Origin of the sequence: Candidatus Jettenia sp. AMX1 (assembly GCF_030263775.1) — a bacterium.
In the GTDB taxonomy this organism is placed as follows: Bacteria; Planctomycetota; Brocadiia; order Brocadiales; family Brocadiaceae; genus Jettenia; species Jettenia caeni.
Genome location: NZ_SZPP01000010.1, coordinates 1 through 57,671, shown reverse-complemented (window position 1 = coordinate 57,671; position 57,671 = coordinate 1). Strand labels below are relative to the sequence as shown.

48 protein-coding genes, 1 tRNA gene and 1 pseudogene (1 of these 50 running past the window's edge) are annotated in these 57,671 nt (G+C 38.4%); 22 read left to right on the top strand and 28 right to left on the bottom strand.

All coding sequences use genetic code 11. From position 1 onward, the window contains the following. The 4 genes from nrdR to def form a co-directional block, all read right to left on the bottom strand. Positions 1-340 carry the 5' portion of a transcriptional regulator NrdR gene (nrdR, locus tag FBQ94_RS03750; RefSeq protein ID WP_051006152.1) on the bottom strand. Its footprint begins 170 nt before the window's first position, so the window shows 340 of its 510 coding nt (coding positions 1-340); its start codon is at positions 338-340; the stop codon falls past the left edge of the window. Positions 341-938: 598 nt separating this feature from the next. After that, positions 939-1,382 carry a DUF116 domain-containing protein gene (locus FBQ94_RS03745; protein WP_007220784.1) on the bottom strand — a complete coding sequence of 148 codons (444 nt, stop codon included), beginning with the start codon at positions 1,380-1,382 and terminating at the stop codon, positions 939-941. Positions 1,383-1,557: 175 nt separating this feature from the next. Next, positions 1,558-2,520, bottom strand: coding sequence for a methionyl-tRNA formyltransferase (fmt, locus tag FBQ94_RS03740; RefSeq protein ID WP_040543541.1), 963 nt, complete (start codon positions 2,518-2,520; stop codon positions 1,558-1,560). A gap of 57 nt (positions 2,521-2,577) precedes the next feature. Then, a complete protein-coding gene (def, locus tag FBQ94_RS03735; protein WP_007220782.1) occupies positions 2,578-3,090 on the bottom strand; it encodes a peptide deformylase in 513 nt (170 codons plus the stop codon). A gap of 275 nt (positions 3,091-3,365) precedes the next feature. On the opposite strand from def, the gene rpsT reads away from it, so the two are divergent. After that, positions 3,366-3,650 carry a 30S ribosomal protein S20 gene (gene rpsT / locus FBQ94_RS03730; RefSeq protein ID WP_007220781.1) on the top strand — a complete coding sequence of 95 codons (285 nt, stop codon included), beginning with the start codon at positions 3,366-3,368 and terminating at the stop codon, positions 3,648-3,650. On the opposite strand, the gene FBQ94_RS03725 is transcribed toward rpsT, so the two are convergent. Next, positions 3,651-4,586, bottom strand: a complete 936-nt coding sequence (locus FBQ94_RS03725; RefSeq protein ID WP_007220780.1) for a histone deacetylase family protein — start codon at positions 4,584-4,586, stop codon at positions 3,651-3,653. Between the two features lie 184 nt (positions 4,587-4,770). Here FBQ94_RS03725 and shc point away from each other — a divergent pair, with 184 nt between their 5' ends. Further along, positions 4,771-6,819, top strand: coding sequence for a squalene--hopene cyclase (shc, locus tag FBQ94_RS03720; RefSeq protein ID WP_007220779.1), 2,049 nt, complete (start codon positions 4,771-4,773; stop codon positions 6,817-6,819). A 329-nt stretch (positions 6,820-7,148) separates the two neighbouring features. Here the strand turns inward: shc and hpnH are convergent, their stop codons facing one another. Then, positions 7,149-8,144, bottom strand: a complete 996-nt coding sequence (hpnH, locus tag FBQ94_RS03715; RefSeq protein WP_007220778.1) for an adenosyl-hopene transferase HpnH — start codon at positions 8,142-8,144, stop codon at positions 7,149-7,151. Between the two features lie 212 nt (positions 8,145-8,356). Between hpnH and FBQ94_RS03710 the strand changes: the two genes are divergently transcribed. The 14 genes from FBQ94_RS03710 (at position 8,357) to FBQ94_RS03645 (ending at position 21,523) form a co-directional block, all read left to right on the top strand. Beyond that, positions 8,357-9,130, top strand: coding sequence for a phosphorylase family protein (locus tag FBQ94_RS03710; protein WP_007220777.1), 774 nt, complete (start codon positions 8,357-8,359; stop codon positions 9,128-9,130). 19 nt (positions 9,131-9,149) lie between these two features. Further along, positions 9,150-9,656, top strand: coding sequence for a 5-(carboxyamino)imidazole ribonucleotide mutase (purE, locus tag FBQ94_RS03705; RefSeq protein ID WP_007220776.1), 507 nt, complete (start codon positions 9,150-9,152; stop codon positions 9,654-9,656). Between the two features lie 141 nt (positions 9,657-9,797). Then, positions 9,798-10,856: an S-methyl-5-thioribose-1-phosphate isomerase gene (mtnA, locus tag FBQ94_RS03700; RefSeq protein ID WP_007220775.1), complete on the top strand. Its 1,059-nt coding sequence runs from the start codon at positions 9,798-9,800 to the stop codon at positions 10,854-10,856. 104 nt (positions 10,857-10,960) lie between these two features. Beyond that, on the top strand, positions 10,961-11,284 hold the full coding sequence (locus FBQ94_RS03695) for a hypothetical protein (RefSeq protein WP_007220774.1): 324 nt from the start codon (positions 10,961-10,963) through the stop codon (positions 11,282-11,284). 73 nt (positions 11,285-11,357) lie between these two features. Further along, the gene (gene thiD / locus FBQ94_RS03690) at positions 11,358-12,188 is read left to right on the top strand and encodes a bifunctional hydroxymethylpyrimidine kinase/phosphomethylpyrimidine kinase (RefSeq protein ID WP_007220773.1); all 831 of its coding nucleotides are present in this window, start codon (positions 11,358-11,360) and stop codon (positions 12,186-12,188) included. 166 nt (positions 12,189-12,354) lie between these two features. Continuing rightward, the gene (locus FBQ94_RS03685; protein WP_007220772.1) at positions 12,355-12,990 is read left to right on the top strand and encodes an HNH endonuclease; all 636 of its coding nucleotides are present in this window, start codon (positions 12,355-12,357) and stop codon (positions 12,988-12,990) included. 90 nt (positions 12,991-13,080) lie between these two features. Then, a complete protein-coding gene (gene lpxK / locus FBQ94_RS03680) occupies positions 13,081-14,133 on the top strand; it encodes a tetraacyldisaccharide 4'-kinase (RefSeq protein ID WP_051006151.1) in 1,053 nt (350 codons plus the stop codon). Between the two features lie 13 nt (positions 14,134-14,146). Then, on the top strand, positions 14,147-14,317 hold the full coding sequence (gene fdxA / locus FBQ94_RS03675; protein ID WP_007220770.1) for a 4Fe-4S ferredoxin: 171 nt from the start codon (positions 14,147-14,149) through the stop codon (positions 14,315-14,317). Positions 14,318-14,419: 102 nt separating this feature from the next. Further along, positions 14,420-15,388: a GSU2086 family protein gene (locus tag FBQ94_RS03670; protein ID WP_007220769.1), complete on the top strand. Its 969-nt coding sequence runs from the start codon at positions 14,420-14,422 to the stop codon at positions 15,386-15,388. After that, positions 15,381-16,025, top strand: a complete 645-nt coding sequence (locus FBQ94_RS03665) for an endonuclease III domain-containing protein (protein ID WP_007220768.1) — start codon at positions 15,381-15,383, stop codon at positions 16,023-16,025. Before FBQ94_RS03670 ends, FBQ94_RS03665 begins: the two co-directional genes overlap by 8 nt. Positions 16,026-16,082: 57 nt before the next feature. Then, on the top strand, positions 16,083-17,372 hold the full coding sequence (locus tag FBQ94_RS03660; protein WP_007220767.1) for a dihydroorotase: 1,290 nt from the start codon (positions 16,083-16,085) through the stop codon (positions 17,370-17,372). Beyond that, the gene (locus FBQ94_RS03655; protein ID WP_007220766.1) at positions 17,366-18,043 is read left to right on the top strand and encodes an NYN domain-containing protein; all 678 of its coding nucleotides are present in this window, start codon (positions 17,366-17,368) and stop codon (positions 18,041-18,043) included. Before FBQ94_RS03660 ends, FBQ94_RS03655 begins: the two co-directional genes overlap by 7 nt. Further along, positions 18,027-18,470 (top strand): VanZ family protein, encoded by a 444-nt coding sequence (locus tag FBQ94_RS03650; protein ID WP_007220765.1) that lies wholly within the window; start codon positions 18,027-18,029, stop codon positions 18,468-18,470. Before FBQ94_RS03655 ends, FBQ94_RS03650 begins: the two co-directional genes overlap by 17 nt. A gap of 95 nt (positions 18,471-18,565) precedes the next feature. After that, the gene (locus FBQ94_RS03645; RefSeq protein WP_040543539.1) at positions 18,566-21,523 is read left to right on the top strand and encodes a B12-binding domain-containing radical SAM protein; all 2,958 of its coding nucleotides are present in this window, start codon (positions 18,566-18,568) and stop codon (positions 21,521-21,523) included. Here FBQ94_RS03645 and FBQ94_RS03640 read toward each other — a convergent pair. The 13 genes and pseudogenes from FBQ94_RS03640 to FBQ94_RS03580 form a co-directional block, all read right to left on the bottom strand. Then, a complete protein-coding gene (locus FBQ94_RS03640) occupies positions 21,480-22,709 on the bottom strand; it encodes an ArsB/NhaD family transporter (RefSeq protein WP_007220763.1) in 1,230 nt (409 codons plus the stop codon). The two genes, FBQ94_RS03645 and FBQ94_RS03640, sit on opposite strands and share 44 nt — an antisense overlap. Then, positions 22,699-23,943: an MFS transporter gene (locus FBQ94_RS03635; protein ID WP_007220762.1), complete on the bottom strand. Its 1,245-nt coding sequence runs from the start codon at positions 23,941-23,943 to the stop codon at positions 22,699-22,701. Before FBQ94_RS03635 ends, FBQ94_RS03640 begins: the two co-directional genes overlap by 11 nt. 297 nt (positions 23,944-24,240) lie before the next feature. Continuing rightward, positions 24,241-25,491, bottom strand: a complete 1,251-nt coding sequence (locus FBQ94_RS03630; protein WP_007220761.1) for a Glu/Leu/Phe/Val family dehydrogenase — start codon at positions 25,489-25,491, stop codon at positions 24,241-24,243. A gap of 25 nt (positions 25,492-25,516) precedes the next feature. After that, positions 25,517-26,308 carry an NADH-quinone oxidoreductase subunit B family protein gene (locus FBQ94_RS03625; protein ID WP_040543537.1) on the bottom strand — a complete coding sequence of 264 codons (792 nt, stop codon included), beginning with the start codon at positions 26,306-26,308 and terminating at the stop codon, positions 25,517-25,519. A gap of 105 nt (positions 26,309-26,413) precedes the next feature. Then, positions 26,414-28,006 (bottom strand): hydrogenase large subunit, encoded by a 1,593-nt coding sequence (locus tag FBQ94_RS03620; protein ID WP_007220759.1) that lies wholly within the window; start codon positions 28,004-28,006, stop codon positions 26,414-26,416. Next, positions 28,006-29,481, bottom strand: a complete 1,476-nt coding sequence (locus FBQ94_RS03615) for a hydrogenase 4 subunit F (protein ID WP_007220758.1) — start codon at positions 29,479-29,481, stop codon at positions 28,006-28,008. The genes FBQ94_RS03620 and FBQ94_RS03615 overlap by 1 nt, the downstream gene beginning before the upstream one ends. Next, a complete protein-coding gene (locus FBQ94_RS03610; protein WP_007220757.1) occupies positions 29,481-30,146 on the bottom strand; it encodes a hypothetical protein in 666 nt (221 codons plus the stop codon). Before FBQ94_RS03610 ends, FBQ94_RS03615 begins: the two co-directional genes overlap by 1 nt. 5 nt (positions 30,147-30,151) lie before the next feature. Further along, entirely contained in the window at positions 30,152-31,102 is a 951-nt protein-coding gene (locus FBQ94_RS03605; RefSeq protein WP_007220756.1) for a respiratory chain complex I subunit 1 family protein, read from the bottom strand. A gap of 6 nt (positions 31,103-31,108) precedes the next feature. Continuing rightward, positions 31,109-33,133 (bottom strand): hydrogenase 4 subunit B, encoded by a 2,025-nt coding sequence (gene hyfB, locus FBQ94_RS03600; protein ID WP_007220755.1) that lies wholly within the window; start codon positions 33,131-33,133, stop codon positions 31,109-31,111. 325 nt (positions 33,134-33,458) lie between these two features. After that, positions 33,459-33,887, bottom strand: a pseudogene (gene msrB, locus FBQ94_RS03595) (peptide-methionine (R)-S-oxide reductase MsrB); the annotation flags it as partial. A 310-nt stretch (positions 33,888-34,197) separates the two neighbouring features. Next, positions 34,198-36,195 (bottom strand): proton-conducting transporter transmembrane domain-containing protein, encoded by a 1,998-nt coding sequence (locus tag FBQ94_RS03590; RefSeq protein WP_007220753.1) that lies wholly within the window; start codon positions 36,193-36,195, stop codon positions 34,198-34,200. A gap of 9 nt (positions 36,196-36,204) precedes the next feature. Further along, a complete protein-coding gene (locus tag FBQ94_RS03585; RefSeq protein WP_007220752.1) occupies positions 36,205-38,850 on the bottom strand; it encodes a putative inorganic carbon transporter subunit DabA in 2,646 nt (881 codons plus the stop codon). A 675-nt stretch (positions 38,851-39,525) separates the two neighbouring features. Further along, positions 39,526-40,557 carry a DUF2156 domain-containing protein gene (locus FBQ94_RS03580; protein WP_007220750.1) on the bottom strand — a complete coding sequence of 344 codons (1,032 nt, stop codon included), beginning with the start codon at positions 40,555-40,557 and terminating at the stop codon, positions 39,526-39,528. 377 nt (positions 40,558-40,934) lie between these two features. On the opposite strand from FBQ94_RS03580, the gene gap reads away from it, so the two are divergent. From gap to FBQ94_RS03555, 5 genes are all read left to right on the top strand, one after another. Next, positions 40,935-41,936, top strand: a complete 1,002-nt coding sequence (gap, locus tag FBQ94_RS03575; RefSeq protein ID WP_040543535.1) for a type I glyceraldehyde-3-phosphate dehydrogenase — start codon at positions 40,935-40,937, stop codon at positions 41,934-41,936. A gap of 34 nt (positions 41,937-41,970) precedes the next feature. Beyond that, entirely contained in the window at positions 41,971-43,170 is a 1,200-nt protein-coding gene (locus tag FBQ94_RS03570) for a phosphoglycerate kinase (protein ID WP_007220747.1), read from the top strand. A gap of 6 nt (positions 43,171-43,176) precedes the next feature. Then, positions 43,177-43,872: a ribulose-phosphate 3-epimerase gene (gene rpe / locus FBQ94_RS03565; protein ID WP_007220746.1), complete on the top strand. Its 696-nt coding sequence runs from the start codon at positions 43,177-43,179 to the stop codon at positions 43,870-43,872. Positions 43,873-44,047: 175 nt separating this feature from the next. Next, complete coding sequence (accD, locus tag FBQ94_RS03560; protein ID WP_040543533.1) at positions 44,048-44,860, top strand: acetyl-CoA carboxylase, carboxyltransferase subunit beta; 813 nt, start codon at positions 44,048-44,050, stop codon at positions 44,858-44,860. 11 nt (positions 44,861-44,871) lie between these two features. Continuing rightward, a tRNA-Asn gene (locus FBQ94_RS03555) sits at positions 44,872-44,946 on the top strand. 206 nt (positions 44,947-45,152) lie between these two features. On the opposite strand, the gene FBQ94_RS03550 is transcribed toward FBQ94_RS03555, so the two are convergent. The 9 genes from FBQ94_RS03550 to FBQ94_RS03515 form a co-directional block, all read right to left on the bottom strand. Then, positions 45,153-45,350: a hypothetical protein gene (locus FBQ94_RS03550; RefSeq protein WP_007220744.1), complete on the bottom strand. Its 198-nt coding sequence runs from the start codon at positions 45,348-45,350 to the stop codon at positions 45,153-45,155. A gap of 167 nt (positions 45,351-45,517) precedes the next feature. Continuing rightward, on the bottom strand, positions 45,518-46,279 hold the full coding sequence (locus tag FBQ94_RS03545) for a WecB/TagA/CpsF family glycosyltransferase (RefSeq protein WP_007220743.1): 762 nt from the start codon (positions 46,277-46,279) through the stop codon (positions 45,518-45,520). A gap of 142 nt (positions 46,280-46,421) precedes the next feature. Further along, on the bottom strand, positions 46,422-48,248 hold the full coding sequence (gene glmS / locus FBQ94_RS03540) for a glutamine--fructose-6-phosphate transaminase (isomerizing) (RefSeq protein ID WP_007220742.1): 1,827 nt from the start codon (positions 48,246-48,248) through the stop codon (positions 46,422-46,424). 258 nt (positions 48,249-48,506) lie between these two features. Beyond that, positions 48,507-49,532, bottom strand: coding sequence for an acyltransferase family protein (locus FBQ94_RS17415; RefSeq protein ID WP_007220741.1), 1,026 nt, complete (start codon positions 49,530-49,532; stop codon positions 48,507-48,509). 25 nt (positions 49,533-49,557) lie between these two features. Next, entirely contained in the window at positions 49,558-51,456 is a 1,899-nt protein-coding gene (gene asnB / locus FBQ94_RS03535; RefSeq protein WP_007220740.1) for an asparagine synthase (glutamine-hydrolyzing), read from the bottom strand. Further along, positions 51,457-53,163, bottom strand: a complete 1,707-nt coding sequence (locus FBQ94_RS03530; RefSeq protein ID WP_007220739.1) for a carbamoyltransferase C-terminal domain-containing protein — start codon at positions 53,161-53,163, stop codon at positions 51,457-51,459. It abuts the gene before it with no gap. A 320-nt stretch (positions 53,164-53,483) separates the two neighbouring features. Then, positions 53,484-54,713 carry a prenyltransferase/squalene oxidase repeat-containing protein gene (locus FBQ94_RS03525; RefSeq protein WP_007220738.1) on the bottom strand — a complete coding sequence of 410 codons (1,230 nt, stop codon included), beginning with the start codon at positions 54,711-54,713 and terminating at the stop codon, positions 53,484-53,486. Positions 54,714-54,734: 21 nt separating this feature from the next. Next, complete coding sequence (locus FBQ94_RS03520) at positions 54,735-55,688, bottom strand: methyltransferase domain-containing protein (RefSeq protein ID WP_007220737.1); 954 nt, start codon at positions 55,686-55,688, stop codon at positions 54,735-54,737. A 52-nt stretch (positions 55,689-55,740) separates the two neighbouring features. Further along, a complete protein-coding gene (locus tag FBQ94_RS03515) occupies positions 55,741-56,826 on the bottom strand; it encodes a glycosyltransferase family 4 protein (RefSeq protein WP_007220736.1) in 1,086 nt (361 codons plus the stop codon). 611 nt (positions 56,827-57,437) lie between these two features. Between FBQ94_RS03515 and FBQ94_RS03510 the strand changes: the two genes are divergently transcribed. Then, complete coding sequence (locus tag FBQ94_RS03510) at positions 57,438-57,635, top strand: hypothetical protein (protein WP_007220735.1); 198 nt, start codon at positions 57,438-57,440, stop codon at positions 57,633-57,635. Positions 57,636-57,671 lie beyond the last annotated feature (36 nt).

Below are 57,671 nucleotides of genomic sequence, written 5' to 3'. Positions count from 1 at the left end.
GCATTACCAGCGACCCTATAAAACTGGAGTCTACTTCCCGATCAAATTTGTTATAAATATCCCGTTCAATTTCATTTACAGTATTTTCTAAAGTATCTGTTGATACAGGTCTTTTTTCACATGCCTTCAATAATCCGGAGAGAATCTTTTTGCGATCAAAAACCTCACGCCTTCCATCTTTTTTAACCACTCGCAGCGGATTTTCCTCAATCCGCTCATACGTTGTATACCGACGCCCGCAACTCAAGCACTCTCGTCTTCGCTTAATACTCAATCCATCCAAAGACGTACGAGAATTAATAACCTTGTCGTTATCTACTTTGCAGAATAAACATTGCATATAACCCTACCATAAAGAATACATGAAATTAAGCTATTTTTAAATCCTATTCGCTTAAAAATATTATATATATTGATAGGTTGATTATATACCATACCACATATAGACAGTCAAGAGGATTCTTAAAAAAAGAAAAAAATACTTCTCATTCTCTGGATTTTTCCCTGAAGTAAATAGTATCTTATTGAGTAAGATACTATATTTTGGTGGGGAGATTTTTTATACTTAATGCGGGGAAATACTCTTAGGGCAAGATTGTTTGTTTTACAAACTTCAACAGCCTTTTTCTTCCTATACTTGTTAATCCGGCATTTTACCAGCCATTCAAAAGGACTATCATTAATTATCAGGGAGGAAAAGGTTTATTTTATAGAACCAGACAAGATGAGGTATTGTAAAAAGTGCATCATGCATTCTTTCCTCTGTAAAGGGCCTTCCGGTAATCAATAAGCCCTGTTCTGTTCAGATTTATCTTAATATGCTTCTTTCTGTAGATCGAAGAACTGCATTGGTAAATTTAACTGTACCCGCCCGATAAGCTAACTTTTTCATCAAGTGCTCTTAAAACATGAATACACTCTCATAACGAATATCTGCCTCATTGAAGGAATTGCTCAATCGCTTCTCTTACCTCATCCAGATATACATCAGTATCTTTACAATATCCATGAGGCCTTAAGTTCGGTACCGCAAATATGGCCTTAGACATAGCTGCCATCAAACCCGTTCTCAGTTCTTTTTCGCAGGCAATGGCTATTACTCCATGTATATCTTCAGCCATAACCTTTTGAAGAGCAACACGCCCTCCTGTAGCCAGGCATATATTTACTCCATACTTTTCAGAAAATTCTAATAAATCCTTAATTTTACATTTCCCACAACGCTTACATTCGCTCAAGTCATTTTTAACATTTTGCTTACACTGGGAATTCTGGATACAGTGGGGAAATAAAATTAATAAATTCTTTGGAGTACACTTCTTTTTACGAAACTTCAACATAAGGTTATTAATAGAAACAACCTTTTTATCAATAAATTCCATAGTACCTGCCTTTAAGTAAGAGGAGTTAAGCTGATCAAAGAGAAGCTAAATAATTTTTTCTGCAATGATAATGTATTAAGCAAATATATTAGGATAGTATAATGAAACGTAAAACTCTTTTAGAACTATACATGACATATTACCTATGATGTCTTTACTTTCTATACACGTGTGTTTATGATATAAACATATCGTTAACTGCTATTTTATGGCCGCGTGCATACTCTTGCACATCCATGTCACGTTTACCCTCAGGTTGTAATCGTGTAATACAAAGAAAACCATCCGCGGTAGCTACATGGATTCCACATGAAGCAATCTCAACGAATGTACCAGGGCTAAGGGATGTTTTGATTTCTGATCCATGATGAATTTGTGTTTTTAAGATAATAATCCTTTTCTTTTCTTGAGAGCTATTTTTCCTATAATAATAGGTATAAGCCCCCGGTGACGGAGTCATGCCGCGTATCCGATTGTAAATTTTTTCTGTTTCCTGCGACCAGGAAATCAACCCATCTTCTTTTTCCAATTTAGGGGCAAAACTCACTCTTATCTCATCTTGTTCTGTGTAGGTTACTTTTCCTGTTTCTATGAGATTGAGCGCTTCAATTAATAATTCTGCACCCATAGAGGCAAGCCTTTTTCCAAGCTCTTCTGCATTTTCATCAGGAAATATTGGTGTTGCCTTTTGAACAATAATATCACCGGCATCCATCTTGGCTGTCATAACTACAGCAGTGACACCAGTAATCTTCTCACCGCAAATAATCGCATGATGAATGGGAGCTGCTCCACGAAATTTAGGAAGTAAAGAGGCATGGATATTAATACATTGATATCTCGGAATCCGGAGGATTGAATGAGATAAAAATTGTCCAAATGCAACAACAACGATACAGTCTGGTGAAAAATATTGAAGTTGTTTCACAACTTCTTCGTTATTGATATTGACAGGTTGTAAAATTTTTAATCCCAGTTTAAGCGCTGCCTCCTTTACTGGTGGAGGGCTTGGCATTTTACTTCTTCCTTTTGGTCTATCCGGCTGTGTAACAACTGCGATAATTTTGTGCGCGGACATTGCCAGCGAGCTTAAACTAGGAACTGCAAATTCAGGAGTTCCCACAAAGACCACATTCATTCTTTAATAAATCAACCTGTATTTATGGTTTGTTTTATACTTATCGCAAAATGCTGATTACACAGAAGCTTTTATATCGCTATAGGACCGCTCGAACTCTTTTAATTGTTGGGATATAGATAAATGATTTGCAGGACTTATCTTATCAATGAAGAGGCAACCATTAAGATGGTCAATCTCATGCTGCCAGGCCCGTGCAGCAAGCCCTTCTGCCTCTATTTCTATTTTTTGTCCTTTAAGATTATAAGCTCGTGCTTTAATTCTTTGAGCTCGAATAACCTTACTCATAATACCCGGTAAACTTAAACAACCTTCTTCTTTACTCAATTCCCCTGTTTCTTCTATAATGGTTGGATTGATAAATACTTTATCCTCACACCTGCTATCATTTACATCGATAATAAAAAGGCGGACAGACCATCCTACCTGTGGAGCAGCCAGTCCAACTCCATTAGCCTGGCACATTAACTCCATCATCTCTTCCACTTTTTGATATACCTCTTTATTAATTTCCGTTAATGGCTTTGCTTTTTGCCGAAGCACAGGGTCGGGGTAGACAATGATATTCATTTTCCAATTTTCTCTTTATGTTTAAATCAAATATAACAGCAATTACAAATTTTTTGTATCTATAACTGTAATCTTAGATTTTTTCACGAATTTTAAATAATTGTTTATTAAATTACTTTAAATTCACTATAATAAAAAACAATAAGAAATGCAAGCCTCTTTCATTTTCCTATTGACTTTGGACCATAAATTACATAAATTATAAATCGATAATCTTTACGTATCTATTGAACAATGTTAATTTAGTAATTTAAGTTTAGGGAGTAATATAGAAAATGCCTACAACCAATTCTGCCAAAAAAAGGCTTAAACAAAATAAAAAACATAATTTGAGAAATAAAACACATAAATCTGTTTTAAAAACTCAAGTAAAGAAATTTTTAAGTTTGCTAAAAGAAGGAAATACAGAAACAGCGGCAGCAGAGCTTCGATTAACAGTAAAAAAATTGGACAAAAGCGTTGCAAAAGGAATTTTGCGCAAAAATACTGCCAACAGAAAAAAATCAAAACTAACAAAAAAGCTTAACCAGATAAAAGCTGCTTCACAACAAAAAGCTTAATCACCCCTGCAGCAGTGCCTTGAGGTGAGCTTCTATGCATAAAGGCAGATCCGAGAAATTATAACCACCCTCAAGGCATGATACAAGTCTACCGTTACAATATTTTTGTGCGGTTCTTATAACAATCTCTGTTAATATCCTAAAATCTTCCCTATCGAGGTTCAGTCCCCCAATGGGATCTTTTTTATAGGTATCAAATCCTGCTGAAATAATAATAAATTCAGGAATGAATTGATCTGCATTTTGTTTTATAACATCGGTAAATAATTCAATATACCTTTGAGATGGTATATTCGCTGGAACAGGCACATTTATTGTAAATCCTTCACCCTTGTCCCAGCCACTTTCTTCTTTTCTCCCTGAACCAGGGTAAAAAGGATATCGGTGCATAGAAAAATATAAAATCGTTGGATCATTGAAAAATGCATCCTGGGTACCATTACCGTGATGTACATCCCAATCAATGATAAAGATCCTTTCTAATTTATACTTGGATTGAATATATTTCGCAGCAACAGCTACATTATTAAAGAGGCAAAAGCCCATGCCCCTTGCAGGTGTGGCATGATGTCCTGGTGGACGTATAAGACAAAAGGCGTTTTTCTCTTCGCCTTTCATAATAAAATCTATAGCTGCTAATGGCGCTCCTACAGCATGAACAGCAGCATCATACGATGCTGCGGAAATTATAGTATCACTATCCAATTGGCCACCGCCAGTATTTGCAATGTGTTTAATAGCTTGAATATAATTTTCTGTATGGATAAGACCTATTTCTTCTAAAGAAGCAGCACGAGATTTTTCTACTCTTAATTGGTCCCAAAGCCCGGTTGCTTTAAGGTGCTTTACAGTATTTTCAAGCCTTTTGGCATTCTCAGGATGCCCATGTCCTGTATCGTGCTTTAAGAAGATATTGTCATACATGAGTATTGTCATATAAATTACCTCATTAGATACTATAAAAAGCTAAGAGCTAAGGCAAGTTTTTCTTGAAATTGATTTACAAATCTGTTATTTTGTTGCCTTCAATATTTGCTTAACCTAAGTCCAATTACCTATTTAATATTTATCAAGATGGCAATAAATTGATATTATGAGTATTGTTAGGAGTTTCTAAAATATGAGAAATTTCTTAGTTAATCTTTTTGAACGATTAGAAACGGGTATTCATAAATCCAACGGAAATGGCAATGGAAAACACCTTATTTCGGAATTACCGAAACACAAATTAATATTTGAAAATACATTTCCCGGTGTCCCTGCATCTACTCTATCAACAAAAAATCCGTTAGATAGCGCTATACAAAGATCGCAACAATATATTCTTAGAGAACAAAACAAAACTGATGGACACTGGGTAGGAATCTTAGAGGCGGATACCACCTTAACATCAGATTATATCATGCTGATGCATTTCCTTGCTAAAGTAGACCATGAGAAGCAAAAAAAAGCTGCAAGACTAATCCTCGATCATCAACTTCCTGATGGCGGTTGGAATATCTATTATGGAGGACCAAGTGAAATCAGCGCCTCAGTAAAGGCCTATTTTGCCTTAAAACTGGCTGGATATTCTGCTAATGAATCTGTTATGCAAAAAGCCAGAAAATGCATCCTGGATATGGGTGGTATCATGCGGGCTAATTGTTTTACGAAAATTTACCTGGCTATGTTTGGGCAAGTTGATTGGCAGGCAGTGCCGGCAGTTCCCGCCGAAATGATACTATTTCCCCCTGGTTTTTATTTTAGTATTTATGAGATGTCTTATTGGTCGAGGTGCATTGTTGTCCCCCTTTCTATTGCTATTGCAAAAAAACCACATATTCCGGTAGACGATGATTTGCTGAGCGAACTTTATCTCATCCCACGCAATAAAGTGGTTTACCGAATAAAGAGAAATCAATCAGGATGGTGTTGGCATAATTTCTTTATTGATGCCGATAGCATCTTTAGAAGATACGAACAGCAGCCTATTAAGTTCATCAGGCAGATAGCCCTGAAAAAGGCGGAAAAATGGATGCTGGATCATATGGATAATTCTGGTGGGCTAGGAGCTATATGGCCGGGAATTATCAATTCTATTTTTGCGATGAAATGTCTTAACTATCCGGAAGATCACCCCGCATTGCTAAGTCAATTGAAAGAGGTGGAGAATCTGATTATTTATGAAACAGACAGGCTTTATTTGCAACCATGTGTATCACCTGTTTGGGATACAGCGTGGGCGATTATAGCACTTCACGAGTCAGGAATTCCCAATACCCATCCATCATTACAAAAAGCAGGGCGGTGGCTCCTGAGTAAAGAAGTCAGGAATTTCGGGGATTGGACTTTAAAGTGCAAGGTAGAAGAGCCGAGTGGCTGGTACTTCCAATATGCAAACGAATTTTATCCCGACACGGACGATAGCGCTGCTGTACTTATGGCATTGCAACGAGTATCATTACCGGAAAGTGCGCATAAAGAAAGAACCTTTTTACGCGGATTAAAGTGGCTTCAGGCTATGCAATGTGATGATGGCGGATGGGGAGCATTTGACCGTAATAACAATAAGGCGATTTTAAATCATATACCTTTTGCTGATTTCAATGCATTATTAGACCCAAGCACCAGTGATGTAACAGGCCGATGTCTGGAATTTTTGGGCCGGGTAGGATTTAGCAACACCTACACCAATATTCGATCAGCCATAGAATTTCTTCAAAAAGAGCAAGAAAAAGACGGATCCTGGTTTGGGCGTTGGGGTGCAAACTATATCTACGGCACGTGGTCTGTACTTTCCGGACTCTCAACCGCTGGAGAGGATATGGACAAGCCATACATCAAAAAGGCTGTTGAGTGGCTGAGAAAATCTCAAAACTCAGACGGAGGGTGGGGTGAAACTATAAAATCGTACGATGACCCATCCCTTAAGGCAATTGGTAAGAGTACACCATCACAAACGGCATGGGCATTATTAGCATTCTTTGCAGTCAATGAGATAAAATCAGATGCCGTAGAAAGGGGAATAAAATTTCTCTTAAACGGGCAGAAAGAGGACGGAAGTTGGGATGAAACTGAATTTACAGCAACTGGTTTTCCGAAAGTTTTTTACTTAAAATATCATATGTATCGGAACTATTTTCCTTTATTAGCATTAAGCAGATATCGAAATCTTATCCAAAAATTATAGCGCAGGAAATATACAATAATTATAGTACTCAAGATATGAAACCGAACGTATTTCTGATAGGGTGGCACGGACAAACTCGTTTGTCCGTGATGGCACAATCAAATCATGACTCATTGTATTTGGTTTCATTATATTCCGTCCGGTTTCATCTATTTGATACTATAAGTAGGGCAAAGGGCTTTAGCCTTGCACATGTGTAGCCCGGGGAGCAAAAGTGCAAACCTAAAGGTTTGCCCTACGTATGATTAAAATAGAGACATATTTTCATAGAACTACGGTTATTCTGAGTCATGAAATGATACAGAATCCCAATGTTAAAATCCCTATTTCTAGCGAAAACTCCATTTAGTCATTTCTATAATATCAGACAATCGCTTTCCACTTTCTAATACCACGGTAGGCTCAAAACCGCAATGCATCATACAATTCTTACAGCGCGGGTCATCTCCCTCCTGATATTTTTTCCAATCCGTATGTTTCATATATTCATTGAAGGTTTTATAATGAGTATCGGTAATAAGGTAGCAAGGACTTTTCCAGCCTAAATAATTTCTCGTTGGATTTCCCCAGGGTGTACACTTCAGGGATCTTTCACCCTTTAAAAATTTTAAATACAGAGGCGAATTTAATACTTTATATTTCTTTGAAATTCTGTAAATAAACCCAAATTTTTCCTGCACTTCTTTTCGGCAAAGAAATATCTCGTTCTCATTATGCTCAAAACTAAAACCAGGAGAGACCAGCATACCATCCACTCCTAATCCTTGTAAAAATGAAAATAACTCTTTAATCTCATCCTTGCTGGTATTTTTATAAATAGTGGTATTTGTGCAAACCTTAAATCCTGCCTGTTTTGCTTCCCGGATAGCACTCGTTGCCCGTTTAAAAACTCCTTTTCCGGCAATAGCATCGTGCGTGTCAGCAAGGCCGTCGATATGGACATTGATATTAAAATATTTATTTGGTTTTAGTTTTTTTATAGCATCCTCTAATAAAATTCCGTTGGTACATAAATAAATATGCCGTTTTTTATTCAAAATATTGCTGATAATCTTATCAATTTCCGGATGCATGAGAGGCTCTCCCCCGGTAATGGAAACAACAGGCACCGGACATTCGTTCACCGCCTCAACACATTCCCCGACACTTAACATTTCCCGCATCGTTTCCTTGTATTCTCGTATACGGCCACAACCCTCACAAGCAAGGTTACAGAGATGGGTAACCTCCAGCATCAATACCAGAGGGAATTTTTTTCTGGATAAGAATTTATTCTTAATTAAATATCTTGCCAATGAAGAACTTAATGATAGTGATACCCTCATAACGGATAGAACTCCATTTATATAAAGAAGAACTAGTGATCCAAATTAACGAATTACAAGTACATGATGCTATACCAATTATAGAGTACAGTCAAGGATTATTTAAAGTGCAGTTTCCAGCAAATTTTATATAATTTTTTATAATTGTATTGAAAATTGTAATTAAATTTGATTCCATTTACTATTCATTTCTTAATTACATGAGAAAATCTATGATAGCTATATTTTTTGCATTAAGCCAAGAAATATCATCCTTAAAATCACAGGTAAATATTTTAAAAAAGATTCGGCATGCCAATGCAGTATTCTATCAATCAGAATTTTGCGGTTTTCCAATAACCCTCGTTCAGACAGGTATAGGAAAAAACGTATCAGAATCCGTCCAACATTTATCAAAATATTTTAGAATACAGTTAATGGTCTCGTCTGGTTTTGCAGGTAGTGTAAATTCTCAAGTTAATGTTGGAGATTTAGTTATAGGAAAACAGGTTCTTTATTCGCTCCAGGAATCGATGGAAGGAGAAATTCAAATTGATTCGATATTTCCTGGCGATACTCCGGTTGTAGATCTGGCTGTTAAATTATGCAGTAACAATGCCTTTAAATCACATTGCGGAGATATCTTAACCGTTAACAAAATAATCCGTCAATCCGTACTTAAGAAGCACATCGGAAACCAAACTTCGGCAATAGCCGTTGATATGGAATCATTCGCTATAGCAGAACGAGCTAATGCTATGGGAATTCCCTTTGTTATTATACGGTCTATCTCTGATGGATTAGAGGATGATATGGAAATAGATGAAAATATGGTAACTGAGCGTGGAAATGTTAATATACCAGCCACAGCACGCCATTTATTCAATAAACCTCATCATATCCCTTACCTTAACAGGCTCCGTAAGCAAACAAAATTAGCTACAAACACTTTATCAGTATTCTTCCCAAATTTTATTACACAAGTGTATAACTCTTTGCTAACATGAAATTATATAAAGGTGAATAATGTCACATAAGAAAATTGGTATTGTAATGGGTAGCGACTCAGACCTTACGATAATGAGAGAAGCTATAAATATCCTAAAGGAATTTGGGATAGATTTTGATGTAAACATCATATCTGCACACCGTTCTCCGGAAAGAGCTCATGCTTATTCAACAGAGGCAGAAAAGAACTATGAAATAATTATTGCGGGCGCAGGCGGAGCCGCACACCTGGCAGGAGTTATTGCAAGTCTAACCCCGATCCCTGTTATTGGCGTCCCTATGCTAACCTCTGGACTAGGCGGATTAGATTCGCTTCTTTCCATGGTACAAATGCCGTCAGGTGTCCCTGTGCCTACCATGGGTATTGGAAAGTCCGGAGCTATCAATGCCGCACTATTAGCAGTACAGATACTCAGCATATCAAATGAACAATTAAGGCAAAAAATGGTTCTTTATAAAAAAAATTTATCAGATGAAGTAGCAAGAAAAGATAAAAAAACAAGAGAAGAACTTAAATTATTATAGGCCTGCGGAGATTGCAATTGTATAAAAAGAAAAGTACAACTACCAAGAGCGTAAAATGAGAGAAGGATTTCTAACGTTTTCCTTCGAAAGCTCTCGTGGATAAGTTTTTGATAATACTCAATATGAAACAAGGGAGATGGAATGCCGTTACCAACTATCGAATGGGAAGGGGATATCAAAGGTCGTATCCGGCTTATTGATCAAACCCTGTTACCAAATGAATTGAAATTCGTTTATTGTGAAGATATAAAAAGCATTTGGCATGCGATTAAAACCCTTATGGTAAGGGGTGCGCCAGCTATTGGTATCGCTGGCGCTATGGGGGTTATTTTAGGTATTAGAGATATACATACAAAGGATATGGATACGTTCTTAAAAGAACTCAGGCAGGTCGTTACCTACTTAGGTTCATCACGTCCCACAGCGGTTAACCTCTTTTGGGGACTTACCCGTATGGAACGTATTGCCCAGGAAAATAAGAAAAGGTCTGTCCATGAAATAAAAGAAGCACTCTTACAAGAAGCGCTCAAGATACAAAATGAAGATAAGATAATTTGCAGGCAAATTGGAGAAAATGGCGCCGGATTTATAAAAGACGGAAATGGTATCCTGACACATTGCAATGCAGGCGGCTTAGCAACTGCGGATTATGGGACTGCGTTAGCCGTTCTATTTCGTGCCAAAGAACAAGGAAAACGTATTCATGTCTATGCGGATGAAACCCGCCCTCTGTTACAGGGATCAAGATTAACGGCCTGGGAACTTATGCATGCAGGAATAGCCGTTACCCTGATTTGTGATAATATGGCAGCACATGTAATGAAACAGGGAAAAGTACATGGTGTAATTGTTGGAGCTGATCGAATAGCCGCCAACGGTGATACCGCAAATAAAATTGGCACTTATGGAGTTTCCATCCTGGCAAAAGAACATGGAATTCCCTTTTACGTTGCAGCGCCTGTCTCAACATTCGATTTGAGCATAAAATCAGGAAATGATATCCCTATTGAAGAACGTTCCCCTGAAGAAATTACCAACGGATTTGGCAGGAGAACTGCGCCTGAAGGGGTTGCCGTCTTTAACCCTGCATTTGATGTCACCCCTGCGAAAAACATCACTGCTATTATTACTGAAAAAGGGGTGATTCATAAGCCTTCTCATGAAAGTATACAGTATCTACTAGGAAAACATACTTCATGAAAATGAGAATTCTCCTATAACATAAACTTAGCCAAATGTGGGTAAAAACTTACCAAAAAGCTTTACAGGGATAACACTATATTAATGAATAGAGGAGGTTTTATATGCACATTCACGGGCGTATTTTACAGGCATTATTAACAGGTGGTATATTCTTGTTTTTCCTTGTCGGTTGCGGTAGTGATCGTGTTAATATAGAATTTAAAACCTCTCCAGATATCTACGTCGATGACTCAAAAACAGATCCCGATAAATTAAATAAAGAACTCGAATACGATCTCAGAGAAGCAGAGAAAAAACGAAGGCAAAAGGAGCGTGAGGCGGCAGACAAGGCTAAGGAAGAGGCTGAAAAAAAGGCAAAGACGGAACAAAATACACAAGAGCAAATACCTGAAGAAGAAACGAATCAATTAAATAAAGATGATTAGCCAATACCGCAATAATAACTTAACGGAAGTTCTGGTGTATACGAGTATCTTGTTAAGGTAATTGATAATAATAATGGTTCAATCTTCCTTATCTAAAATTCTCACCATAGCCGGTTCCGATACAAGCGGTGGCGCAGGAATACAGGCAGATATGAAAACTATCACAGCATTGGGAGGATATGCAACTACTGTCATTACTGCATTAACTGCCCAAAATAGCCTTGGTGTTCACTCTATTTTTGAAATACCAGCATTTTTTATAGGACAACAAATAGATGCGGTTATGATGGATATAGGTGCGGATGCTATCAAAACAGGAATGCTTATGAGTAAAGATGCCGTGGAAATGGTTAGTTCAAAAATAAAAGAGTATAACACTAAACGTATAGTCGTAGATCCTGTCATGCTTTCCAAAAATGAAAAGCGATTGTTATCTCCTGATGCCACACACGTCCTCACATCGCAATTGTTTCCATTATCCCTCATAGTAACGCCAAATATTCCGGAAGCAGAATATATCTCCGGATTAAAGATAAGGAATTTTTCTCATGCAGAAGAAGCTGCCCGACGTATTCATCAATTAGGTCCTCTCTCTATACTTATAAAAGGCGGACATGCAGAAAGATCATGGGAGAATGGAAAATATAAGGATAAAGTCGTTGATATTTTATACGATGGAAAATCTTTTGAGTATATTGAGGGTGAATATATACCAACAAAAAATACCCACGGTACAGGATGCACCTATGCCTCGGCAATAGCTACTTACCTGGCAAAGGAAAGCAGCTTAATAGATGCTGTTACGCAGGCAAAAAAATTTATTACCGCAGCCATTAAAAAATCATTGAATCCTGGCAAAGGGTATGGGACATTGAACCAATTTGAAGCAGTACAATTCCCTTGAATTACCCATGCTCGATTGGTATAATTTTATTTCTATACTTAAGATATTTTTATAAAATCTATTTTTTACGTGTTTTGGAGTATTCATCCTCAGCATTTCTATGGTAAATTGACTTATTTGCGGCTTACCGCAATATGCACTTGTTTTGTATTGAGGATTTACTAATATGCAACAAGTTGCTGCATTAGAATCTAGTGTACTGGTATTAAATAAGTTTTTCATGGCTCTGCATGTAGTTTCAGCAAAGAGGGCATTTGCTTTACTATGCAAAGAGACAGCAGAGGTTATTTCCATAGATGATGGAAAATTCAGTTCCTATAATTTTGAAAATTGGAAAGACGTCTCTCTTTACAAAGCAAAATCAGGTTTACCTGAAGAGGATAATGTAAGTTGGATCAGAACTGTTTCTTTTGAAATTGAGGTACCAAAAATTATCCGCCTTTTATTTTATGATAAACTTCCTCAATCCAGTGTAAAGTTCAACAGGCGTAATATATTTGCCCGAGACGAGAATAAATGTCAATACTGCGGTCAACGATTTCCAACATCCGAACTTAGTTTGGATCATATTGTACCAAAAACATATCATGGGAAAACTACTTGGACAAATATTGTATGCGCCTGTACGGAATGTAACAAAAAGAAAGGTGGCAGAACCCCTGAACAGGCAGGAATGAGGTTAAAACGAAAACCTGTTAAACCTAAGCATAGTCCAATACTCAGCTTGAAACTTCGTTCTGATAAATACCGCTCATGGAAACAATTTTTAGATGAGGCGTATTGGTCAGTTCCATTGAAATAAATCCTGTATTTGCATAGATTCAGAATTTAAAATTTTTTTCTTTTATACCATTTGTTTATTTCTCTTTTTAGAGAATATTATGTAAAAATTGTGGTAGAGGGAAATCCCGATATTCATTTCAGAATAATTCGGAATGTGCTCTATCTGCTCTCAAAAATATACGGGTTTGTAGTTAAAACTCGTATTTTTTTTTATAAGGAAGGTATCTTCAAGAGCATACGCCTCCCTATCCCTGTAATTAGCGTGGGGAATATTACTACAGGGGGAACTGGCAAGACGCCAATCGTTGAATACATCTCAAGATATTTACAAGAAAGAAACAGAAGAGTTGTTATTCTCAGCAGGGGTTATGCGGCTAACTTACGGCAGGAACACAATTTTCCGGCCAACAAAGCTTGTAATGATGAGTATCTTTTACTGAAAGAAAATATTCCTGATATTCCAAATTTATTGAGTAAAGATAGGGTTAAAAGCGGATTAGAAGCTATCAGGCGTTTTAAGGCTGAATATGTAGTATTGGACGATGGGTTTCAACATCTTCGCCTTACAAGAGACCTGAATATCGTAATTATTGATACCCTGAATCCCTTTGGATATGAACACATGGTCCCACGCGGGATGTTGCGAGAGCCGCTTAAGGAACTAAGAAGGGCCGATATGATCATTCTTACCCATGCAGATCAATGCGCCCCTGATAAAATCGGGTTTATTGTTGATCGTTTGCATGAATTTGCGGGATATATTCCTGTAATAGAGACAATTCACAAACCTACGTATTTAGAATCGGTAAAAGATGGCAAACTATTAGATATTAATTATTTAAAGGGTAAAAGAGTCTTTGGATTTTGTGCCATAGGTAATCCGCTATCATTCAGAAAGAGTATCGAAGGGTTAGGGGCAGAACTGCTTGGCCTTCGTATATTTCCAGATCACCACCACTATACCTCTTCTGAACTCATAGCATTAAATAAAGAAATGGGCGGTATACAGCCAGACGCAATTATTATTACCCAAAAAGATAAAGTAAAAATACGGGATAACTCTGATATATGGGATTTCCCATTGTGGACGTTAAAGATGGAAATATGTATTGTAAAAGATTATGAGATTTTTGAAAATAAGATCAACGCTATTTTGAATTGAAAGGAGAAATAAAATGGCTCATAAAATTACCGATGATTGTATAAATTGTGGAGCATGCGAGAGCGAATGCCCTGTAAATGCTATAGCAGAATCAGGAGAGAAGAGGATAATTGATGCAGATACCTGTACTGATTGTGGCAGCTGTGTATCCGTATGTCCTGTTGAAGCAATTCTTGTTCCTTAACGACAAGGAGGCGGATTCTTGTTTATCAAAGAATCCCTAAGATGTGAAAATTCTGGCGTCGATAAAAGTTAATCTGTTAGCTTCAAGGAAGGAACAGGGCTGGTGAAACAGCGGGAACAAAAGCATTCTTCGTTTAAACCTTTAGACTTAAGTAAGATTAAGACATATTCGATAAAAGAACGAAAGAATCTTTCAAGTATCAATGTATTTTCCAAGCCTGTTTTACCTTCAGATGGAATACATGCCTTTTTCAAATCCCTACCAGAAATTTTAGCATCCGCAAACCTTCGGAAAATAATTCATGCAATAGTCCAGGCATATCAGAATGAGCATCATGTAGTAATGGCTATTGGCGCACATGTTATAAAATGCGGTTTGTCACCATTAATTATAGATCTCATGAAAAGAAATGTGGTAACGGCTCTTGCCATGAACGGCGCTGCTGCGATTCACGATTACGAAATCTCACTCATCGGAGCAACTTCTGAAGACGTAGCAGCAAGCTTAAAAGACGGTAGTTTTGGTATGGCAAAAGAAACAGCCGGAGCGTTTCAAATTGCATCCGCAAAAGGTATAACAGAAAACATAGGACTTGGACGGGCGCTGGGAAATAGAATACATGAAGAAAAAAATGAGTATAATGATCTTAGTTTGTTGGCCTGGGGTGCACGATTAAACATCCCCATTACCGTCCATGTTGCATTAGGGACAGATACCATCCACATGCACCCGAATATTTCGGGAAAAGACTTAGGAGAATCAAGCCACATTGATTTTAAAATCCTCGCTTCCGTCGTTTCGGAATTAGAAGGAGGGGTATGGTTAAATATAGGTTCTGCAGTTATTATGCCCGAAGTCTTTCTCAAAGCAATTGGTATTGCGAGAAATCTGGGTTATAAGGTTGAAAATTTTACAACCGTAAATATGGACATGATTCAACATTATAGACCAAGAACAAATGTCTTAAAAAGACCCACTCAGTATGGATACGAAATCACAGGCCACCATGAGATTATGTTACCACTATTGAGAATGGGTATTCTCTCACAACTTGGTACAGGAGATGAGTAAAGCAAAAGTCCTTTTACAAATATATCAAAAGATGTTTGATACTTTAGGCCCACAATACTGGTGGCCCGGAGAAACCCCCTTTGAGATTATTATTGGTGCTATACTAACACAAAATACCAGCTGGTCTAATGTCGAAAAGGCTATCAGGAATCTTAAGAATACCGGGAAGCTTACCCCAGAAGCAATACATGAGTTGAATGTAACAGAGTTATCGCAGCTTATACGCCCCTCTGGCTTTTTTAATGTCAAGGCAAGGCGTATAAAAACGTTCATGGACTGGTTATTCTCAAACTACGGAGGTAGCCTATCAAGGTTGTTTGCTCAGGATTTGCAAACACTTCGAAGTGAATTACTCGCCGTGAAAGGTATCGGACCAGAAACAGCAGATTCTATTCTGTTATATGCAGGAAATTTGCCCACATTTGTTGTAGATACATACACCTATAGAATCTTTTCACGGCATGGATTTATTCCTGAAGAGAGTTCCTATGATGAGATTAAATCTCTCTTTGAGGAAAATCTGCCAAAAGATGTAAAATTATTTAACGAATACCATGCCTTATTAGTAAATACAGGAAAGATGTTTTGTAAGCCCAAGAAGTTCTGCGAACAGTGTCCTTTAAAAGAATTTTTATAAGATATCTCTATTAGAGATAATGCGAGGCATGGCAAGATTATTTATGGAGCAAATAAAATGATACGTAATGAGGTGTTGATAAAAGGCGGTCATGTTGTGGACCCTGCAACAGGGATTGATAGTCGTGCAGACATCTTTATCAAGGATGGTAAGATTAAAGCGATTTCAAGCGATATTAGGGTAAATAACGACGTTACCATTATCGACGCAACTCTTAAATATGTAGTCCCTGGCTTGATCGATTGCCATACCCATCTTCGCGAGCCTGGCTTAGAGTATAAAGAGACCATTGAAACAGGTTCCCGGGCTGCCGCAAAGGGTGGTTATACAACTCTGATATGCGAACCAAATACAATTCCCCCTATTGATTCATTAGAAATGGTAGACTCCTTAATGGAAAAGGTTTGCCAAAAGAGTGTAGTCAATATCTATACAAAGGCGTGTATTACAAAGGGATTATTAGGAGAAGAACTAACGGATATTAAAGCGCTATCGAAGGATAAACGCGTTAGAGCCTTGTCTGATGACGGCAATCCGGTATTTTACGAAACATTAATGAAAAAAGCTTGCGAATTGGCTGCACAAAACAACATTGTTATAAGTCCTCATTGTGAGGATTCTCAAATTTCTCTGGATAAAGCAAAAGAAAATCACAACGTGGCATATTTTCCAGGTAAGCCGTTCTGCCATGAAACCGATTTCATTATCCGTGAGATTAAATGTACCGAACAAGCGAAAGGGTGGCTACACATCTCGCATGTTAGTTTAAAAAGTTCTCTGGAGGTTATTCAGCAGGCCAAAGAAAGAAATCTTGCAAGAATAACGTGCGAAGTCACCCCCCATCATTTACTATTGGACGAAAATTTCAAAAATATGAATGGGAATGCACCCAAAACCAATCCCCCTTTACGCTCACAGAAAGATGTAGAAGCACTCCAAAACGGCGTGTCAAATAATGATGTAGTCGATGTCATTGCTACAGATCATGCTCCGCATACCCATAAGGATATCAAAAATGGCGCATCTGGTATTGTAGGACTCGAAACCGCACTGAGTGTTATTCTCACGAAACTTGTTCATCCCGGTATTTTATCACTGAAAAAAGTTATTCAAAAAATGTCTACCAATCCGGCTCAAATATTTAAGATTCATGGGGGCAGTTTAGCAGTTGGTATGCCTGCCGATATTACTATTATTGATCTGAATAAGGAATGGATCGTGGATGTCGAAAAATTTGAATCAAAAGCAAGAAATTGTCCTTTCAATGGCTGGACGTTAAAAGGCAAAGTAGTAACCACCCTCATTGGTGGAAAAGTAGTTTTTGATAATTGCTCGATTTTATGTTAATTATTATTGATGGCTATAATTTCATATTTACAGTGCCAGAGTTGGAGAAGTACGTAGAAGGAAACCATATAGAACCGGTTCGTAACTATGTAATTTCATTGCTCTCGAAGTACAAAGAAAAAAAACATTATGAAATAATTATCGTATTTGATGGTAATTGTACTGAAGTTATCTTACCAAAAAAGCAAACATACTCCGGCATTACCGTAGTTTATTCAAAATCTGGCATTAATGCCGATACCGAAATAAAAAATATCACAAGCCTGTGCCAAAATCCCAAAGATGTTCGTATTGTAACGTATGATAACGATATAAAAAGACATGTGAAAAAATGTGGCTGTCAGATTATTGAACCAAAAATATTCTATAAAGAAATTCTAGAAATTATAAACAAAACCAAAAAACGGGGATGTGATGAATATGAAGATAAACAAAACGGTTTATCAGAAAAAGATTCAAAATACTGGAAGGATATTTTTAAAGATATTTCTCCAGAAGAACTAAAATCAAATATCAAGAAAGCAGATATACCAAAGATAAAGAATAAAAAAGGGAACCCCCCCTGTAGTACAGGTGAACCACTGTATAAGTACCAGGGACCCTCTCCCGATGAGAATCACTATTGGCTTCGTGTATTTAAAGGAATCGAAAAGGATGAACATAAAGATTAAAATACCCTGGATTTTTAGATGCATATTGACCTTAGCTTATGCTTATTGTATATATCTTGCATCTTCCGAAGATACCTCTTCTGTTCCCCTTCCGCCTTATACCGACAAGCTCATTCATTTTGTAGAATTTGGTTTATTATGCTTTATGATATGCTGGTCATTTTCCCCTGTTCTCATGGGAACTAAGATGATATATAAGACTATTCTGGCAATTGGCATCACCTCTCTTTATGGTATGTCAGATGAATTCCATCAATACTTCACCCCCCATCGTTCTGTAAATATCTCTGATTGGTTAGCAGACACCGCCGGCGCCATCACTGCTGGTTTTTTATGGCAATTGCTAGCGCCTAAGCGGCAAACGAAAGAGAAATTACTAACCGCTAAAAGAAGCTCAAATCCAGACAGGAATAGAATAAACACCTGAATTAAGGAAATATCCTTTTCCTGTTATCCATAAAATATAATAACTTTTCCCAACATCTTTTCATATTGTCGTTTAACTGATATAATTGTTTTATTATGACTCTGTTAGACATTAAACCTTATCCTTGTTTAAAATCCTCACAAGATATCAAAAAGTGGTATGAGGAGAACTATCATTTACTCTCACTCAGTGGACTCTGGTTAAAAGGTGGAGAACCTAATACCATGGATGCTGCCTTGTTTACTCAGGCAGAACTGAGATTTCTCGTCTGCCGATTATCAACCTATCGCGATGTATCAGTCTCTATCTCTCATTCCCTGATAGCTCAAATTGCCCAAGAGGTTAAAGGGGTTTTTGTAGATTTTGCCTTCCTTCCACCACCAAAGGACATGGAGATAATGAACGATTCAAAAATCCCGCTTTGGTTAGGCATAACTACCAAAGAACCAGCCTGTGCATTTGATATACTTGGTATCAGTAATTCATTTGTACTCGAGCTATTGAATTTGCCAGGACTCTTACATTTTTCAGGTATCCCAATCTTCAAAAATAAACGCATGATCCGGCCTGATATTCCACTGATTATCCTTGGTGGCGCCAATGCGGCAGTTACATCAGTGTTACACGGACCCATAAAGGATCAGGGATTTGAGAATAACTATGGACTTGTAGATGCGGTAATTATTGGCGAAGGGGAACATGCCATAAAACAATTTCTGGAGATAGTAAAAGAAGGAAAGTCCTTGGGTTTAAGTAAAGCAGAAATTCTGAATTCCTGTCATGGAAAGGTAGATGGATTCTACGAACCCGATAAATACGAACATCAATATACGATGATTGTACAAAATTATTCAGAACAAGAACTAGGAGAAAAAACGGGCAGTGAGCAAGTTGAAAAACCATCCCCCTCATCCTCTCTTTGCGAAAAGGAGACAAAAATTCCCCTTTCGAATGAAAAAGGTTTAGTGGGAATCGTACCGAGAGAGCCGTATGTATCATATCCTGTAAAAGGCGCAATTGTATATAACCTTGATCAGACAAAAACGATGGAATCATGCCCTCTATGGTATGATCCGGAAAGTTTGGGCACGGGAAGCCTGCAAATTAGCAACGGATGCCCATGCTTTTGTGCCTTTTGCGCTGAAAGTTGGGAGAGAAAACCATATCGTGAACGATCTCTACCAAAACTTTTAGAAGGATTGCGGTCTGCAAAAGCACATCAAGGACTCGATACCGTTAACCTCCTGAGCTTTAATTTTAATACCCATGAAGAATTGTATCCCATGGTTTTATCTTTTTATGAGGAAACAGCCAATATTAGCCTGAAAAGCCAACGATTCGATTTGCTATCCACAGACCGCTTCCTTGTAGAGGTGTTACAGATAATTGGAAAGACAACGGTTAGCTGCGGAATGGAAGGTATCAGCGAACGATTACGGCGCTATCTGCACAAGAACCTTACCGAGGAACAAGTCTACAAGGCATGTGAATTCTTATTTGAGAGAGGCATCAGAGAACTAAAGATTTTTTTAATTAGTACCGGACTGGAACAAGAGGAAGATTTCTTAGAGTTTGAAAAATTTGTAAAACGCCTGGCAGATTTAAAAAGCATGTGTAGGAGCAACGTGCGTAGTATTTTCAGCCTAACCCCTCTGTATTATTCACCCCATACCCCTTTAGAATTTCATACGTGCATAACAGTTCTTGAAGATACAAAGAAGATACGAAAGAAGGTTGAACATATATGCAAGCTACACGGTATGGAATTCCGGGAAAGCGCTTCACATGAGGAATCATGGCTTACACAATTACTAGCTATGGGCGACAGACGATTAACACCAGCCCTTGTCCGTTCATCGATTACAGATGGCTTCACCTATTATAACAACATACCAAATCAAATAATCAAAACCTGGCGTACTTATTTAACAGAATTGGGATTATCAGAAGGGCATTACTTTCGCGCAAAGGGAAAGGACCACATCTTTCCCTGGGATGATATTGACTTGGGCGTCTCAAAGAAATTTTTGTGGGAAGAATATGAGCGCTCAATTCACTTCAGAGAACGTGACTATTGCCTGGGCCGTCCTCAGGTGGAGGCACAATGCCTCGGCTGTGGCGCTTGCCCAACCGGTGCACAGATAAAAAAAATTACCCGCCATAAAGCTTCTCAACCTTTTCTTTTAGAAGAACTTCACCGGATTTCAGAAAGCAAACGGAACAGAATTATAGTGCGATTAATTGCTGAGATAGAACCATCCATGCGATTGGTTCCAAAAAGATTTATCGGAATAGCTGTCGCTCGTGCACTCATGCTTACGATACCTGACGTTGTACCGTATTATCACTCACTGTCCGGGCATTTGAGAGATTTCGACGGGGATAAAGCAACTACAGATTTTACGTATGGCATCAATGTCTATGACCTTGCGTTTCTCTCAAAAGAGAGAATAGGAGAATTATTAAACTATGAATCGCTCTCTCAAAAACTTGCTGATATACAACAACATTGCCGCGGGTTCAGAATAAAAGAATTTGTTCTCAATCGCGGGAATATTCTGGATGTAAAATATATCCTCTACAGGGTGCATTGGAACACAGATTTTACACGATCTTTTATAGAACAAAAAATGGGAGAATATCTTCATGCTCATTATGTTAAGCACACATTACTAAAAAGGAAAGATCGTACAATATTCAAAGTAAATGCAAAAAACAAAAAGAATGCCGTAGTGCTTTATACAGAAATTAATACAACAAGCCCGTTAGAGAAATCAGATGCGGAGTTCTCTGTTTTCATGATTGTAGCGAAACGCTTCGATATCCAAACATTTCTGGAGACTTTCTATGGATTTGGAAGAAGGCGAGAGCTTATTCGTACAAAGATAGAAGCTTTAGGATACTATGGGAAATATCCTGACTTACAAAAGAGTATACGATGTATATCATGTGGTGATTACATTCAGGAAACATTTCTTGCAGGACAGCCGTTCATAGAACACCACTGTCTCATGTGCAGTATAAAATCAGAATACATATCCCAATACCAGTAGACGTTACGGTAGTTATAAATCCTACCTTGAAAAAATCCCAAAATCCGATATGAACATAGTCCTTCGAGAGCTCTAAGACAATCATATTAGCCACAGAGCCGACTATCGTTAAATTACCGGCAAAGGTACTGCTCATGGCCAGTACATACCACATACTCTTTGGGTCAATAAGCTTATCAATCCACGTTGCTGATAATAATACAAAAGGCACATTTGATACAAGGTTGGAAGCAACGATTGAGAAAATACTGAAGTGAACGATTTGACCCGGTACTGTATCTCCCAGATAAGGTATAACGGCATTGTGTGTCAGCGCTAAAAGACCAGCCTTATTAATACCACCTATAACAATAAACAATCCACAGAAAAACAATAATAACGTCCAATCAACCTTTTCCATGGCGTGTTGAGGTTTCATTCTTGATAGGACAATTAAGGCGAGTCCGCCTGTTATTGCAGAAAGGGGAAGGTTACCGGTAAAAATGAACCCTAAAAAAATAAAGAAAAGTACCAGGAGAGAATGTATGGTAAGTCTTACATCAAGTTCGGGCTTTACCAGTACAATCGAATCCAATTTTTTAAAGTTAATATCCTTTCTGAATATTGCATAAATGATCAGTATATTAGCAATAAGGCTTACTATCCCTATAGGCAGAAGATGTAAAGTAAACTCTCCATAAGATATATGCGAAAAAACACCTATTAACATATTTTGCGGGTTACCGGTAAGAGTAACCACACTTCCAATGTTAGATGAAGTAGCCAGCGCTATGAGGTAGGGAATGGGATTAAGCCTTATTTGATGTAAAGCAAGGACCAAAAGAGGAGTAAACATCAAACAAATAGTATCATTGACAAAGAGAGCGGATAGAATACCGCTGGAAAAGGATACGAAACAGAGCAAAAGGAAAGAATTTCTCGCATGAGTAACCAACAAATAAGAAAGATAATGAAAACAATTAGCCATCTTAAGATAGGCAATAAGCAGCATCATGCCAAGTAAGAGCAAAATAGTATTGAAATCGATAGCCCGATATGCCTCTTCCAGTGTTAACACACCAGTTAATACCATCAATACAGCACCGAGCAATGCGCCTGAAGGCCTGTCCAACGCATGCCATTTCATCTTTTGGGCAGAGATGATACTATAGGTAAGCGCAAAAATAAGTAACGATTTAATAAGCAATTTTTCTAATCTCTTTTACTCGCCTTAGCAAGGTTATAGATACTATAATTCTTAAACATGATGAGATAACAAAAAGTGTCAGTAATTGATAGCCAAATAGAGGAGGTATATGCGTAGCGAGAAACCCACCTAAGAGAGTACCAACACAGACCGCAAAGCCGTTGAACGTGTTAAAATAAGAAATAACGCGAGTCCGTTTTTCGGGAATTACAGAATCATACATAAAATTAGAAGAACACAGATTGAATCCTGCCCAGAATATACCTGCTAAGGTTTGAATACCTATCAGAAAATATATATTTCTTGAAAAAATCCACATGGCTGGCAGGACAGATACAACCAGACTGCATATTCTTATCATTTTTCGATTTCCCAACGCATCCGCACGATGCCCCCAATAACTCACAGCCAATATGCTGGCGAGGGGCACAATTGTAGTAATAAACGTATAGGTAATGTAAGAAAACCCAAGATCTCGAAGCATAAATACCGGAAAAAACGGAGAAGCTATAAATACTGAAAAATTAAAGGAGCTATGGAAAATTACATATTTCCCAAAATTTCCAATATTTAATCTCTGTACAAATTCTTTAAATGAAAAATAGTGTTCTTGTTTTATCTCTAAGGACGGCTCGTACATCTTACTCAGGAAATAACATGAGATGTATCTTGAAATCATAGCGATAAGAAATATGATAGTAAAACCCGTTAAGGATTCCTTTTTAAAGAGATGCAGAATATAACCAGCCAGAAACGCACTAATTACCGTTACGATGCCAACAAGTCTTCCACGTTTACTAAAAAATGACCCTCTTTTCCTGCCAGGAACGAGGTTTGCCATAAGCGACCCCCAGGCAGGATTCGCAAAAGAGGCAAAGAGTAAATATAAGGTACAGAAACAAATAAGCACATGGATTTGAGTAAATTGTGGCAGGTATGGTATAAATGCAATAGGGAATAATATGAGCGCCTGAAAGAAAACAAAGAATACAATCATTTTTTTCCTGCTTCCTACCCGCTCGGTAATATCGGCAACCTTAAGCTGTGCCAATGAAGAAATTAATTGGGTAAAGGAACTCAATAAGCCAATTTGAAAATTGCTAGCGCCCAGAGCAACAGCAAAAGGATTTATATAGTTATCCCCAAATCCAATTGTTGCAGCATACGCAACACCATCTTTCATGGAAAGGTTAAGGCTTTTTCTAACAGCAGTTTTTTCTTGTTGTTTGTCCACAACTATTCAGACCTAAGGTCAGAACAATAGCATATCACATTTCACAACATATCTACTCAAGAGGAATTTTTTATCAATAACGATAAAATTTATAATTCCAGATTTTAGATGTGTGATTGCCGAATTAATTCTAAAATCTTAAGATGGGTATCCATAATTGGATTGTGGATTGATAATTACGGATTGATTAATAAAAATTAAAACTCATGAATTAAAAACACTTTTCAGTTACTTGTTCTTTGTGCCTCAACGGCTAAACAGCAATAATAATTGCATATGAGAACTTTTGATTATTGCCTACGGATATAATCCCCGCATCTTTTTAGCTTCTGCAACACGACCGATACCGAGCATTAATGCAGCGGTACGCATATCAATACCTTTTTTATTTGAAAGTGCTAATATTCTGTTGAATGCGCCTATCATAACATCCTTTAACTTCTTTTGAATATCATCTTCACTCCAGAAATAGTACTGGATATCCTGCACCCATTCAAAATACGATACGGTTACCCCTCCGGCATTCGCAAGGATATCGGGTACAAGAAATACTTTTTTGTCCTGTAATATCTTATCAGCTTCAGGTGTTGTCGGACCATTGGCGCCTTCCACGATAATCTTGGCCTTTATCTCATCAGCATTCTTTTCGGTAATTTGCCCTTCTATAGCAGCCGGCACAATGACATCGCAATCCAGCTCGAAAAGTTCCTCGTTTGTTATAGCATCTGTATCCATCAAACCGGTAACATGTTTGTTTTCTTTAATATGATGTAAGAGGTAAGGAAGAAGAATGCCCTGAGGGTTGTACACTCCACCACTAATATCACTCACGGCTACAATAGTACAGCCCTGATCATTTAAAAGCCTGGCAGCTACAGAACCGACATTTCCCAAACCTTGAATGGCAACACGCAAACCACGGAGGTTCTTATACAACACCCTTGCTGCCTCCATGACCATATAGGCAACTCCGCGGCCTGTGCCTTCCGCCCTTCCCAGCGAACCACCAAGGAGTAACGGCTTACCGGTAACAACACCAGGAATTGTGTTACCCTGCTGCATACTGTAAGTGTCCATCATCCATGCCATAGTTTGCGCATTCGTGTAGAGGTCGGGAGCAGGAATGTCTTTATCCGGCCCTATGATTTGAACAATTTCCGTAGTAAAACGGCGTGTCATGCGCTCCAGCTCGTCTTGCGACATTTCTTCAGGATTGCATTGTACACCGCCTTTCGCTCCGCCATACGGCATATGCATGAGCGCGCATTTCCATGTCATTAACATGGCAAGCGCAGAAACCTCTTTGAGGTCTACATTCGGATGATATCGAATACCACCCTTAGAAGGACCTAAGGTAATATCATGTTGTACCCGATAGCCCTTAAATACCTTCGTTTTACCATTATCCATTCTAACAGGCACTGAAACAATAAGAGAACGCTTTGGATTTCTCATGCGTTCCCTTATTCCATCTTCTATATTGAGTATCTCCGCTACGGTATCAAACTGCTTGAGCGCTGTTTCATAAAGAATATCATTACTTATCATAGATGGTACCCTTTCTAACACTTCATTATTTACGTACCCTATCCAATGCAAGCAAGAATCCATAGATAATTGCCTGTGGTCTGGGTGGACAACCAGGAATATAAATATCTACAGGAACAACGTTATCAATTCCATTTTTTGTGGCATAACAATTACTAAAAATACCTCCACTGCTCGCACAGGCACCTAAGGCAATAACCATCTTTGGTTCTGGCGTAGCATGATACGTTTTTATGAGAGCAGTTTCCATATTTCTCGTGGGGGGGCCTGTTACCAGTAAACAATCAGCATGACGCGGAGAAGCGACTACATCGATACCAAATCTCTGTAAATCATGAACTGGACTGTTATATAATGCAACAAACTCCCATTCACATCCGTTACATGAGCCTGCATCCACTTCTCTGACATGCAGTGATCGCTTGAATACAGAAAAGATCTTTTCATTAAGCTTTTTTCCAAGCGATTCCACCGATTCTTTTGTATCAAAGCCTGCCTTAACGAGAAGATCTTCCTTATGTGTCGCCGCTAACTCAAAATTGTTGGTAATCGTAATAGCCTTATAGGGGCACATCTCCTCACAAATTCCACAAAAAACACATTTTGCATGGGAAAGTTGCAGATACCGTTTACCATCTTGTTCTATCCAGGTATATGCGCCTGTAGGACAAACATCCACGCAGACATTGCACTGCTTGCACCGCTCATTGTCTATTTCAATCCTTCCCCGAAAACGAAAAGGAGCTGGCTCTTTTTCGTATGGATACGAAGAAGTAACTATGCCTGTCTGGAAACTTTTCTGAAATTTTGTAAACATTTTTTAGTCCAGGAAATATACGAAAAGCAAAAATTTCAAATAAAATCACAATATTTTAAAGTATTTTATCATAACATACAAAATCTCATAGATTAACAGTCTCGTTTACAAGTCAGTACAAGAATAACATAATTCAAAACTTTTATTAATTAAAGGGAAATCCGGAACAATATTCCCCGGAATAGTATAAGGAATTGCCGGCCAGTTGCAAAAAGAGGGCGAACGCACTTTATATCTGAATAACCTATTGTCTGGGGCTGTCATAATCCAATATATATTCTCACCTCGAGGCGATTCCACATAACTTAAAGCTTGTCTGTATGGAGGAAGCTCCTTAACGGAAGTTTTTATAGGACCTTCTGACATTTTATCAAAACATTGTTCAATAATATATATAGATTGATAAACCTCATCAACTCTTACTCTTACCCTCGCATACACATCCCCATCGTTATAAAAAACGGGGACATCAAAATCAACCTCACGATACGCAGCATAAGGATGATTAACCCGAGCATCTCTGCCTATTCCGGAAGCCCGCGCAGCAACTCCAACAACTCCAAGTCCTCTGGCAGTTTCAGCAGAAAGCCTTCCTGTGGTCTCAAGCCTGTCTATAAGAGAAGAAGATGCAAACATGATATCGGTAAGCTCTTTGAAATCTTTCTTAATATCGGTAAGCAAGGTTGCGATATATTTCTTTAGATCATCATTGATATCGAATCTTATTCCACCAACAGTAATCATCCCCCTGAGGTACCGATTACCCGTTATCGTTTCATTGAGCAGCTGTAAATACTCGCGAATTCTGAACCCGTGGGCACTACCCAGATGAAAAGCTGCGCCAGCACAGATATTACCAATATCCCCTATATGGTTATAAAGTCTTTCCAATTCTAGAAGTATAGTCCTGATAAGCTTAGCCCGCGGTGGTATCTCGACCCCTGCTACTTTTTCAATAGCCTGACAATAACCCGTTGCGTGAGATGCTGCACAAACACCACAAATTCTCTCCGCAAGAAACAGGGCCTTTGTATACGGCATAGTCTCAAAAATTTTCTCCGTGCCCTTATGGGTATAAAAGAGCTTTGCATCTAAATACAGGATACTGTCACCCACAGCGCTAAACCGAAAATGTCCCGGTTCAATAATTCCGGCATGAATAGGACCTACCGGTATTTCAAAGACGCCCTCCCCCTCTACTCTTTTAAATGGCAGCTTAGACTCAAGATGGGGCAGGCGTGTCTGGACATCAAAATCTTTTCGTAAAGGATACGTATTATCGGGGAAGTTGCCATGTAATACCAGCGTATAGGGGTCTGGATGGCCTACAGGCTCAAGCCCGAACATATCCTTAATCTCACGCTCGTACCAATGAGCTGCAGGAATTTTCGGAGTAATTGATGGAAATACAGGTTCTCGCTCACTAACAGGGATGTTAACAATTAAAAATGTGTCCTCTTCCGGCAAAGAGAAAACATAGTAAATTTTAAAATATTTATCCAGACTTCTCTCATCGTTGCAAATCATGGATGAAAGAGACGCCTGGAATGTGCTGTTGATATAACTACATATATCTATGAGCTTTTCTTTACTCGTGGAAATATAGATTTCATTTTCCAAAAAACTTTTTGTAATGGTAATAGTACCGTAGAACCGGTTCGTTAACGTATCGAGATAAACTTGTCTGCTGGTATCCATTACACATTCCTTACAATATCATATATATTATGAAGTATTTTACTCAAAAGAGGTGGTACATACAGGCTTACTACTAATATAAAAAACAGCAAAAATGACATTGCCGCAACAGTAAATTTATTTGCCTCGCCTTGCTTAGCGATTACCGCAGGCACACCGAAAATCATCTTAAACATATTATAAATAAAGCCAATGAAAATAAGAATAATACTTACTAAAAGTATTGCGCTGAACACTATTGACAATAAATTTCCACTTAAAAAGCCATCTGCCAGGACCATAAACTCACTCGTAAAGATATTAAATGGAGGTGTGCCTGTAATAGCAAAGGCTCCGATAATCAGCATAACACTGGTGACAGGAAGAGTTTTCATAGCCCCGGTAATATTTCCCATATCCCTTGTCTTATATTTTAAGAATAAATTACCGGCACAGAAAAACAAAAGAGATTTTACTATTGCATGGTTAAAGGCATGCAACTCTGCACCATAGATACCGTACATACCTCCAAAGCCAAAACCAAGTGCAATAATACCTATATGCTCTATGCTGCTAAAAGCAAGTAAACGCTTATAATCCTTTTGTATCATAATAAAGGGTATTGATACAACAACAGAAATAAGGCCAAATATCATAAGAAGTGTACCAGAGTAAGCAGGCCCAACGCACTTAGAGGTAAGTATGTGATATCGTATAATACCATACATCGAACAATTGAGTAAAACACCTGAAAATAAGGCACTAATCGGCGAAGGTGCTTGGCTATGTGCATCCGGTAACCAGGTATGCATAGGAGCCAGACCTGCCTTAGTACCATATCCAACTAATATAAAAAGGAAGGCGAGTTTCATGAGATGAGGCTCGAATCCATCTGCAACCTTTAGTAAATTTGACCAGTTTAGCGCATAACCAATCTCACCAGGAGCACTTTTTGCAGAATGAAAAGTCAATATAACACCAAACAATGCCAGGGTAATTCCTACCGTACAAATGATAATATATTTCCAGGCTGCCTCTTGATGAGATTTTTTATTGTAAAAACCTACTAAAAAGGTAGTAGAAAGCGTCGTGGCTTCAATTGCTACCCACATAATTCCCAAATTATTAGTTACACACACTAATAACATGGTAAAGATAAACATATGAAAAAGGAAGTAATACCACCGTAATCTCTTTTCAGGAAACTCACCCTCATGAAGCTCTGCTTCCATGTAACCCGCTGAGTATAAAGCAGCAGCAAAACCAACAAGGGTAACAATCTGGGTACTAAGAATACTTAAAGAATCAAGATAGAAGAAACCATGGAATCCTTCCAATGTTTGATTACTATAAATAGCGCAATTCAGTATGAGATTGTATATGAGTGTGATAAAACTACCGGCAATACTCACATATTTTGATATGCTATGCTTTGCAATGAATACGCATATACCGGCAGTTATTATCGGTACCAGTAACAGCCCTAAAATTTCCATTATTCCCTGAGCTCCCTGAGGAAATCCGTATCAATAGTATCAAACGTTTCCTTGATTCTGTACACGTATATTCCCATGATAATAACACCCACCAGGATATCAAAAAACATACCGAGTTCTACGATGAGAGGCATGCCATAAGAAGTAGATAGTGCGGCAAAAAAAAGTCCGTCCTCCATAGCAAGAAGCCCAAGTATTTGCGTAATAGCCTTCTTTCGGGTAATCATGACAAAAAACCCTACAAGCGTAATAGCAAGCGAAACAGGCAGGCAATGTCTCATAAAGACATTTTCAAATTTCAGAATCGACTGGGTAGAGTAATAGGCAATAAGAATAATGCCACAGGAAAGTAACAATGATAACGTATAGCTAATAAAAGACTCAACCTCATTTTTAATTTCAACTTTATTGACAATATAAAAAAGGAAGCCAGGAATAATAATTACCTTGAGTACTAATGAGATTCCTGTAGCAATATAAATGTGATGAATTCCTGAAAAATATGCGATAAGACCACTGACCCATGTCAAAATAAAAGAGCGAAATGCATATGCCCAGATACAATTCTTCAAACGACTCGTACCAACAAGCATGATCGTTGACATAAGCATTAAAATTGCAAGAATATCAATAGTTTTAGAGTTTATAATAATTTGATGTGCCATAATAATCAACTTACCATATAGTGTGAAATAATGGCTAAAAGAGATAAAACAAACGCTGTTCCCAGCAAATTTGGTATCCGGAATAGCCGAATCTTGGCAAACGACATCTCTAAAATAACAATTAAAGAAGCAAAGAATCCGATTTTAACAAGATACACCGCAAAAGAAAGGATTAAGCCCGAAAAGGTTAAGCCTGGAGCTACCCCCCAGGGTAAAAAGGTATTAACCAAAATAGTTAACAACAGCAACAACTTCATACAGGATGCCCATTCTATTAAAGCCAAATAACGTCCGGAGAACTCAAGAATCATACCCTCATGAATCATAGTCAGCTCCAGATGTGTATACGGATTATCAATAGGAATTCTGCCGGTTTCTGCGATAATGACAATAGCAAGGGCGGCAAAAGCGAGAAAGAGGGCTGGATTCAGCAGGATTATACTCGTATTAAGCATAGTACTTGTAATATTACCTAAGTTTGTAGAACCTGCCGCTAAAGAAACAGTAAAGATTGAAAGCATCATGGCTGGCTCCGCCATAGTAGATACCATCATCTCGCGGCTTCCACCCATACCACCAAATGCACTTCCTGTATCAAGAGAAGACAAGACCAGGAAAAATCTGCCGAGTGCAAAAAGATAGATAATAAGGATTACATCACCAGCAAAATTTACCGGCACATGAGATGAAAGAACAGGAACAAGCAGCGTTATAATCAATATCGAAACAAATGTTATATAGGGGGTTGCCCTGAAAATCCACGATGCAGTCTCTGAAACTACGGCATCTTTCCGGAGTAACTTCACAAGATTGTAGTAAAGCTGAAAGATACTCGACCCTCTTCTGCATTGCAGACGAGCCTCTATTTTATTGATAAATCCTTTTACCAGAGGGGCTAATCCAGCGATGACGACAATCTGTAATATGGGAAGTATTATATTGGAAGCTAAACTCATATTCGGTTATTGAAAAAACATAATTAAAATCAGTAAAGTCACAAAGATATAGGCAAGATACAGATGAATATTTCCCGTATGCATCCACCTTACTCTTTCGGAACTGTTCAGCACGAAATTCGAAATCGGTGTATATAAATATCTTTCAAATATTGGCGTTATTTCACCAAGGTAAGTTACAGACTTCACAAAGTAATGAGGAACAGAATACTCAGAACTCACCTCTACTCTTGGCCTGTATAAGCTACTAAAAATAGTTTTGAAAGACCTTGTAAAGGCCGTAGCAGTATATTCCAGTCTTGGCCCGGAAGTTATACCACATGTCCAGGTTTCATATGACCTTCTGGCAAATCCAGGCCTTACTATTGTCAATACAGCAAAAGTAACTGCTAAAAGTATTACACCAAAAACAGTAGTACTTTTCGGAGATAAACCGGTAAAATTCGTATGAATCGACCTCGTTTGTAACCAATCATAGGATATAATAGCAGGCATAATATTTGTACCGAGAAGATGCGTGTTAACATGGTTAATTATCGTCATAATCTTAGCAGGGAAAATACCCATACATACACAAAGCATTGCTAAGAATCCCATGCTGACATACATAACAACCGGTACTTCTTTTGCTTTTTGCGCATGCTCAGAACGGGGCAGAGCAAGAAAGGAAACCCCAAATGCCTTGATAAAACAGGTAGCAACAAGGGCCCCCGTCAGGGCAACAACAGCGCCACAAATTATGGTCTCAATCTTAATAAGTACTGATGGAATGTTAAACCCGTTTAAAAGCGACTGAAATATAAGCCACTCACTCATAAACCCGTTTAAAGGCGGTAGAGCTGAAATAGATAAAGCGCCTACAAGGAATACAGGGGCGGTAACACGTAACCGTTTTATCAAACCGCCTAACTCCTCAATATTTTTTGTATGAGTTGAATAATAAATATTTCCGGCACAGCCAAAAAGCAGGCATTTAAATACTGCGTGATTAATCAAATGGTACAGGCCGGCAATCATTGCAAGGGATGATAAAGAAACAAAGTCGTATGATTTGAAAATCATAGCCAAACCGATTCCTATAAGAATAATACCCATATTTTCCACACTGCTGTATGCAAGCAGCGTCTTGATATCTCGTTCCATAAGAGCATACAGTATTCCCAGAATAGCTGAAGAGGCGCCTACAATAAGAATGATAACCCCCCACCAGGGTGGGCAAGGAGTGAGAAATTCAAAATAGAACCGCACAAAACCATAAACAGCCGTCTTAATCATAACTCCTGACATAACCATTGAGGCATTACTTGGGGCGGCAGGGTGTGCCATAGGGAGCCAAAGATGCAATGGGAAAATACCCGCTTTTATTCCGAAACCAATAAGTATCAAAAAGAATACGATATTTTTATAGGTGGCAGGCACCTGCGAAGCAACATTTCTAAAATCATCAAAACTGAACGACCCCGCATAAGAGAGCATGATAAAAAAGGCTACGGCGAGTAACCCTGATCCAATATGAGCCATTACAATGTAAACAAAACCTGCCTTTCTTGCTGCCGGATTTTCATGCTCAAAAACAACCAGGAAGAATGAGACCAACGTCATGAGCTCCCACACAATCATAAATACGAATGCATTATTTGCGGTAACAACCAGAAGCATCGATAGGAGAAAGAGATTATAGGTAAACCCAAGGAACCGGGTATCACGTTTATTAACGTACAACCTGGTATATCCCAGGGAATAAAGAGAGGCTATAAAACTAACAACCGATATGGCAAGGACAAAAAAAGAGGAAAGCGGGTCCAGCAAAAAGTCATAGGTAATAACAGGATGCAACAACTGAAAATCAAGATGAATACGGGAACCATGAGATAACATAGTTATGGCTGCCGCAATACTGAAGGAGGCAGCAATAGCAGCAAACACAAGTGAAATAAAATTCCCGGCCTTTTGCCATGCATAAAAACATAAGGCAAATAAAGCGCCAACAATATACAGGATTATTGATATGATAAAGAATTGCCCAGCCATAGTTTTTTATGTATACATTAAAATATATGAAACAGATGAGAAATTACCATCTTTATCTAAGCTATTTAAAAATAAAACATCCTAAAAGCTGTATTATTTTACTGGAATAGTTCTGTGATGCAAGCTTTTTTAAAAAGCAGATAAAGGTTATTAACTTGAATAAAACCAGGTAATTACCCGCGAAGAAACAGGAAATGAAAGATGCTCAACAACGCTACCCGTACACTTGAGGCTTGCTTTATTGGAATATAAGGTATGTCACTTATAATATTGAAAAGCGGAACGAAGGGTTAAAGTGATTTTACAGATGCCCTGAATTGTGGAATTATCTACCTCCGGAATTGCTCTCAAACAGACTCCAATACTGTCCATAGCCCTCTTGTTCAAGATCTTCTTTGGGAATAAACCGTAGCGCTGCTGAGTTAATACAATAGCGGAGCCCCGTGGGTTTCGGACCATCAGGAAATACATGGCCCAAATGGGAATCGCCATACTTGCTTCTTACTTCAGTTCGCTTTGAGAATAAGAGCCAGTCATTCTTTTCCACAATATGGGCAGGCTCAAGAGGTTTGATAAAGCTTGGCCATCCGGTACCCGAATTGTATTTATCGAGTGAGCTAAAAAGTGGCTCTCCGGATACGATATCGACGTATATACCCTCCTTCTTATTATCCCAGTACTCATTCTTGAAGGGCGGTTCCGTGCCATTCTTTTGCGTTACTTTGTATTGTAAAGGACTTAGTATCTTCCTCAACGTTGTCTCGTCAGGTCTTACATATTCTTCTTTCTTCTTTATATCTGCTCTTTCCATCTCACTCTCCTCTGGCGCACCGGCTCCTGCAACCTTCTCTTCCATCGTGTTACCACCTTTCTGGTAACTAGCCGCCATAAATATCAGAATGGTAACCATAAAATATTTTTTCATATGAAAACCTTCTCTCGTATAACCAAAATATCAGACTTTATGTAACAAATTATCGATAATCTGATCAATCTTTAAGTACCGCATACACACAGATACCAAAGGAAAAGAGGATTGAAATGGAAGAGTGCCCCCCTTTTGATTAAGCATGCTTCTGTACCCATCGGAGATGCAGGGTATCGAGCTTGTAATGATGCAGTACCTGCACCTTATGTTCAGGGAAGCCGAGGAAATTGCTGAAGTAAAACAGGAACACTAGCAGTGTATCCAATTTAAGGATAAAGAATCCCTTTACGACCATATAAGGAGCGACCTGTGCAGTATAGTGGATGAGATATTCCCAGGCCAAGACAATGCCGAGACCCGGCACTCCAACAATGGCAAGACCGAGGGCAAACAACAGTAAATTCATCAGGGGAGAACGAGAGAGCTTCGCGGTGTAGTTTTGATGATTCTCGTTTCCATTTGAGAAGGTATACACCGAGAGGAAGGCAAGTCCCGCAAAGGCAATGGCAAAGACAACTACAGAAAGCCAGTAAAGCTGATTTGATGCGTCTATATGCTTTACCAATAGCAATGTATGTTCGATTCCTACCGTGGCCGCTGAGCAAGCGAGAGTTACGAAAAACATGCCCACTTTTCGGATATTATAGAAGGTTAGTACACAGAAACCCACCGCCAGAGCCAGTAATATCTCATCTTTGGCGTTGAAATATTTCCAGTTGATAATGAAAGCCGTGACGGTATTCCCACCGCCATCACCGGTAAATTCCATGGTAAAAAAATTCCTGTTGAGAAGGAAAATTACCATGCTAAAAATTACCCATACCGAGGCAACCATGATGGCAAAGCGGCGCGCCGCTTTCTTATCATACCGCAGGAATTTCAGACCGAGAAACTGATCAATAAAGTCGAATGAGCGGGAGAAAAAACCAAACTCATTGATCGTGAGTGAGTAAAGCCAATTTCTTAATCCCGCGGGAAAGATAGCTTTGAGATGACGCCCGGTGCTTGTCGTTCTGGGGCGCCTTGTCTCCATAGTATGGTAGAGATGAAGTAAAGACGGCGTTCGCAAGAACTCAAAAGTGCGATAGATTCCGTGTGATACCACATGAATCAGGGCAAGAGTACGGAATCCGAAAAATATCTCGATATAAATAATGGCTAACTGCGTTACGGTGGCATACGCAATGGTATTTTTGGCATCGGAAACCTGCCGGCTCATATGGGTTGTGATGAAGGCAGAAAACACGCAAATGGCAATCGCAACGGCAATGGCATTTGCCGGATGTGAAATCGACCATACTTCAGGCCAATACGCCGGAAGTGACCACTCCTTAGGCCAGAAGCGCAGGAGAAGAAAAATGGGGATGTGCGTTGATAACGAACCATAGAAAACCGCACTCGATGGCGTGGGTCCTTCCATTGCCCGTGGCAACCAGATCCATGGGAAAATACCCGATTTGAAGAAGCACGAGAAAATCAATAAGACCATCGCCCACTCGCAGCCATGTTTCTCCAGAATCGATGCCATCATGGTCATGTCTTCGGTGTGGAAGAAGAGCAACAGTACAATCAGGGCGCACATGAAGACATCTCCAAGCTCGTAAATAAACAATACCCGCATAGCGTTCTTGAGCGGATTGAGACGATGCTCATAAAAAGCGATAAGAAGCACTGAAGAAAAGCCCAATAGTTCCCAACCCATGAAGAAAAAGGTAGAACCGGAACTGAGAATGATAAGCTTTATGGATAAATGAAAGATAAAATAAAGGGAAAAGAATTTATGATAATACGCATCCCGGTGAAGATAGAAGAGAGAAAAGTGACCGATGATCGCAATGATTATTGTCGTGAAGGCCAAAAAGGTAAACGTAAGGATGTTCCAATGCACAATAAATGGCCAGCCAAGAAAGCAAAAAGATTCTATATGCACGGTAATCTCATGAAATCCAAGGAAATACAAGGCAATTGCAACGTGAATAAAATCACTGATGTTTCCCCATCGGACCAGTTTACGAACCATGTACTCTTCACGTTCCTGCTTACTGGTGAAATACTGGATATTTACAAAAAGTATCTTGGCAATCGGGAACAGTATGAAATAATGCACAAGATAGACAATTAAAGAGTTTTCCACCGTATACTCCTAGGTAATTTTACCAAACAAAAGATGATCTTGTTCGAGGAAAAATCGCGGATCGCTGCCCTTGTATTCGGGCACATCCACCATGTCTTCGAATGGTACAAACCGGCCTTCTACCCCGCCTTTCCACAAAAAGAGCTTTTCCTGATCCTGATCATGAACTGCGAGGGTAATCCAATTGTGCTTTACCAAACACTGAAAGTGTCCGGGCTGATTGGTATATCCGAAGGCCTCGCCGAGGATAGTTTCCATCGTCCCGATCTTACAGCAAACGAGCAGAATCAATCGGGTGGGTTCGTGGACCTCGACCATTTGCCATGGCAATCCCAATTGCAGATCGCTGATGTAGCCGTTCATCACACCCAACAGGGAGGTGACGTTGTGGGGCAATTTAGTACCGCAGCCGTAATGCTCATTGTCAATAAAGCTGAAATAGTATTCAAGACTAATCCCCGCACATACCGGTCCAACTGCACCGAGGATAGCCCTCAGGAACTTCCCTTCCGGATCCACAGTATAATTATAGGAAACCAAAAACGCTCGTCTGTCTAAAAAAAGGTTTCGCGTTAGATACCTCGGACCTACGATGGCAATTGCATTGGTGCAGTGGCCGTATTCAGGTCTCGGCTGGGTAAGATCCATTGCACGGCCACGGGCATAATCGGCGAATGCCTTTTCTGACTGGTCAGTCTTGACCTCATCAAAGCGTCTGCAGCGCTCTTTTGCATCAAGCGCCGCCGCACGGCGAATGGTGTCGATATACTTTTGCAGGCGCGGCTCAATGGGGTCAGGAAGGTCGAAAAGAATGACCTCGTCGCTGCAGGTATTGTGATATCCGCCGATGAACAGGGTTGAATCAGGGATAATTATACCATTTTTTGCCAGCCCTGCGCGAACTTCAGGTTCATTGCAAATGGTTGCAAAGAGACGCCCGTTAGGTGCACCTCGCCCCCCTGCGCACGCCCCACAATCATGGGCGGCTTCGTGAGGATTATTGAGGCTACTCGATCCGTGACCCAGGAAGAACATATAGGAAGAAAAGTTGTCTGATAACCCACTGCCTTTGAGTATCGCCGTGGCGCGAGTGATCCGACCTTGCAGATCCCACCCTTTTTCATTCTCCTGATTTTCTTTCCTGTAAACCAATCGTGTCTTAGGTTCATGGGCTGCCAAAGAGCGTCGCAGCTTGGAACTGTACTTCGGCGAAAGAACATCCAGGGTATACGGGAAAAGATTCAAAATACCGCTGAAAATCGTGTGGGCAAAGCTTCCGAAAAGGGTCTTTGATGCTTGCGTAATCGCCCATTGTATTTCACCATAGAGCTGCAGTTTTTTGGGCATCGCATCTTCGAGTTTCACTGCCTCTTCGTAGACTTGCACTGATGGCGTCACCATAGGATGAGGACACATCTTGCGGTAATGTTTCTCCGGTGCGCCCTTAAATCTCATATCAAGGGCAAAATGCCCCGCCGCTCCCAAGGTTTCTACGCCGGGGTCGATTTGTTCCAGATGGCGACGGAAGGATTCCTCACGATCGTCGATGCAGCAAAAAACCTGATAACACGGAAGCTCGTATTTCGGCTTTTCCTCGATAGCGCACTGCCGGTATGCCGATAGGAATTGAGTGTAGAAGGTATCCTCATAGGCACGCTGCCAAATCTCCTGACGATTTTCTTCGGTAAATTGGGTAACCTCTCGGGGAAATTCGGCATCATTTTTGATACCTAAAGCGCTCACGACAGCGGCAATAAAATAGGGATTATACAAGGGTTCAGATTTATAGACCGGAATCTTCAAGTCTCGTAGATCGCATATGGATTTGATAGCCGCGAGTTCGAGGATGAGAATAACGGGGATGACCTCTTTATAAACTGCCTTGATATCCTGACTTGGAATCCATTCCGGCATCTTTTCCAGAGATTTAATGGTTCCTGTCCACCCTTTATAGCGATACAGGGTGCGGAACATATAGTCTTCCATGTGATTCTCAGGGATAGCCAAATATTGAAGCAGAAGTGTGATAGCCTCATCGTACCGGTACCGTTTCATCCCGGTAACGATTCGTTTCAGGGTCTTGAGAAATTTTGTGCTGAAGAAACTGCTTTTCGAGTAAATTTCACAAAAGCACTGCCACATCCCTTTCTCCCGGTTCGGCATGGGCCAATAGGCCAGGCCGAAGTCAAAATAGGATGATAAAAACCTAAAGAGAACCGGCTGTATCAACTCGTCGATGTCCCGATTGTGGGTAATCTGAATCGCCTCTTTGTAATAACCTGGGCGTTGATACGCAGTGTTATTTACAAACTGCAGAATTCTCGCATCCGGCGCCGGGCGAACATGAGGCTTCTCCGTCATGAGCTTAAACAGAAGATCCGGTTGAATAGTAAGCTTATGATGTTCGATATATTCTTTGATCTTTTTTTGAAGAACGTCTGCCGTAATACGGCCCCGCTCAAACGCCAGGAGAAACTCTTCTTCGGACATAAACGCTTTGGCGCCATAAGTACGTCCCGCCTGTTTAACGCCTTCAAAGAAATCGTATGTTTCAAAGTGATGAATGGTATTGTGGTGAACAAAGAATGGGAGTGGGCCTTGGTCAGGCATTAAATGTTTTGTATGTTCGATAGCGTGCTCAATCTTATCAGACATCATTTCCATTAATTAAGTAGTTAAGAGAAAAAATACCCAGATTCATCGAATGAGTTTTTAACTGATGATAAGATAGTAAAAGCACACCAAATATTGCAAAGCCCTTTGCTTTCTGTGATACAGGAGGTAATTGCTCCGGTGAAAAAAATATAATACCTAAATAAGAGATACTTGTCATTATCTTTTACAGGAAAGCTTTATTATAAAAAATACCTGTTAAAATCGAGAAAATTATACCAAAAGCCTAAACTCTTTCCATAGCTGGTTGGTGAAAAAAATTGTTTTACCGTAACTAAGTATTTAAGCAGAAATGAAAAGAAATAGCAAGATTTTTATGTCTTTTAGTAAATTGAACGCATAAGGAAAAGGGGGAATAATGACATGAAAACATGTGAGAATCAAGAGCCTATTCGGAAGTCCGAAGCGCCATTTCAAGCGATAAAGGGGCAAGGAATCTCTTCGTGCACAGATCCAAAGATTCCGCACGCCACTTTTTCGGAAAGGACAATCCCTGTTTTTTGATAGGCTCTTAATATCCTTGAGATGAGAAGGTTAATTAACAAACTTTTGTTAAGGTAACTCCAATGCCTCCTCGTTTAAAATAATCTTTTTTTCATATCGCTTCGCTTAATAGAAAAAGACTCAAAGGATTTGCCTTATCATAGTTCAACGGCATTATTTTTCATAAACAAGAAACTTCTTTGCCAATATACAAGGGTGGTAAGACATCTTCGCCCTTCTCAAGCCTTCGATGCCCCAATCTTCGCCTGCATTGATATATTCCACATCAGAAAAATCACTGGCACAGAATTGCTGATAGATAGCTTGCGGCATACCGTGAAAATTATTATTGGTTTTCTCTATGAGAATAGAAGCGGTATGCGTTGAGATTTTTTCACCCAGGGTAACACCCTCAATTCGGCCATCTATATCAATAATTGCCCCTGTTAATCCTAATTCTTCTGAAAAAATAGTCGCACATTTTGCAGCCTCTGCTTCATGAATAAGACCGTACTGATAATGAATTTCATGATGATTCAGGAGGTTTGCCTCTTGAACCTTTTCTGCCTTCCACTGATCTATCATAAGAAGGGCACCTGCAATATGTTTAGAACTGAATTTTTCAAAGGAGGTGATGTAATGCTTTTTAAAGAAGTTTATCTCGTTTCTCTTCTTTTCGTATTTTCTACCGGCAAGTTTTATGAGGTCGGATGTTTTGTAGATGTAGTCTGAATAGCTTTCAACAATACGGTATAAACTCGTGTCAAAAAAACTCAAGAAATCTTCATAAACATAATTAACATAAGATTCGAAGCCACTGCAATCGTTGATTTCCCGCATTATTGAAAAGCATTCATTTAAGGTGTTTTGAATGTTGTTTTTCCCTAACGGGGGAAGCATCATGCACATACCTTTGGATGTTACTCCAAAGAGACAAAAATTATCATTAATAAGCTTCCATAGTAACTCCAGCGAACCCTTCCATATAAAATTGTTTGCAAAAGAATAATCACATAAGTTTACATTTTCCTGAATTACATATTTATCAAAAAGCTTTTTATCCTCAATCTTTAATCGATTTAAACCATAACACTTACATTTTTCTTCAATACTAACATTACGTTTTGGCGTCTCTAATAGATTAACATCTATAAGTTGTAAAATAGTTTCTCTCCTGCTGTGGTATTGCACCTTATTCGGCCCCACGACGGAGGTTCGAGATCGAGTGCAAACCATTGTAAAATAATGGCAAATATCCCCTGCGGATATCTGAACCAATAATTATTAATTCGTACAAAGACAATATCTGTCTTTACATGCTGAATTTTTCTCATTACATTTTTTCCATATAGACTGCCTTAAATAATTTAAATTATCTGAATTATACAAGCTACCAACAGATTTTCAAGTATTAATTATCATACCGTTATAGAAAAGATTTTCTCTAAATCACAGATATTCAAGGATTATTAAAATGCTTGACAAACTGGCGCTGTCTGCTAAAATACCTTATCTTCATTATGTATCTTATGTGCTTTCGTGAGGTATAATTAGCTCCTAAGCAGAAGCAAAGGAAATCAACTATGGCTATTAAAATTGGTATAAATGGTTTTGGAAGGATCGGGAGAAATGTCTTTCGTGCGATTGCTAAACGCGGAGGCATAGATGTTTTAGCTATTAATGATCTTGCCGACTCGAAGTCATTGGCATTGTTATTAAAATATGATTCAGTACACGGCAGGTTTGATGGAAATATCACAGCAAAAGAAAGATCGCTGGTAGTAAATGGTAAAGAGGTTGCGTTATTCATGGAGAAAGATCCTTCCCGGTTACCGTGGAAATCACTTGGAGTCGATATTGTAATTGAGTCAACTGGTTTATTTACCTCACGCGCTGATTGCGCAAAACATCTGGATGCAGGCGCAAAAAAAGTCATACTTTCGGCTCCCGCAAAAGATAAAATTGATGCAACAATTGTTATAGGTGTTAACACGAATGATCTTAAATCAGAACATAAAATTGTATCGAATGCCTCATGCACCACAAATTGCCTGGCGCCGTTAGCAAAGGTATTACACGATAGTTTTGGCATTGAAAAAGGGCTTATGACAACGATTCATGCCTATACAAACGATCAGCGTATTAGTGATCTTATCCATAAAGATATCAGAAGGGCAAGGGCAGCTGCGTTAAATATTATTCCAACTACCACAGGAGCAGCTAAGGCCATTGGAGAGGTAATTCCATCACTAAAAGGAAAGCTCGATGGTCTGTCTATGCGCGTACCGGTTGCTAACGGTTCTGTGACAGATTTAGTTGCAACCGTATCGAAGGATGTCACGATAGAGTCCGTCAATGCCGCTATGAGGAGAGCTGCGGAAACCGAACTGAAGGGTATTTTAGAGTACTGCGATGATCCTATTGTATCCTCAGATATTATCGGGAATATGCACTCGAGCATATTTGATTCGGCCTTAACCTATGTCATTGATAAACGCATGGTAAAGGTAGTATCCTGGTATGATAATGAATGGGGATTCTCAAACCGTATGGTAGATCTCACCGTGTTAATCGCTAATCTATAAAACACAAATCTTTTTTAAACTAATTTCATTGATTATGGATAAATTATTTATAAAAGAACTTGATGTGCACAAAAAGAAAGTCATGATTCGAACGGATTATAACGTACCGTTAGACGAGGAGGGAAAAATTACTGATGACACCAGGATTAGAGCAACCCTGCCAACAATTGACTTTTTGCTCGATGAGAAAGCAAAGGTGATCATTGCCTCACATTTGGGTAGGCCTGATGGTAAAGTAAATCCTAAATACAGCTTAAAGCCCGTTGCCAGGCGTTTACAACGATTCCTCGATGAAAAGGTAAGGGTAATTATGGCAGATGACTGCATTGGACCCAAGGTGAAAAAACAGATTGAAGAAATGAACTACGGCGACGTACTTGTATTGGAAAATTTAAGGTTTCATTCTGGTGAAGAAAAAAATGATCCTGCATTTGCAGGAGAGCTAGCCAGTTTATGTGATGTATTTATACAGGATGCTTTTGGAAACTGCCACAGAAAGCACGCATCAATGGTCGGCATCGATAGTTTTATACCATCAGCGGCAGGATTTTTACTGAAGAAAGAGATAGATTATTTTGAGAAGTCTGTCAATCAGCCTATGCGGCCCGTTGTCGCTCTATTAGGAGGAGCAAAGGTTTCTGATAAGATAAAGATTATTGAAAACCTTTCTAAAAAAATGGATAAAATCCTCATCGGTGGGGCAATGGCATTCACCTTCCTTAAGGCACAGGGTTTCGGTATCGGGAAATCCTTAGTCGAGGATAGCATGCTTGATGTGGTAAAAGACCTGATGGATATATCCAGGAAAAACGGAACGAAACTCTATTTACCTGTTGATTTTGTTGTAGCAGAAAAATTTGACGGCCGGGCAGAAACAAAGGTTGTTCCTTATCAGGAAATTCCTGAAAGGTGGATCGCATTGGATATTGGTCCGGCTACTACAAAACTATTTTATGAAGCGCTTCAGGATGCAAAAACGATTGTGTGGAATGGACCTATGGGCGCATTCGAGATTGATGCTTTTAGTCGGGGAACTTATGCCATGATAGATGCAGTAACAAGTTCTCATGCCTCAACAATCGTAGGAGGCGGCGACACTGATATGGCATTCCATAAAGCCGGGAAAACACATGAAGTATCATTTATCTCTACAGGTGGTGGAGCATTTCTAAAATTATTAGAAGGAAGCGAATTGCCCGGGGTTGCATCATTATCATCTAAGAAAAAAGCGTAAAAGAATATGCAACCAAAAATTAAAATATCAGCATCTATTCTGGCTGCTAATGCGGTACGCCTGGAAGATGAAATCAAAAAGGTGGAAAAGGCTGGCGTTGATCTCATCCATATAGATGTTATGGATGGCCATTTTGTTCCAAACATTACGATGGGAACATTTATTGTAGAAGGAGTAAAACGTATTGCCAAAGTACCTTTAGACATTCATCTGATGATTGAATATCCTGAACGTTATATAGCCGCATTTGCGGAAGTTGCCGGAAAAAATGATTTCATAACATTTCACATTGAAGCTACAAAAAAACCAAAAGAGGTTATTTCATTAATTAAGAACGCAGGATTAAAGGCTGGTATATCGCTGAATCCGAATACATCAACTGATTCGGTAGAAAACTTTCTGGATATAGTTGATATGGTGCTTGTTATGTCAGTAAATCCCGGTTTTGCCGGACAAAAATTTATATCGGATGTTTTGCCCAAGGTTGCAAGACTACGCTCTATTTCTCCGGATGAAATGGATATAGAAATAGATGGCGGTATTACAACAGAAACAATTTCTCAGGCAGTCCAACAGGGAGCAAATGTAATTGTTGCAGCATCTGCAATTTTTAAAACAGATAACCCAGACAATGCAATTAAAACCCTCCGGCAAATAGCAGAACAAACGCCAAGAAAGAAATATATTTTATCTAAAAAATAACTTGTTTTTTTATTAAAAAATTATAAACTATTTGAGTCTTTTTGTTTATTGCAAATTGATATTTACAAAAATAAACCTCAATTACTGAGAAGTTTAAAATATTTGATACGTATTACTGATACTCAGCAGTTTCCTGGAATACACGGACAATTTACAAACAAAGAAATAGCGATACATGGTCTTTTTTAGAAAAAAAAAGGATATGCCCGATGGTTTATGGACACGGTGTGATGGTTGTAAGGGCATGGTATATAGAAAAACCGCTGAAGAAAAAATGTTTGTTTGTCCTGAATGCAATTATCATTTTCGGATATCAGGCAAAGACAGGCTAAGATTACTGCTTGACGAAAACAGTTTCGAAGAAATGTGGAGTAATATGTTGCCCTGCGATCCGCTCAATTTTCATGATAGGATAACCTATCCGGAAAGAATCATCTCGGAACAGAAAAAAACAGGATTAAAAGAGGCGATAATTGCAGGAAAAGGACAGATCCATGGCAAAGAGGTAATGATCGGAGTCACAGATCACAGTTTTATCATGGGAAGTATGGGTTCTGTAGTTGGAGAAAAGATTAGCCGCCTTGCGGAAAAGGCTATGGAATTAAAATTACCTCTGGTAATTATTTCAGGATCAGGAGGTGGAGCCCGGATGCAGGAAGGGGTTTTCTCCTTAATGCAAATGGCAAAGACAAGCGCTGCCATCGCCCGGTTTAAAGAGGCAGGCGGTCTTTATATATCGGTTTTAACAGACCCATCTTTAGGTGGTGTAATGGCGAGTTTTGCCTCCCTTGCAGATATTACCCTATCAGAGCCAAAGGCATTAATAGGTTTTGCAGGTCCCAGAGTCATACAGGAAACCATAAAGCGTTCTCTTCCAAAAGGCTTTCAGACTGCTGAATTTCTGTTAGAACATGGTTTTTTAGACCTGATTACCCATCGTCAGGATATGAAAAAAGAATTATCGAGATTAATTGGCTATTTACAATAAAATAAAAAAGTTCCCCTGTAGCTCAATGGTAGAGTAGCCGGCTGTTAACCGGTTGGTTGTAGGTTCGAATCCTACCGGGGGAGCCAACTTATACAGAAAGCCCTTTAACAATCATCGCGTTGAAGGGCTTTCTGTATGTAAGGCAAAAACAGCTCCTTCATTAAGGATGTAGATGCTATGGTGGATTCGCTGCCGGTAATTCTATAATGAGTAGGATGGATTAAGGCGCTGTCTTTTGCGCTGAATCCACCGCTTGGATACCGGGCATGAATATAGACTTTTCAAATAGTCTCTAAATATTTGAGCCTCTTTTTGATATCCAAAGCCGTATACCTAAATACGTAGTACTGCTCACAAGAGAAACCAGATAATTTAGAGGATCTGCAGCACCAAAGAGAAGCTCCCTGCCACTAAACACCACAACTACATTACAGAGAAACATTGTAGATAGCAAAAATATCATGAGCAATTTTATCGTTAACTTTTTCATTCTTTCCATCTCTTCTTTAAGACAAAAAAACATACCTACAAAAATTACCTCTTGAAAGCATCATTTGATAAGCACCGAGATTGCAAAACTATCAATAATACCGAATGTTCTTTACTAAAAAGGAATCTTATCTTTACCAGAATTGTGAAATTTTATCCACGCAAAGCTTAGTAGACCCATAAAACTTTCCTGAATAAAGCCTTTAAAATCATCCAGGCAAAAATTGTATTTGATATAAGATATCTTTTCCACATTCGGCGTGGTTCGCACATAAGACGAAAAAACCATTCGAGACCTGCTTTTTGCGCCCAAAGAGGAGCGCGGTTTGTATATCCAGCAACAACATCGAAGCTCCCTCCTACTCCCATCATAAAGGGAATTTGCAGGTTTTCTATATATTGATTTAAAAAAATTTCTTTTTGCGGACTACTCATGGCAACAAACAGCACATGTGGCCGTGAATTCTGGATAATTTCTACAATTTTCGCTTCCTCTGCTTTGCTAAAGTATCCATTCCGATACCCTGCAATTTGCAATTTCGGGTATTTCAATAAAAATCTTATAACAACCCTCTCTATAATTTCTTGTCTAGCCCCTAAAAAATACAATCGGTAGCCTTTCTTCGCCGCAAGTTCCACAACCTTCAGGAAAAGATCAATTCCGGCAACACGCTCGGGAATATTCAATCCTAACACCCTTGCCCCCCAAACAACACCCTGTCCATCGGCATTAATAAGGTCACATGAGTTCACAACATTTCTTAATTTAGCATCCCGTTGCATCATCACCAGTTTTGCAACATTAACCACTACATGTTGAGTAACAATACGCTCTTCAATAATCTTTTCTATATACTGTAATGTCTCATCCATAGTTAAAAGATCAATGCTTGTATCAAAAAAATTGATCCGATTTTTCGTTGTATTCATTATTCAATCCTCCACACTACTCAAAACATAATTAATACCACAAATCTGTTTCCTTATTTTCACCGGAGAAAGCTCTAACAGATTCGGAAATAAGGTAACAGGCAAGCGCCATTGCGGGAGAAGACGGCATTTCTTACTCCTCTTATTCAACCGTTACACTCTTTGCAAGATTTCTCGGTTTATCAACATCGCATCCTCTCATGACTGCCATATGATAGGCCAATAATTGAAGGGGAATTACCGATAGGACCGGCGTCAAGGCGGGGGAAATTTTTGGCACAGAGAAGGTATGAGCTACCTTTTCTGCAATTTGATCATCTCCCTCCGTTACAATTGCAATTACTTTTCCACCTCTGGATTTAACCTCTTCGATATTGTTTAAAATCTTACCGTAAACATTATCTCTTGTTGCAATAAAGACTACAGGCATGTCTTTGTTTACGAGGGCAATAGGCCCATGCTTCATCTCTGCGGCGGGGTAACCTTCGGCGTGGATATACGATATCTCTTTAAGCTTTAATGCGCCTTCAAGCGCTACGGGATAGTTATATCCTCTCCCCAAATAAAGGACGTGTTCACTATCCTTATATACCTTTGCAAGTTCTATGATATGCTCCTCCTTGTTCAGGATAGCCTGAACCTTTTCCGGTATGGATTGAATATCCTGAACCACATCCGAATACATTGAAGGAGAGGTACACCTAAGGCCTTTCATGTAGTAGGTAAATAAATAAAGCACAGCAATTTGTGCTGTGAAGGCCTTCGTAGATGCAACACCAACTTCCGGGCCGATATGTAAATAAATTCCACCATCAGCCTCCCTTGCTATCGTGCTGCCAACGATATTACAAATAGAGAGTGTTCTGGCCCTTTTCTGTTTAGCATATCGCATCGCTGCCAGGGTGTCTGCTGTTTCACCTGATTGACTTATGGCGATTACTATCGTGTCTTTTTCTATCACGGGATTTCTATACCGAAATTCAGAAGCATATTCAACTTCAACGGGTATGCGTATAAGTTCTTCTAACATGTATTCACCCACAAGCCCTGCATGCCATGATGTGCCACACGCAACAATTATGATACGTTTTGCCTTCCGAAGGTCCTTCTCGCAATTCATTAATCCTCCCAATCTTACCGAGCCTGTATTATCATTTACCCTTCCACGCATAACATTTCGCAAGGCTTGAGGTTGCTCATGAATCTCTTTGAGCATAAAATGTTCATAACCGCCCTTTTCGATCATATCGATATTCCATAGCACCTCTTCAATCCTTTTACGGGTTTTGATATTTTGCATGGTCTTTGTCTCGTAATAGTCCGGCGTGAGGATGGCTATTTCATTATCATCCAGATATATCACATCCCGGGTATGTTCCAGCGAAGCAGAAACATCAGAGGCTATAAAATATTCCTGATTTCCTATTCCTAATATCAGGGGAGATCCCTTCCTTGCTGCTACAATTTTTTGGGGATTTTGTATGGAAATAACTGCGATTCCGTATGTCCCCCCTACCTCTTTTAATGCCTCCATAACAGCACTCTCCAGATTACCATGAAAATATTTTTCGATGAGATGGGCTAATACTTCTGTATCTGTCTCACTCTTAAAGATATGCCCTTCCTGCTCTAATTTTGATTTTACATAATCGTAATTCTCAATAATTCCATTGTGTACTACAGCAATTTCACTCTTACAATCAACATGCGGGTGAGCATTCTCTATGGTAGGCGCTCCATGTGTTGCCCATCGTGTGTGAATAATTCCTACTTGTGGATGGAAATTGTTTCCGAGAAGTTTCTTTTCTAACTCAGCAATTCTGCCTACAGTTTTTTCATATTTTAAGGCGCCATCTTCAATAAATGCTATTCCGGAGGAATCGTAACCACGATATTCAAGTCTTTTGATGCCATCCAATAAAACCTTGACTGCTTCTTTACACCCAATGTATCCAACAATTCCACACATGTGATTTACTCCTCAAAATTATTACGATAAGTACGTTAAAATTTTGTAACTACTCAAAATAAGCTTACACGAAAAATACACACCAAAGAAGTGAACACAAATCTTGGAGGTAAACAGGGATATGCCAGGCAAGCATTCCTTATGATTTATGAGTCTGAGTATAAACAGGTATATAAGGCTACTAATCACCGCGAGTGTGGGTAAAACGTGGAAGAGGCAAGATAAATAAACCTTGCCAAGACTGCTTTTTTTCTTTTTTTAATACATTACTTTATTTTTACATTTTTTGTAGGCCTGCCGGAATTTTAATCTATTATAAAATAGTTCTTCAAGAAAACCACAACACACAAAAAAGAGCGGGAATAGTACAATTGTCAACATGAGACTCGCATAGCTATCGTTTTTTATTATATGCACAAAGCATAAGACGGTAAAATACATGCCGTGGAATATGTATAATGAATACGTATATATACCGATTTTTTTCATAAAACTATAGAGCGGGGGATTAATATTTGAATGTATAAAATAGAATGTAAAGCTAAATGTAGATGCTATAAATAACATAATAAATAGATACTCATAGTTTTTGCTTCTGTAAAAAAAAGCATTTGAAGATGTCTGAAAAAATGAAAAAATCATACAAAGAAACAATCCGAATAAAAAGATACGATTTTGTCTAAGCTGTTTGAGATATTGAAATGAAGGAATATACATTCCTAAAGAAAAAAGCAAGACATGGGTAAGGTACAAATTTACATATTTCCAGGTTCTGACTTCAGGAACACCTATATAATATAATAGAGGGTTTAGCAAAATAAATGTTCCAATAATTATTGGCAGATAAGCTTTATGATATTTTTCCAACAGGGAAAAAAATACTGGAGAAATAATGTAACATGGGATGAGGGCATGCAGAAACCAATGATCGGGAGGATCGGTTATTCTCAGTAAGAAAAAATCAAGTAAGGAACTTAAACTGACATGGGAATTTTTGTCGCCCGCCTGATCAAGAAAAAACCATAACCAATACAGAGGGTATATTCGTATTGCCCTTTTCCAATAAAACTTACTCAGGAAAGGGAGTAAGTTTCCATTGTTATGAGAATTATTATTCAATGAATAATAAATACCATAGCCACTCAGGATGAAGAATATAGCGACAAAATGATTACCAAAAAAATTAAAATGATCCGGCAAATAATTTATTATGTAATGATGAAGAATTATTATGATAATAGAGAATCCTTTTAAATAAGAGACCAAATCTCTTTCTAAGCCCATACCAAATATCCTTCTATCAAAGTTTCTATAAACATTTCACCCCTATGGGATTATTTTCCAAAAACGTTTTGTGCCACATCTCAAAGGATAAAAGCACAAATATATGCTTCTGATAATTTTCTCTCCTGCTTTTATGGAGTTCGATCAATTGGTTAATATAGTCCAGATTAAAGTACCTTTTACAAGCAGAGTCCTTATGCATGAGGATTTCTTTTACGGTAATTGCCAGGTCATCCTGGAGCCATTCATCCATGGGTGTCATAAAGCCTCTTTTCCTGCGATAAATAATTTCTTTCGGCAGCCAGGATTCTACAGCCCTTTTGTGAATATATTTGCGTTGAGTTCCTTTTAGTTTCAACGACCGTGGAAGTGATTCTAAAAACTGAACTAATTCGATGTCTAAAAAAGGAACACGCATTTCAAGAGAATTAGCCATAGTAACTTTGTCATTAAAAAGCAACAGGTCATCAGACAAACTCATCCTGGTATCGATATATAAAATCTTCGATAACATATCCGGTAACTCTTTCGTTTGAGAATACAGGCGGTAAATCAATTCTTCATCCATACTTGTATTCAATGATTTCGTATAATCGTTATACAGCAGCTCTTGCTGAACAGGAGTAAAAATTGTATAGACTGCCAATATTCTTTCTAACTCGCCAGAAAACTGACTTACGTAAGCAGCCCTCTTTAATCGCTCGTTTCTTGACAGAAATTTTGTAATCATCGTGAGTGGTAAATTTCTCAAAATGTCTGCATATTTGCTTATGAAATGAGCGCCTAAATAACGATGATAGCCAGCCATAGGTTCATCTGCCCCCTGCCCTGCCAGTACCACTTTCAAATGATTTGAAGCGAATTTTGAAACATAGTAAAGAGCGGGAATTGCTGTCTCAGCAATTGGTTCTTCTATGATGGAAAAGGATCTATAGAAAAAATCTAAATAATCCTTATATGAGATAGTGATATCGTGATGTTCTGACTCGATGAATTGCGCAGAAGACCGCGCATCATGTAGTTCGTTGTAATCCCCACTTCCCGGGAATCCAACGGTGAAAGTCTTTACCTTTTCAGAATAATTCTTTTGCATTAAATAACCCAGGACCGCTGAGTCTACGCCCCCGCTTAAGAGCAACCCTACGGGAACATCGCTCATCATTTGCCGTTTAACAGCATTTGTAAGCAAGCGACGATACTCTTCAGCAGCATCATTTTCAGTGATGCGGGTATTAATTTTGGGAATATTTTCCCAGTAGCTTTTCATTTCCCAGCCGCCTTCAAAGGTGATCTTCAGATAATGGCCAGGATACAATTTCTTAACATGCTTAAATAACGTCTGCGGCGAGGGATTGTAACGAAATGTCAGAAAAGAATTGAGCGCTTCGGAATCTAATTCCTTTTCTACTGAATCATCCTGAAAAATGGCTTTCATTTCTGAGGCAAACAGCACCCTTCCATTCCTTATCCAATAGTACAGTGGCTTCACCCCAAAATGATCACGAACGAGAATGAGAGATCGTTTATTCTTATCATAAATCGCAAACGCAAATATTCCATTCAGCCGTTCGAATCCTTTTTCTCCATACTCTTCATAGAGCAAAATGATAACTTCGGTATCAGAGGTTGTGCGAAAACGATATCCCTTTGCTTGCAATTCTTTCTTCAATTCAATGAAATTATAAATCTCACCATTAAACACAATCCAAATACTTTCATGAAAATTCGACATGGGCTGTTTCCCCAGTTTAAGATCAATAATACTCAATCGCCTGTGCCCGATACCTAATCTGTCTCTCTGATTCATATAAAAACCTTCGTCATCGGGGCCCCGATGAGCAATAGTCTTACACATCCGCCTGAGGAGTGAGGGATTTAATGAATGGGTATTTTTATAGTTGAATATACCTGCAATTCCGCACATTTATTTTTTCCAAATCAGATAATTTTCAATCGCAAGATATTTTAATCCGGATTTATCCAGAACTTCTAAAGCATCTTTTGGACTATGCACAATGGGATAGCCATGGAGATTGAATGATGTATTTAAAACTGCACCGATACCTGTCATATCCTTAAACTCGCTAATTAATCTGTGGTATCTCTTGTTATGTATTTTTGAGACTATCTGTGGACGTATCGTATTATCATACGGATGAGTCCCGGCTCTGATATCATCAACCCTTTCCGTAGTATCAAATGTTAAAATCATATAGGGAGCCTTAACACTTTTTTGGTTTATTACATAATGACTCGCATATTCTTCTAATACTGAACATGCAAATGGCATCCAGAAGTCACGGTTTTTTATCATTTCGTTAATAATTTTTATAATATCCGTTCTTGACGGATCTGCTAAAATTGCCCGATTCCCCAGACTTCGTGCGCCAAATTCTTCTCTTCCGGCAAACCTCGCAACAACTTCTCCGTTTTTGAGAAGTGTCGCCACTTCTTTTTCAATAGCCTCTGATTTTTTAAACACAATCCGGCAGTTTTCGAATTTATAATTACTGATGGTATTCAACACCTCATAATCAGAATAACGCGGACCGAAATAAAAATCTTCGAGGGTTTTAATATCCCCGATACCTACTTCATCAGCATACATTTTATAACAAGCACCTATAGCATTCGTTTCATCCCCACACGATGGATAAATAAACAAATCATCAACTTCTGGCAATTCCATGATAAGTTTATTCGCTTTTACATTCATAAAGACCCCACCACTGAGCACAACCTTATGCAAATCGGTTTTCATAATACAGTTCTTGACCCATTGTGTTAACATCACCTCGGTAAATTTTTGAATACCTCCCATCACTCCATCAAATCGTTCTAACTCGAAAAGTCTCTTAAGATAGGGATAAGCAAAAAATATCTCAGGAACATCTCCCTTCCGATGCCACTTTAAAGGGTTATTTTTATCAAACTCAAATCTGTCCATTAACATGGTAAAAACTTTTTCTACGCCTTTTGCATCAGCATAAGGCGCCATGCCCATTATTTTATACTCATGCTCCAGGGGAACCATCCCCATCATAAAAGTAATCACTGCGTAGAGATTGCCTATCGATTCAGAATCAACAATGGTTTCTATGGTTCGTATTTTCCCTTTTTCTCCTATATTAACACTTGCGCATATGTTGTCTCCTGCGCCATCATTTGTTAATATCAAAATAGGTTCATCAAAGTTTCCGTAACCATAATAGGCGGCTGCAGCATGACATTGATGATGATTTACAAAACGAATTTTAGATTTATCAAAACCCAGATTATTAATTTCTTTCATCCTTTCAATCTTTCTTTTTCTCACCACAATATTTTTTAAAAAAGTATGCCTTAAATACTTTTTCACCCTATATCTCAAAGCTCCTATATTCTCATATTCATGTATCATCTCATCTTTTGTCTTTGGAGAAGGCATATACTCACTGTGAACTGCGACTATGTCAATATTGTCCTTCTTAACGTTTGCATATTTTAATACCCATTCAATCGCTTCCGTTGGAATTCCAAACCAATTTTTTATCCTTTTTATCCTTTCTTCTTGAAGAGCTGCTAATATTTTACCCTTCTCATATAAACATACAGAAGCATTATGGCCATCGTGAATTCCTAATATCTTCATGTAGTACACTCCGTTATTTAAAATATTTTATCTTGTTAAGATTATGGTTATGACATAGCTTTCGTATTGCTTTCCTGTTAAGCTTTAAAATACGATATACCTCCTGAATTGATTGAAACAATAAACCTGATAAAACAAAAAAGGCCTAAGCAAAGAGAGATAGTATATCTTCCTTATCAGGTCCCTAAGATTGCCAGCTATACTTATTTGCCGGTCTGCTGGCAACCTTACTTCATTTTTTAAACACAGAAATACAGAGAATACAGAGAAGCGTTTTACTATGGTCCTCGTAGTCTCCGGGTAATTTGTTTACCAAAAATTCATACGCAGGTAAATTGTGTATTACAACATTTTTGTGCATACAATAATGCTAAAATCATGGGAGTCTGAGACCACCTTATGTAAAATTGCTTGTTGGTAAAATACTTTTCCCTTTTGTAATAAAAATATCCATCAGGGTTATACAAGTAATAAAGAGTACGGGAGATTACTTTATTCAATAAATCTTTCGTATCTATTTTTAAGTACAAAGAGAGTTTTGCCAATGTTTGTATAGCTTGTGCACAATTTTGTGATTCTATCGGGTAAAGCTTATCATGATAATATTTAGGAATCCCTTCAAAAGAAAACAGATTGTTTATATAAAAATTTACGCCTTTTATTAGCATTTCATCAATATCATAGGTATGAGATACTGATTTAATATAGGCAAGAGATTCTATGATATAGCCCGAATGGAACCCATCAATCCATTGTCCATCTTTTGAAGAGGTGTAATACCAGGAACCATCGGGATTTTGATGTGACTTCAAGAGAGCTAATATCTTTGTTATATCTGTCTGAGGAACAATATCTTCTTTGATAGTTTCATTGACTCTTATAAAGGTACTTGCCGCCGAAGCATTAACATTCAAAACAGGAATAGTTTGTTTTGGATAGTACCGAATCCATGCAATGTTATCTTCTGGATACACGATACCTAAATCTTTATACAGAGAACTTATAATCCTGACAATGTTCTTTTTGATCGAGACATCTCGTGATATATCATAGTAATCCAGCAAAGAATTTGCCGAGTTCAAGGTATTAAATAAATTAGGCGTTTCGTAACCGATATTCGTAAACCGTGTTGTGTATGGGAAATCTGCTCCCCATGCTATACTTTCATCCAGGATTATTTTCCTTTCCATTAGCCAGGTATACATAGCCTGGGCTTTTTCCAGATGCATCTTTTGATTATCATGGCTATACAATAATGAATAAACAGAAAGCATATCTGAGAGTATTTTCGTGTGTACCTTCTTTGGAATTCCTAAAAGAGGGCGAACATTAAAGAGCAGTTTACGATTTATCTGAATAGCCAATCTACGCGCCAAAATGTTTTGTTGTGTTAATTTATCAACAAAGGAACTTAAGAGAACATCAAACGGATCAAAGGAAGAATACTTTTCTTTCTCTATAAAATTCAGCGTCTTTTCAATTATTGATTTATAGTTACCTATCATCTTTATTAAAAAATGTAATACCTTTGCTTTATATTTTTCGATCAATAGTTAGGAAACATCTTGCCTTTATTCTTCTTTTCTGCCAACTATCCCTAAATCACCGGTAATTTTGATCTCATGGTACTTACGTGAAATAAACCAATTTACTACCTCCTCTTTTGAATGGCGGTGTTGAAATTCTGGACTCAGATTATCAAAAAAACCAAAGACAACGGTTTTGAGTTTTTGTCTATGTTCTTTCCCTTCCAATAGCTCATGCACCCTGAAAACACCATATGATGAGATTGCAAAAAGCCATGATAGACTGTAAAGAAGGGGAAGAGGAAGCAGGTAAGGTTTCCAAAGTAAATCTCTTGCAAACCGATATGGACTAAACTTATATTTTGGATATAGCCACAAGTAAAGGTTCCCCCCTTTTACCAATAAGCTATCAAGTTTTTTAAAAGTATAAAAACTATCCGGTGTATGGTGGATAACACCCTCAGACCAGATATAATGAAATAAAGTAGGCCGGAAGGGAGGATTTAACAGACTACACTGAAGAATATGAATGTTCTCAATATCCTTGCACTTATTGTAGGCGATCCTGGCGCCATTACCAATATCAACACCAATAACAGTTGAATTCCTGGCAACTTTGCCGATATTTTTTGTTAATCGGCCGCAACCACAGCCGGCATCCAGAATGAATTTTCCCGGTAAGTTATGTAATTTTATGTTAAATATATTCTCAAAATCGTGTAATTCATCCTTTTCGCCTAAACCATAGATTGTATCAGTTTCGAAAAAATTCTCATTTTGCCATTCCCATTGCTTCCCGAATGATTTTTTAGTGCGATTCATTATACCAGGATTTTTCATAATAACCGGCAGTCCCTCTAAAATAGGATATTGAGAATTACATTTCCGGCAAAAAAGCGATCCGGAAATGACCTCATTGCCTTTCTCAATAGCATGTAATAAGCTAAATGTCTCAAGGCATTCGGGACAACATATAATATCTAATAAACTTTTTTTCATTACTTTTTCTCCTACCGGAAGCATTGCTTGCCTTGTAATGATATAGCCAAAATCAAAGCTGTAATACTTCCCTGTATATCTTTTCTAATCTTTTTGTAACCTTTGATGCCAAAAATAATTCTGTAGCATAGTGGTAGTTATAGAGGGAAATTTTTTTGTATAATTCCTTATCCAGGTATAGCTTTTCAATATAACCTGCAATAACACGAGGGTCTTTACTTTCAGTAATAAAACCATGATTATCCTGTTCAAAAAAATCTGCGATGCCTCCTACTGGCCTTGTAATAACAGGTAAACCAAATGCTATTGCCTCAAGAACAGAAATGGGAATTCCTTCTCCGTAATATGTGGGAAAGCAATACATATAAGATCCTTCAAAAGATTTTTTTTTCAACTCTCCCTTAACATACCCGGGAAAAGAAACATTTGAAATAGCGTTTGCTTTCACATAATCTTTAACTCGTTGTATTTCTTCTCCGTTTCCGGCAACAACAAGTTCAATATTGGAATATTTCCTATGAAGCAAATTTACAGCATCTACTGTTTCATATATACCTTTTTCTTTTACAATCCGTGAAAGAAAAAGAACTTTACATTGAGTATTATCCAGCCTCGTCCTTATGATTGTTTGCATGTCGATGTCTTTGATTAACTCATCATCAACTGCGGTTGTTTCTAAATAAACAGGTTGCTTAAATCCCCAAGCAAGGAGTTTGTTTCTAAATTCCACAGCTAAGAGAATAAATACATCTGCTTTCCCATAAATATTCAAGAATAACCATAAAGCACTCCGGTTTATTTTTTGTTCAAACGATTTACACCAACCATGAAAATTCACTATTACTTTTATTCTGTAACATTTGGACAACAAGATAAAAACCCCATCGCGCACAACACTCTTAAAATCTAAAGAAGGGTTTATATGCACAACATCATACTTACTCCGCCTTAACTCTCTTATGAAGAGAAGATAATCTTTAAAAATCCTGAAAATATTTATAAAAATTCCTTTCCTTTCTGCCCTTTTTCCAATATTAAAATGTTTAATTTCAACACAAAACTTATCTTTGAGCGCTGAATAATAACCTGATACTCCACCGGTATTTTTAAATTCTGGGTGAATAATTAAAATTCTCATAGTAATTTATTAAAAAATAAAATCTGTCTAAACATGAAGAAAAACCCTTGTTTATAAGGCATACTCAATAAAGTCTAATACGGTAGCACATAAACTACAAACAGCATGCCTATAAAAAGAACGACTTCTATAAAAATTTTTTATCAGAAATAAAATAAATATGTAACTGTTTAAATAACTACTTGTTACACATCTTTCGGTATACAATAATTTTATTTTTATTAATAAAATCTGATCTTATCTTTTGTATGTATATGAATACAAAATTTACTAGTATCACAGCTAAGTGATTATCCTTTATATACATATATGTTATGGTTCATATATTGGTAAAACCATACTCTGTGTAGGTAAATGTATACACAGAAGAAATCTGGAGTTACACTATATTGTTCGAAAAGGGCACAAGGGTGTGCTAAGTAACATAATATAAGGGAAATAGTATAATTAAGATTGAAATGGTCTGGAAGAAGAAGTTGAGATCAGCTCTAAATTAAGGCGTCTTTCTGAAAAAATGGTTTTTGCCTTTTGTAAGGGGTTAAAGATGTGAAACCAATCATAATTATAGTATCTCCTGTATAAAACCGAACAGTACAGTGTCAGGATAACTCATGATACTATACGGCTGGCTCAATCTTCCACGATTGAATCGAGACGTTGAGCATTTCTCTCAGATAGTATCTTGTCATTGCGAGGGTATTGTCCGAAGCAATCCCTTGAATAGTTCAGAAGAGATGCTTCGGGAGAAAACCCCTCGCAATGGTAATATGAAAAAGCAGCGTCCTTCCAAGGAGGTTAAAAAGCCTTGAACAGGCAATAACCTTTTGTGATATTAAATATCATAA

What these genes read in the sequence shown, in the direction of transcription:
- FBQ94_RS03745 (WP_007220784.1), bottom strand. Translation starts at nt 1,382, where the DNA reads ATGGAATTTATTGATAAAAAGGTTGTTTCTATTAATAACCTTATGTTG.
- fmt (WP_040543541.1), bottom strand. Translation starts at nt 2,520, where the DNA reads ATGAATGTGGTCTTTGTGGGAACTCCTGAATTTGCAGTTCCTAGTTTA.
- def (WP_007220782.1), bottom strand. Translation starts at nt 3,090, where the DNA reads ATGAATATCATTGTCTACCCCGACCCTGTGCTTCGGCAAAAAGCAAAG.
- rpsT (WP_007220781.1), top strand. Translation starts at nt 3,366, where the DNA reads ATGCCTACAACCAATTCTGCCAAAAAAAGGCTTAAACAAAATAAAAAA.
- FBQ94_RS03725 (WP_007220780.1), bottom strand. Translation starts at nt 4,586, where the DNA reads ATGACAATACTCATGTATGACAATATCTTCTTAAAGCACGATACAGGA.
- shc (WP_007220779.1), top strand. Translation starts at nt 4,771, where the DNA reads ATGAGAAATTTCTTAGTTAATCTTTTTGAACGATTAGAAACGGGTATT.
- hpnH (WP_007220778.1), bottom strand. Translation starts at nt 8,144, where the DNA reads ATGAGGGTATCACTATCATTAAGTTCTTCATTGGCAAGATATTTAATT.
- FBQ94_RS03710 (WP_007220777.1), top strand. Translation starts at nt 8,357, where the DNA reads ATGATAGCTATATTTTTTGCATTAAGCCAAGAAATATCATCCTTAAAA.
- purE (WP_007220776.1), top strand. Translation starts at nt 9,150, where the DNA reads ATGTCACATAAGAAAATTGGTATTGTAATGGGTAGCGACTCAGACCTT.
- mtnA (WP_007220775.1), top strand. Translation starts at nt 9,798, where the DNA reads ATGCCGTTACCAACTATCGAATGGGAAGGGGATATCAAAGGTCGTATC.
- FBQ94_RS03695 (WP_007220774.1), top strand. Translation starts at nt 10,961, where the DNA reads ATGCACATTCACGGGCGTATTTTACAGGCATTATTAACAGGTGGTATA.
- thiD (WP_007220773.1), top strand. Translation starts at nt 11,358, where the DNA reads ATGGTTCAATCTTCCTTATCTAAAATTCTCACCATAGCCGGTTCCGAT.
- FBQ94_RS03685 (WP_007220772.1), top strand. Translation starts at nt 12,355, where the DNA reads ATGCAACAAGTTGCTGCATTAGAATCTAGTGTACTGGTATTAAATAAG.
- fdxA (WP_007220770.1), top strand. Translation starts at nt 14,147, where the DNA reads ATGGCTCATAAAATTACCGATGATTGTATAAATTGTGGAGCATGCGAG.
- FBQ94_RS03665 (WP_007220768.1), top strand. Translation starts at nt 15,381, where the DNA reads ATGAGTAAAGCAAAAGTCCTTTTACAAATATATCAAAAGATGTTTGAT.
- FBQ94_RS03660 (WP_007220767.1), top strand. Translation starts at nt 16,083, where the DNA reads ATGATACGTAATGAGGTGTTGATAAAAGGCGGTCATGTTGTGGACCCT.
- FBQ94_RS03655 (WP_007220766.1), top strand. Translation starts at nt 17,366, where the DNA reads ATGTTAATTATTATTGATGGCTATAATTTCATATTTACAGTGCCAGAG.
- FBQ94_RS03650 (WP_007220765.1), top strand. Translation starts at nt 18,027, where the DNA reads ATGAACATAAAGATTAAAATACCCTGGATTTTTAGATGCATATTGACC.
- FBQ94_RS03645 (WP_040543539.1), top strand. Translation starts at nt 18,566, where the DNA reads ATGACTCTGTTAGACATTAAACCTTATCCTTGTTTAAAATCCTCACAA.
- FBQ94_RS03630 (WP_007220761.1), bottom strand. Translation starts at nt 25,491, where the DNA reads ATGATAAGTAATGATATTCTTTATGAAACAGCGCTCAAGCAGTTTGAT.
- FBQ94_RS03625 (WP_040543537.1), bottom strand. Translation starts at nt 26,308, where the DNA reads ATGTTTACAAAATTTCAGAAAAGTTTCCAGACAGGCATAGTTACTTCT.
- FBQ94_RS03620 (WP_007220759.1), bottom strand. Translation starts at nt 28,006, where the DNA reads ATGGATACCAGCAGACAAGTTTATCTCGATACGTTAACGAACCGGTTC.
- FBQ94_RS03615 (WP_007220758.1), bottom strand. Translation starts at nt 29,481, where the DNA reads ATGGAAATTTTAGGGCTGTTACTGGTACCGATAATAACTGCCGGTATA.
- FBQ94_RS03610 (WP_007220757.1), bottom strand. Translation starts at nt 30,146, where the DNA reads ATGGCACATCAAATTATTATAAACTCTAAAACTATTGATATTCTTGCA.
- FBQ94_RS03605 (WP_007220756.1), bottom strand. Translation starts at nt 31,102, where the DNA reads ATGAGTTTAGCTTCCAATATAATACTTCCCATATTACAGATTGTCGTC.
- hyfB (WP_007220755.1), bottom strand. Translation starts at nt 33,133, where the DNA reads ATGGCTGGGCAATTCTTTATCATATCAATAATCCTGTATATTGTTGGC.
- FBQ94_RS03585 (WP_007220752.1), bottom strand. Translation starts at nt 38,850, where the DNA reads ATGTCTGATAAGATTGAGCACGCTATCGAACATACAAAACATTTAATG.
- gap (WP_040543535.1), top strand. Translation starts at nt 40,935, where the DNA reads ATGGCTATTAAAATTGGTATAAATGGTTTTGGAAGGATCGGGAGAAAT.
- FBQ94_RS03570 (WP_007220747.1), top strand. Translation starts at nt 41,971, where the DNA reads ATGGATAAATTATTTATAAAAGAACTTGATGTGCACAAAAAGAAAGTC.
- rpe (WP_007220746.1), top strand. Translation starts at nt 43,177, where the DNA reads ATGCAACCAAAAATTAAAATATCAGCATCTATTCTGGCTGCTAATGCG.
- accD (WP_040543533.1), top strand. Translation starts at nt 44,048, where the DNA reads ATGGTCTTTTTTAGAAAAAAAAAGGATATGCCCGATGGTTTATGGACA.
- FBQ94_RS03550 (WP_007220744.1), bottom strand. Translation starts at nt 45,350, where the DNA reads ATGAAAAAGTTAACGATAAAATTGCTCATGATATTTTTGCTATCTACA.
- FBQ94_RS03545 (WP_007220743.1), bottom strand. Translation starts at nt 46,279, where the DNA reads ATGAATACAACGAAAAATCGGATCAATTTTTTTGATACAAGCATTGAT.
- glmS (WP_007220742.1), bottom strand. Translation starts at nt 48,248, where the DNA reads ATGTGTGGAATTGTTGGATACATTGGGTGTAAAGAAGCAGTCAAGGTT.
- FBQ94_RS17415 (WP_007220741.1), bottom strand. Translation starts at nt 49,532, where the DNA reads ATGGGCTTAGAAAGAGATTTGGTCTCTTATTTAAAAGGATTCTCTATT.
- asnB (WP_007220740.1), bottom strand. Translation starts at nt 51,456, where the DNA reads ATGTGCGGAATTGCAGGTATATTCAACTATAAAAATACCCATTCATTA.
- FBQ94_RS03530 (WP_007220739.1), bottom strand. Translation starts at nt 53,163, where the DNA reads ATGAAGATATTAGGAATTCACGATGGCCATAATGCTTCTGTATGTTTA.
- FBQ94_RS03520 (WP_007220737.1), bottom strand. Translation starts at nt 55,688, where the DNA reads ATGAAAAAAAGTTTATTAGATATTATATGTTGTCCCGAATGCCTTGAG.
- FBQ94_RS03515 (WP_007220736.1), bottom strand. Translation starts at nt 56,826, where the DNA reads ATGAGAATTTTAATTATTCACCCAGAATTTAAAAATACCGGTGGAGTA.
- FBQ94_RS03510 (WP_007220735.1), top strand. Translation starts at nt 57,438, where the DNA reads ATGATACTATACGGCTGGCTCAATCTTCCACGATTGAATCGAGACGTT.